Below are 57,671 nucleotides of genomic sequence, written 5' to 3' on the forward strand. Positions count from 1 at the left end.
GGACTACCCCCGCACCTGGAACGAATTTCTTGACTGGTTTGCCACCGAAGAGGCCTGCCAGGCGTTCCTGGAGAAGCTTCGGTGGCCCCAAGGCTTCGTCTGCCCGCGTTGCGGCAACGCTGGTGATGTGTACCGCGCCAGCCGCACCCGCCTGATGTGCCGCTCATGCCAGTACCAGGGCACGGTGACCTCTGGGACCATCTTTGACAAGACACGCACACCGCTGCGTGTATGGCTGGCTGCGGCGTGGTACCTGACCAATCAGAAGCAAGGCGTGAGTGCCCTGGGGCTGCAGCGCGTATTGGGCTTGGGGAGTTACCAGACGGCCTGGACCATGCTGCACCGGTTTCGACGTGCCATGGTCCGCCCGGGCCGGGACAAGCTCAAGGGGCTTGTCGAGGTGGATGAAACGTACCTGTCCATCACGGATCGCAAAAATCCCGCTACCCCTGCAGGGCGCAAGAGCAGAACCACCAAAGTGTTGATGGTCATGGCGGTGGAGATCGTGGAGCCCAAGGGGTTTGGACGCATCCGGTTACGCCGCATTGACCGAGACGCCGCCACCCACGTAATCCCCTTTGTGCAGGAGGTGGTCGAGCCCGGAGCCCAGGTACGCACTGATGGTTCGGCGGCATACCGCGCTCTGGGAGAACTGGGTTACACCCACCAGCGCACCGTCATGCTCGGCTCAGGCGTACCTGCCCATGTCTCCATGGCGGGAGTGCACCGGGTCGCCTCGCTGGTACAGCGCTGGGTGCTCGGAACGCATCACGGCTCTGTACAGCCAGACCACCTGGATGCCTATCTCGATGAATTCGTGTTCCGCTTCAACCGGCGCACATCCAGCTCACGCGGGATGCTGTTTTACCGCTTGCTGCAGCAAGCGGTGGTTACGCCGCCAGTGACGTATGGGGATGTCGTGAGCAAGAACACCGGGGAGAGCCAATCGGATACCATTGCTGGATGAAATCACAGTATCAATGGGGCTACTGGAGCTAAATAGATACCCCTTATGAATATACAGCTTTCTTCGGAAAAGTACATGTCAGAAAGAACCCTAGGGAAGGGTTTGTGGAGAGCGGTTGTGTTCGTTGATTGTTTTCAATACTGGAATAGTTAGTTTGCGACTGGATGGTTTTTCTCTGAACACCATCGGCGTACAGTTCAACCCATCGATGAGCCGAACCCGCAAGGCGACTCACCGAACCCGGTTCAGGAATGGTTTTTGACCCGGCTTTTTTGAGACGCTTTTTAACTTTCAAGGATTTTCATCATGAACAAGACCGCCCGTTTCCTCTCCGTCGCCGCTGTTGCCGCTTTCGCCGCTTTTGGCGCCCATGCTGACGAGGCCGATGGCTCGCAATTTGCCCTGAAGTTCGACACGAGCCGCACCCGTGCTGAAGTGGCTGCCGAGGCTGCTACGGTCGCCCAGACTCGCAGCATCGAGCCAGCAGGTTCGCGTGTTGTGACTTACAAGTCCACCGCTGACCGCGCCGCTGTGCGTGCCCAGGCTGCCGAAGCTCTGCGTACTGGCCAGATCCCTTCGGGCGAATTCAGCGCCATGTAATTGGCAGACCAACTGCTTGAGTTGGATTGAAGCAGTTGCGGGACTTCCCATGGTGGTGGCACTTTGCGTTTGCGGGTGCTGCTGCCATGGGGAGTGTTAACTGAACCGCAGGGGCGGGCAGGCAGAAAGGGCTCCCTTTGGGAGCCCTTTCTGTTTGTGGATCCCATCTCTGCAAGCAGCTGTAAAACCCTGCGAGATCCGAGTATTCAGACTCGAAGCGAGAGGCGAACGGTGCTCCAATCGGGCTCCGTTTTATTCGACCCGAATGCTCCTTCTGTGAATCGTTTGTTCTCTTGGCCAGGCCGTGTGCACCTGGCGGCTGTGCTGGCACTGACGCTGGCTGGCGTTGCTCTCCCGAATCTTTCCTGGGCGCGGTTTCCGCAGTTCGACAGTGCGGCTCTACTCACGCCCGAGCCCACCTCTTTTGCCCAGTGCCCGCAGTTCTTTGCGAACGGCACGCCACCCGCCATCACACCCCGGCCTCAGCTGCGCGAGCTTTGCTATGAGGCCTTTGCGGTGCTGCACTCCGGGACGACCAAGACGCCAGTGTTTGTGGCCCAACGCCTGAACCGCCAGATGCTGGAAGGGGCCAACGAGAAACGGGCCAAGCGATTCTTTGCGGATGCGCGCTTGCCCAGTGGGGAGCGGGCAGAGCTAGAGGACTATAAAAACTCGGGCTACAGTCGTGGGCACATGGCGGCGGCAGCGGATATGGCAACGCCGACTGCGATGGTGCAGAGCTTTAGCCTCGCGAATATGGTTCCGCAGAATGCCCAACACAACGGTGGCGCGTGGAACAAGATCGAGCAGGACACGCGGCGCTATGTGAAGCGGGCCAAGGGCGATGTGTTTGTGATCACAGGGCCGGTGTTCACGGATGCGGGGCCACGTATTGGCGCCAATGGGGTGAAGGTGCCGACCTATCTGTACAAGCTGGTCTATGACGCCACCACGCAAAGAGCCTGGGCGCATTGGCAAGAAAACCGGGAGGGGGAGACTGTTAGTCAGCCGATCAGTTATCAGGAGTTGGTGAAGCGCACGGGAGTGGAGTTTTTGCCAAGAAGTGCACTGCAGCATTGAGCGGCAGCAAGGACCGTGTCAGCGGCGGCGGTATAAATCGAGCCTTTCCAACCTCTACACAGTGAATACTCATGAACCGCGCAGAACTCGTTGAAATCCTGGCTTCCAAGAATGATCTGTCCAAGACCGCCGCCAATGCGGTGCTGGAAACTCTGATCGACACCATCCAGGCAGCCGTGAAGAAAGGCGATGCCGTGCAGTTGGTGGGCTTCGGTACCTTCAAGTCGGCAAAGCGTGCAGCACGCACGGGCAAAAACCCATCGACCGGTGCGGCCCTGAAGATCCCAGCGAGCACGGTACCGAAGTTTGTGGCGGGTGCGAAGTTCAAGGCAGTTGTCGATCCCAAGGCTGCCAAGCGCAAGGCGGACAAGGCTGGGAAGTAAGCACAGCGCTTTCGGTCACAACCGAAGCAAACCGCCATGGGTTCAAGCCTCTGGCGGTTTTGTTTTTTGGGGGGCAAAGAAGGAGTGCGACACCGGCTGTGCGTCAGCCACCTAAGTGCGGGATAAGGCGTCAAAGTTAACATCGGGCCTATGAATACGTTTTCCAATGCCTTTCGCGCCGAAGTTGTTCGCATGGCGCGCAAGGAACTCAAGCCTGAACTGCAGGGCATGCGCAAGGCGATCACCAGCCACCGTTCGGAGATTGCCGCTCTGAAGCGTGAGGTCAAGGCGCTGACCTCCCAGCTCAAAGCCACTCAACGGCAGGTCAAAGTATCGGAGGTGCCCAGAGCCAAGGTCGTGGCAGAAGAGACCACGCCCAAGAGGTCAAGGCAGATCCAGTTCAATGCGCAGGCGCTGGTTGAGAAACGTGCTGCACTCGGCCTCACTCAGAAACAGATGGCCCAGCTGCTGGGTGCATCCTCTCTGTCTGTCAACAAGTGGGAGGCGGGCCATGTCCATCCACGGGCAGCGCAGTTGGAGCGTATTGCTAAAGTGCTCAAACTGGGCAAGCGCAAGGCGCTGGCGTTGCTCAATCCTCAGTGAGCGTGGGGACCATGATCTCAGTGGCCTCGGTGGATTTGCTGGCCTTGCCGTCTGGTCAATGCACCAGAGACGGTACTCAAGCAACGCCACCATGTTTGATCGCGTTAAGGATCTGGCGGACCTTTAAGTTGCCGGCTTCACTGCTGGCGTACTCCTTTGGGCTCTTGCCGTCGAGCAGGTCATGCGGCTTTGTCATCCAAGAGTGGCCCTTGCTGCCGAACACTTCGGCAGCGCGTAAGAACAAGTCGCCCGTGTCGGCAGCGACGATGGCCAGCTCACTGTTTTGATCTTCTAACCAGCTTGCCCGGTCATAGACATAGCCCGGAAAATCACGATCCAGTGTGGCCTGACGAAGGATCAGTCTGCGCGCTAGGCGCGCCACCTCGGCCAGCTCCTGTTCACTCCTCACTTCCAGGGGTGCCACCAGACTCACTCCCATGGCCCAGGTCAGGCGATTCCACCGCCACGAGGGGCGCACATCGAAGTCAATGCCTTCCTTTCTGAGCCGCACCTCAATCTGAGAGATTTTGTCGTAGTGCTGTCTCTGGGCCTCGGAAGGTCCACGACTGGTGTAACCCATCAGCTTCCTGCGTTGGCCTGACTTACCGACCTGCTTGAAATTCTTGGTGCCCCCCTCGAAGAGCCAGTTATCCCGAGGGCCTTCGCCAGCCTCTTCCCAGGCCAAGGATTCGATGTGGGTTGTGTAGAGATCCCGAGGATGACGCCACCACACGATGACGCGCCGTCCATTGAGAATGAACCCCACATCGTCCCAGTACGACAGGCTCTCTGGTGTCATGTCCCAGTAGGCGTGCGGAATAAACAGCCCTCCGTTCGACAGGCGCCACTGGTGCCTGCGGTGGTAGTCGCGCATGCGTCGTCCCAGCGATTCGTAATGGGGATTCTTCATGGGTGTCTGTCGTTGGAGTGAGCGAAGAGCTGCTCCCACTATGACACTGAAACGACCTGATGCTCAACACAAAATCACTGGACGTCGGACGTCCTGCACACAGAAGCGCATAGGCACTGTGGAACACCGCTCAGTGGCATTTGATTTGCACTTTGATATCACCACAAACCAATTCAACGACGACCCAGGACCCCTCATGAAGGAAAGCGCTGACACATCATCTTGAGAACGTTCGAGCATTGATTTTCGGCCAGCCACTTTCAAGCAACGCAAGCCGCGTACATCGCCTTCAGTAGCAGCGCTGGTGCGCTTGCACAGGGCTGCTCTATGCACTTGGCAGTTGGGCCGTCTGCACATGCCCGAAATCCTTCGCCCTGCAGATGACAATCTGTTACCGTGATGCACTCTTTTGGGTCAGCGCAGATGCGTCTTTGAATTGCGAGGGAACGGGATGGCGGAGAAAAATATGGCGAGTAGTGGCGTCATTGCGGTCATATCCGCTTTTGTTCTTTGTGTCATCTTCCCTCGTAGCACTTGGGGCTACATAATTTTCATCGTAGGTGGTATCTGGGCCTATCGCGCACTGTTTTCCAGTGCGCAAAAAAATCCAAAATTTGATCCACCTCCCCGAGCGAAAACGGTCGCAACGACGAAGGAGTTGGAGGTTCCCGCCAGGGGTAAGCCGCAAGTCGCAGCGGTTCAAGCGTCACAGGTGAGCCCTCCGCCCGCCGCAGTTGTGGCGACCTCAAGGTTTGTCCCAGACGACCACCCTGTATCAGCGGCTGATAAGGCGCCAACTTCGATGGCAGTAGCACCCTCGTTCTCATCTCCCACGGCCTCAACTCTCCCACGGCGATTCGTGGACGATGAAACTCCAGTGCCCGTGGCCACGAAAGAGCCTCCAAAGCAAGATAGCTACGCGATACCTCCTGCCCCGGCGCATCTACAAGCCCATACCGGGCCAGGGCGTTGGATCGCCCCTGGTGAAAGCGTCGTTGTCGCCGGTAGTCTCATCAATGGCGGGATGATCTATGTCGGTAAGGAGCTAAAGGCTCACTCGGGCTCGACGGATCCTTGTCTCATCAACCCTATCTTGCAGGTTGCACCGGAAGCCAATGTGGGCGCGCGTGAGTTCGGTTATTGGCCCTCATATTCCGAGATCACGCCTCGTGCTCGCAGGGCGTATCTGAGCTGGCTGGCGGGCGGGCGACGCGACCCCGAAGCAGACATCGGATACGTGTTCCTCTTCTTCTATGGCCTGGAACGCAGGGCTATCGTGGATGGCCTAAAGGACGAGCAGGCGCAGCGTGATCGGCCAGCGATAGCCCAGGAGCTCCGGAGGCTGCTGGTCATCTACGGGGAAAAGTCGTTCTCTTTCAAGCGCTACGCCAGCGAGCTACTCAGTTGGCTGGAGGTGTCGCATTACTCCAAGACTCTGTACAACGAACCCGTCCCGTCATTCCCGACGACCTTTGAGGTCCCCCTCTATATTCGCCTTGCGCTTGGCCTCGCCGCAGTGGGTGGAGTGCCCGTGCCGCCACATCTCGCGTTGGCATGGGCACGCCTGGATCCGGCCAGCTATTTGCGAACTTCCGCCACCAGGTGCGCAGCGCAGTTCGACCAGCTCTTCCAGCAGCGATACATCGAAACCTTCAACTCAGGCATTGTTCTTCCCCGCAACAAGACCAAGCTGAAGCTGGTGTACCAGCCCGCATCTGCGGGTTTCAGGGGGGTGAACGAAATCAAACTGACCTTCGGTGACACGCCCGATGTGACGGTACTGACAGCTCCTCAGAAGCAGCTGAAAAAAATCGTAGACGCGGTCACTGATCAGTTGGATCCCTACAGTCGATACCTTGGCCGCAATCCAGATAGCCCCAATGCGCTGGAAGGTCTTCTGCTGCTTCCGCCAACGGTTTGGCCTGGTGCGGCGCAGGAGGCCTTAAAGGCCCTGCAAGGCAGAGTCGCGGAAGGCTTCGTTGTCATGAAGCTTCAGGAACTGCTTGATCTTTTTCAGGCAAAGACCGCCTTAAACAAAGAGCGCGCCGTGACGCTGGCCAAGACCTTGGAGACCGTTCGCATTGGCATGGAACCCGATGTTCTGGGCGGAGCACGAACACCAAAAGGCGATGACCACGTTGTGCTGTACGCGGCCGCAGAGTCGAAAGGGGCATCGGTTCGAACGGCTGCCTATCAGGCTGCGACACTTACGCTCCAGTTAGCGTCCGCCGTTGCCGGGGCCGACGGAGAGTTCAGTGAGCATGAGATGGCCCACCTGAGTGTGCAAGTTCAATCTTGGTCGCATCTGACTGTTGGCGAGTCAGCCAGGTTGTTGGCACATCTACGCCTGTTGGCAGTAGAACCCGTCTCGCTCACTTCCTTGAAGAAAAAGCTGGATCCGCTGGACGCGAAGTCCAAGGAGACGATCGCTACCTTCATGGCAACCGTTGCCCAGGCCGATGGTATGGTGACGCCAGCAGAAGTGAAGATGCTGGAGAAGGTCTACAAAGCGCTGGGACTGGATACCAAGAAGGTTTTCGCCGACGTGCATGCTGTTGCGGCCGGAACAAGCCCTCAGCCAAGCATCTCTGCGCAGCCTGTGGCTAAAGGGTTTCAGCTGGACACAGCGAAGATTGCTGCACTGCAAAAGGATTCCGAGCGCGTGTCAGCATTGCTGGCCGATATCTTCAAAGAAGAATCGCAGCAGCCGACCGTACCGGCAGCGAATCCCGAGATACCACCTCGGGAAACAGAAACGCCAGCGACGACTGGTTTACTGGGTCTGGACGAAGCGCATTCGGCGTTTGCTCGAATGCTGTTGTCGCGGCCACAATGGTCGCGCGAAGAGCTCCTGGATGTCTCCTCAGACTTGGACCTGATGTTGGATGGTGCTTTGGAGCACATTAACGAAGTGTCGTTTGACACCCATGACATACCGTTCACTGAGGGCGATGACCCTATCGACGTGAACCCTGAAATTCTGGAGAAGCTGGAAGCATGAACGCACCCATTCGGCCCAAAGAGCGCGACGCAGTTGTTCAATCCCTGCGTGCAGGTGTAGTCCCTCGGACAGGACAGCACCTCATCCAGGTCGGGCGCATCCGTGAGATTGAGACCTTGGTGAGCGACATGGTCCGTGTGGCTGATGGTGGCTCTTCGTTTCGCCTGGTCATCGGAGAGTATGGCGCCGGTAAGACGTTTTTCCTGAATCTGGTCCGCTCTATCGCGATGGAGAAGAAGCTGGTCGTAGCCAGCGCCGATCTGAATCCTGACCGCCGACTGCATGCGAGTGGTGGGCAGGCCCGATCTCTCTATGCTGAGTTGATGCGCAACCTGGCAACTCGGACCAAGCCTGAGGGTGGAGCTCTGGGAGGCATCGTCGAGAAATTCATTGCAACAGCCAAGGCTGAGGCCAAGGAGGGGGGCAGGTCGACCGAGGATGTCATTCGCCAAAAACTGGAGCACCTGACGGAGCTGGTCAATGGGTATGACTTTGCAGATGTCATCGCGGCCTACTATCGCGGCTTCGAAGAAGGCAATGAGCAACTGAAGTCTGACGCTGTGCGCTGGCTGCGTGGTGAGTTCACGACCAAGACCGATGCGAAAGCAGCCCTTGGCGTGCGTACCTATGTGGACGACGCCGCAGTCTATGACCAGCTCAAGTTGATGGCCAGGTTCGTGCGGCTTGCGGGTTTCAGCGGGTTGCTGGTCAGCCTTGATGAACTGGTCAATCTCTACAAACTCGCCAATGCGCAGGCGCGTAACTCCAACTACGAACAGATCTTGCGTATCCTGAATGACTCGCTGCAAGGTTCGGCTGTTGGACTGGGCTTCACGCTCGGTGGGACACCTGAGTTTCTTCTCGACACGCGGCGCGGGCTCTACAGCTACCCCGCTCTTCAAAGCCGCCTGGCTCAGAACACGTTCGCCAGCAGTGAACTCGTCGACTTCAGTGGCCCGACGGTGCGGCTTTCGAGCCTGACCCCTGAGGATTTCTACGTGCTTCTCCAGAAACTGCGCCATGTCTATGCCGGAGGGGATGTGACGAAGTACCTGTTGCCAGACCAAGGCATCGCGAGCTTCATGGAGCACTGCTCCAAACGCATCGGTGAAACCTACTTCCGGACGCCTCGCACCACCATTACTTCCTTCATCAACCTTCTTGCGGTCTTGGAGCAGAACCCTGGCACTGAATGGCAAACGCTGCTTGGCGGCCTGGAGGTTGCAGCGGATACAGGCGCAACAGGAGACCTGGCTGTGGAAGTCGAGGACGGCGACGAGTTTGCTTCTTTCAAGCTCTGACCGCTGCGCGTTGCATGTCCGGGGCGAGTTCGTCTTTTCACCTTCTTGATGAGCGCATTCAACGTTTCATTTGGGCGGAGGGCTGGGAGTCGCTGCGGGACGCCCAGGAGCAATCCATTCCATTGCTCATCAATGCCGATCGCGATGTCATCGTGGCAGCCGCGACGGCAGCAGGCAAAACCGAGGCGGCGTTTCTGCCAGCGCTCACGCATCTATTGCAGAGCGATGAGCCTCGGCTCATCGTCTACATCAGCCCGCTGAAGGCCCTCATCAACGACCAATTTGGTCGACTCGACAAGCTCTGCGAGCAGCTGGATATCCCCGTGTGGCCTTGGCATGGCGATATTGGTGCGACGTCCAAGACCAAGTTCTTGAAGCAGCGGCACGGAGTCCTGCTCATCACTCCAGAGTCCCTCGAGGCATTGCTGTGCAATCGAGGGACATCTATTGCGGCGGTGTTTCAGATGACCGCATTCTTTGTGGTCGATGAGCTGCATGCGTTTATCGGGTCTGAGCGGGGGAAGCAGCTTCAGTCCTTGATGCACCGCATCGAAAATGTCTTGCGCCGCAAGATACCTAGAGTGGGCCTCTCGGCCACCCTGGGCGATATGGGACTTGCCGCTGAATTTCTTCGGCCGGGACATGGAGCTGGCGTCAGCATGGTCGTTTCCGCCTCCACTGGAAGTGAGCTTAAGATCCTCGTAAAGGGATACGAGGAGCCTTTGGTTGTGCGGCAGGGGAGTGAAGAAGAGGCTCCAGAGCCTGCCACGCCCGCACTCATCGCGGCGCACATGTACAAGGCGCTGCGAAGCTCCAACAACCTGGTGTTCCCAAACTCCCGGCGTGAGGTCGAGCGCTACACCAATCTGCTGAACGGCCTTTGCGAGCGCAACAAAGTGCCTCAGGAGTTTTGGCCGCACCACGGTAGCCTATCCAAGGAGATCCGAGCAGAGACCGAGGCCGCCCTCAAGCAGAAGGAAGTGCCTGCCACTGCCATCTGCACCAATACCCTGGAGCTGGGCATCGACATCGGAGCGGTCAAGAGCGTTGTGCAGATTGGACCGCCGCCCTCAGTCGCCAGTTTGCGTCAACGACTGGGGCGGTCTGGCCGGCGAAAAGGTGAACCCGCCATTCTGAGAGGCTACTGTATCGAGGACGCGATTGATGTGCACTCGGGCTTTGGCACGAGATTGCGCTTGGGACTGGTGCAGACCGTCGCCATGATCTCTCTCTTGCTTGAAGGCTGGTTTGAGCCGCCTGTTACGCATGGCGCCCATCTCTCCACGCTGGTGCAGCAGATGCTTTCCGCCATAGCCCAGAACGGTGGCGCCACGATTGGTCAGTTGTATGCGCTGCTGTGCGCCACGGGAACACCATTCGAGGGAACGACCAAAGAAGACTTCATGTCGCTAGTACGTCATCTGGGAACAAAAGAGCTTTTGGTTCAGGACTCATCTGGGTTGCTGCTACACGGCCCTCTCGGTGAGAAGTTCGTCAACCACTACACCTTCTATGCGGCTTTTGCTTCGGACGATGAGTTTCGATTGGTCGCCGGGACCCGGACTCTTGGCACGCTGCCGGTTTCTCAGATGCTGTCCATAGGGCAGCGGATCCTCTTCGCAGGCAAGACCTGGATTGTGGAAATTGTGGATGAGTCGCAGAAGGTCATTTTTGTGAAACGTGCAAGCGGCGGTGCACCACCTTTGTTTTCAGGAGGCTCTGGTCGGGTTCACACGAAGGTGAGGCTGCGGATGCGAGAGCTGCTGGACTCGACAGATAAAGTCGTTTTCGTCGACGAAGTCGCCCAACGGTTCCTGGAGGAAGCTCGCTTCAACTTCCAGTCACTGAATTTGGCATCAGAGCGCTTGCTTGACCAAGGGCATGAACTGTTTGTTGTCACATGGCTTGGTGATGCCGCCAACGAGGCACTGGCTTGCTTCATGAACCAGCGAGGCTTTTCTGCAGCGCCCTCTGGCCCTGGCGTTGAGGTGGTGAAAGGCAGCCACACCATTGACAACATACTTGATGCACTCCTCGACGCAGCGCTCGTTGAGCAGCCATCGGCGAGCGAGTTGCTTGAAGGTGCAAGAAATCTCGAAAGAGAGAAGTGGGACTGGGCACTACCTCCGGAACTCCTCAAGAAAGCCTACGCGAGTCTCAACCTAGACATTCAGGCAGCCAAGACATGGGTGACCTCAAATTTCTCAGGAGATTGAGTGTCTTAATAGTTAGCTCGCCCCCGAAATTGAGAGGGTACGACGTCCGGTTTGCAGCAGGGGCCGTTGCTCGGAACCTACAGGGGATAGTGCTGCAGCCGACGAATCGCGTGGGCTACATTGAGAGACTTGCTCAAATAGACTGAAGCTCTCCCGCCCTATCTTGAAACTAATGTCGCTCCAAAAAGAAAACCGCCTCCCGCGCCAAAGCTTTCACAGCCCAGATGTTGCCGATGCGGCAATGAAAGCGGCTCTTTCCGTGCTGCCTCTGCATGCGGAAGAAGGCGGACGACGAGAGATTGTTGCCGAGTGCGAGTTGGTGAGGAAAATTACTGAGCAAGGCATTCCGAATGATGTGGCATCCGCATTGACTTATACCTTGCGCCGACAATTCGAAGCGCTGGCGCTGCTAGATCCAGTGGAGCTGCAAAAGGGGCATTGGACTTTTGTCTCTTTCCCTGCTTCTTTGTTTGGCCGTTCATTGCTCACCACTTTGGCAACGCCCGGTCAAACTTTGCTGCCGTCCGACTATTGGGAGCAAGGTGATCATCGCCCCGATGACGTCAAGGAGGAGCAGCGGGTGCTTCTGCACAGAATCGAAACCGAACGCGCCCGGCGTAACCCTGAAGCGCATCCTATCCGCGTCGTCCATGTCGCATGGGCGCTCATTCGCTGGGGTAACAAGTTCCTGCTGCATCGCCGGGAAGATAAAAGCAGACCGGGTGAAAAGGGCTACGGCATGGTGGGCGGCCGCTTCAACCTGAGCGATCTGCCGCCCGCCATCCAGTCACAGACGGAAATTCTTCAAGAGACTTTCAAACTGGACTCCACAGTCGTCGCTCAGCACATCACCACTACCTTGGAGCGGGAGCTGGAAGAAGAAACGGGAATGTTCAAGGACAAGCACTACTCCAGCAAGCCCTTCGGGCAACCACTGCCGACCTACAAGGCAGTCAACGGCGCGGGCAACCGGCACGCTTACAGCGCCTACAAATTTCATCTCTTTCAAATCAAACTCACTTCAGCAGGCGAAACACATTTGCTTTCCAGAATAGCTGAGCACGAACGGCTGACATGGTTTACCGCTGCCGAAATCGCGGCCCCGCAGCGCGCGGACGGCGCAGCCGCATACGTGGATGCATTGCATCAAGCGTGGGACAAAGACCTGGAAAAGAACCTCTCCACCGCGTCCGATTCAAAGGCTAGCAAGCCGGCTCTCGCGGGTGAGTCCATGATGCTGGACTTGCCGGGAACGACCGACGCGGCGTTTCAACTTGGCAAGCCGGGTAAGGAAAAATCTGTGTGCCCGATCAACCGGCTGGGAGAAGCCGAATGGCAACTACTCATGCTATTGGGATGGCACATGCGGGACTTCCAGGTGCGGCTAAACGACGACGCCGGAGTTCGCTTGCTGGGCAATGGCTGGATTGATGCGCCAGGCGTTGTGTTCCTCGCTCGCAGCCTGTACGAAAGAATCCAGCCCATCTTGCCCGGCCTAGTGGAAATTCGGGAGGATCGCTATGTGTCGATAAGCGTTGCGCCTGACGCCCTGCTTTTTTCTGCAGAACTTTTCCGTTACCAGATCCAGGGCAGCAGCACCACGGGCGGTGTGTTCGGGCTTGCGCGCCTTGAACTTGGAACGCCTTGGGGAAGACTGGAGGGAAATGCCTACGAGCGAAACATCAATGGGAACACCGTGGCCGTGCTGCGGGAACTCGAAAGAGGTGATGAACCTGCGGGGGACTGGGAAAGATCGTTGCGGGAACAGCTCGGTGGTGGAGTAAGGAGTGTTGGACTGCGTCGGCTGTGGAGTACCAAAGGTAACGTCACAAGCTTGGTTGAAGGGCTGAAAAGACTCTCCGGAACCTCGCTGCCTTGACGGTGCTCCGGTAGTTCTCCGCTAACGACGATGCCCGGACACCTAAAGTTCGACTCACCGAACGCATTCCCGCGTCGGCAACCAAGAAGAAAGGATCGACCATGATCGACAAAGCACTTCCCGCCGGACTGGCCGGCGAAAAACTCTCCCGTACCATCACCGGCACCAGCGAGGTCTCTGCCGGACGCTCGGCCATCGCTACTGGCTCTGGTGCTGGCCTCGGTTATCTTGTGGCATCCGGCGCTGCCATTGGCTTGGAGGCCGTTGGTCTCACGGCGGCGGCAACTGTGGCAGCTCCTGTGATAGCACCGGTGGCATTGCTGGCTGGCGGCATCGCGCTTGTGCGCAGTCTGTTTGACTGAGAGGCTGAGAGCGCGCGCCCATGTCGTGGCTAATGTTCACCGCTGCTATGCTGAACATCGTGATTTCTAAGAACATGCACTGAGGAATGGAGTCACTCCGGCAAGCGCAGTTCTTGCCGGAGTGATGCATTAAGAAGGGGTTGCAGATGAACGAAAACGATACCGTACTAAATGGCCGATACACGCTGACAGAGTGTGTGGTCGACATGCCCCAAATTCAGCCGTCCGCGCTTTGGGAAGCAGTCGACAATGATGGCAACACCTACACGCTGAAAATCACCCCCTACACTGGTACAAAGCCACCGCCCGAAATTCGCCGCTTGTGGGACAACGACCTGCGGGTGATGTATCGCCTCAGCAGCAGCGCAGGGGCCGACAGGCAACTTGTGGTCATGAAAGACGCTGGCATTGATGCCGACACGCGCGTGATGATCCTAGTCTATGAAGGATGGAAACACATCACCTTTGCCCAAATACTGAAGAACCGCGAGGCGACCGATTGGCTTTCCTTCAAGAGCCTGAAAGAACGTCACTCCCGAAGGGAGTTGTGGCGCGCCCTGATGCAACTGGCCAAGGGGCTGAAATCGCTCCATGACCAGAATTTGATACATCGCAATGTCACCCCAGAGGCAATATGGGGCCACCAAGGTGGAGGATCAGAGTCACTGCGCTTGAGCGGTTTTGATTGGAGTGCCCGCATCGGGCATGTAGCCAATATCCATGATCGTAGTTTGTGGGCCACGCCCCCAGAACTTCAGCAAGTGGGCTATTCATTTGCTTCCGACTGGTATGGCTTTGGAACTACAGTCGCCAGGTGTTTCCATAAAGTTGAGCATCTCAGCAGTCAAAATACTACCCTCGCAGAAGGCTTAATCTCGGCCATTTCCAGAGAAAATCCCTGCAACCTTGAGCCGCTGGAGAAAAATTTCATCAAGGCCATTACCGCTCCCAATCGTCTGGATCGCCTGCAAAGCGCCACGGACGTTCTGGAGGGGATCGAGAAAATCATCGAATCTCTCGATTTTGGCCAGTCAAGCAAAGGGGATGACCGCCGAGTTTTGTTGCATCTCGATCTCCAGAATCCAGAAACCACTGATTCGGCAAGAAGGGCGGGGTTTGTGGTCAATCCGGATGACCCTTTCGAAGGGTTTGATCTTGATTTGCCCGTGCATAGTGTCCGTCTGAAGGACTTTATCGTTGGCCAACTGCGTAACGCAACATTGGGTTGGAGCCGTGATGGTGCGTGGTTTGAATTAAAAGGCGGCAGTCTTTTCATTCGAGCCACTAAGTGGATGGACTGGAGTAGCAGGGAGCAATCTTGGAAAGCGGCGAAGGCCAACCTCAGCAACACATCGCGCTTGCCAGAGCCGGTGCCAGCCAATGGCTTTGACGATGTCCACATCGAGGTCGAGTTCATGCGCCATGAAGTCCACAAAAAAATTGCCCCCGGCTCAGGATTCATTTCATGGGATAGCTTCGCCCCCAAACAAGAAAATACCCAAGGATTGGGGCCGGATTCTGAGAACCTGCAGCAGTTTCTCCATGTATCCAACCAATTTGAAATTTTGCTCCGCGATGCCGAGTTGTTCAAATACAAGATTGTCCATTCGGCAGAGGATCTGAGTATCACGGAAATCACCATTGTCCCTGTTGATGAAAACCGCCCCTCGCGGCAATTTTTCAAGGCCGACAAGAAGATGGTTGATTTCATCCAGCAAGTATTGGAATCTGGTCAGCAGGACTGCGACAAGGTCTTGCTGACCGATTCGGACTCCTTGTTTCTCAAACGGGCCGGTGCTAGCGTAATCAGTGCGCCATTTGATGTGGATAGGGAGCAATGGACGGTCAAAGACAGTGACCAAGAGAAGGGAACCCTCACGCTGTTTCGGCAAAACGCGCAGGGTATTGCTCTGCCACCACATGAGGGGCATTTGCGCACACTCGGCCATTACGGTCAGATTCGACTGATCGAGCGGCGCAAAAAATCCATTGACCGCTTGTCTTCGCATGCCTTTTTGTTGCGAACACTCGCAACGCCGGGTTTTACCAGTATCGATGCCAGCGAAAGTGAATTTCCTTGGCCTCAGATCGAGGAAGGTGGAGCCGTCGATGAAAATAAACTCGCGTCCATCAAGGACATCCTCAGGATGCGCCCGAAATATGCGTTGCAAGGCCCGCCCGGCACAGGCAAAAGTACACTGGTCGCCCATCTTTTGCGGCAAATACTGGAAGACGATCCAATGGCGCAAATCCTGGTTACAGCCAAGGATCATGCCGCTGTGGATGTGCTGCTCGACAAAGTCATGCGGCAAGCATACGAAGGTTCCTCAAAGGAGCAACTTCCGCTAGTCGTTCGGTTGAATCGCCGTGACGGGAATGACCATGCCAAGGAGCAAGCTCAGGAATTGATGAAGACTGCACTTGATGCAATGAGCAAGAACACCCTGCAAGGCACGACTGCTTACGCGAAAGTACAGCGTGATTGGCGCACCCTTCTCCAGACATGGAGCAGTGATGGCCAGAGTGAACCTGCTCAAGTGCTGTCAAATGCGCTCGTTGATTTGGTGCGGCGCGGCGCAAGCATTACCTACTGCACCACCAGTTCCGGCGACCTTGAAGAATTGGCTAAGGGGGCACACTCGTTCGACTGGTCTATCGTCGAAGAGGCCGGCAAAACCCATGGATTTGACCTGGCGCTGCCGCTTCAGGCCGGGCACCGGTGGCTGCTACTTGGCGACCACAAACAGTTGCGCCCCTTTCTCTATGACGAGTTCGCGGCTTGTTTCAATCAACTCAGAGGAGAGGGTGGAACAGGAGGCGTGATCGGCATCCTTGATGAACTCGGTCAAAAACCGGGCAATGCTCGGCTCATTGACATCGAGTGGCTCAAGGAAAAACTTGATGCCGACGCGAACTGGGCCAAGTCATTTCCGAATTACGCACAACGCTGGCTCGCCAGCTTTGAAAGTATCTTTGAAGGGCGTAGGAAGCTCGGGGGCATTACTCAAAACCAGTCTATTGGCGCTTCGGCAGGCTTGCTGACAAAACAATATCGGATGCCGCCTGTGGTTGGCGACCTCAACTCTGCAGTTTTTTACAAGGGTGAGGTGAGTAATGCAACCGCTGACGCGGAAGGTGGCCCAGACGAAGGCCATCGCAATCCCTTTGTTGACCCAGTCTGGCTTGCTGGCAAATCCTTGGTCTGGGTGGACATTCCTTGGACTCTGGAATACAGGGAGATCAAGAAAACCGGCTATGCCAACCGTCGTGAGCGGGAAGTCATCCAGCACCTTCTGCAGAAGATGGCGATTGCGGATGCTCGGACAACTGGGCGGCCAAACACAGTGGCCATCCTTACTCCCTACAACATGCAGAAGATTGCCATCAATCGAGATGCAGCCATCACACCCCCTCCCGGCTGCCAATTCGGCAGCGCACAGAACCGCGAGATCGGTAAGAGCAAAGCCAAAGCGTATTCGGTGGATTCCTTTCAAGGCGACGAGGCGGACATCATCATTGTGAGCCTTGTGCGCAATAAACCCACGCAAGCACAAGAAACGGTGTCAGCGAGCGACATCGAGTTTATTGCCCGACCTGATCGCCTGAATGTGATGCTATCCAGGCCCAAACGCCTGCTGATCATCGTTGGCTGCTGGGATTTTCTCTCAGCCTGTGTGGCCCATGTTTCGTCTGCCATGGATGCTGACGGGAACTATAACGATCCCGAGTACGGGCCTTTCAAGAAAACACTTGAGGAACTCAATGCCATGTTCAAAGACGGTCGGGCTTCGAGAATCACCGCGCAAGAGGTATTGCAATGAGTACAGAATTACGCGTACCTCTGACCGAGATTCGTGTCAAGTTTCGAGCCGGGAGCCGTCGTCCCATCACGGAGCTGGACCGTTTGGTCATGCAGGCAATCGCCACTGGAGCAAACTCGGTCAGTGATCTTGCGCCTATTTTCCAACTTCCAGAACGATTGCTGGTCGAGTGTTTGATCGATTTGATGGATATGGCCTTGCTTGCGCTGGACATTGGCGGAAGCGGATTTCGTCTGACCGAGTTTGGGACCCGGAGCTTGGAACAACGCCTGACAACCTTCGGCGAGCGACTGGGCGATGCCGAGGAGTTGATTTTTCTCCGCGAGGATTTGACAGGCCGGATCGGCCCGAGACGCATTGTTTGGTACTCGCGTGAAAAAGGTGAGATGCCACCGGGAACGGCGCAGGGAAATATCTCGTTTGGAGAGATGGAGCGACTGCTTCTCCAGGAACTCAAGGCAAACAAAGACTATCAGGGCATGCATTTGCACTCGGTGGAATCCCTCATCCCGGTGCGTGATGGCATCAGTTTCAAGGTGACTGTGGACGAGGGGAGCATCTCCGGGCTGCCGAGGCAATGGGGGCATCTGCAGCCGCTACTCATTGCGGAAGCTAAAAAACGGGGGGTTAGATATGTGGGCGTGTCTAAGCACGATGAACTGATTGAGGACTTTGCATGGTGCGAAATCAATCTGCGCGAAAGTGACCTGCTACTTACAGCATCAAGCCATGAATCCGCGCTACATGATGCTATCAAGCAAGCCCACAGTCATCTGCTGATCGTGTCTGCTCATGTTTCGGAAAAGATGCTGAATACGCTCCAAGCCGACATCACGGCGGCGATGCGTCGCGGTGTGCGTGTGGATGTGCTTTGGGGTTTACCTTCCCTTGATGAGGGCGGCGAGCCTCACGCAAAAACGACCAAGAGTTGGTCGCAGGCTACACGCAAGTCTTCCAGCGGTTCGGGCGATAACCTGGCCGTCAATGCAGAACCTCTCAATTCGGATGGCAAGGTTTTGGTTTGGGACACGCAAGATGGTTCATACCAAGCTATCGTTGGCAGCTACAACTGGCTCTACGGACTGGGCGGCGCTGTTGCCGAGCGCCGTGGCTCAGAGGTCAGCGTCCGCATCTGCGATCCACGCCTGGTGGGGAGCATCTGCTCAACATTGGCAGGGTGGCTTGACGACAGCGGGCAGCAATCAAGCGGTATTCCACTACGCTGGCGTCAGATTGGTCTGCATCTGGCGCAGCAACAGCCACTCAGCTTTGAGCAAGACGCACCGGTAAGTAGGGCGCGCGTGATCTTTGATGAGGAGCACGCCCAAATGCTCCGCGAGGGGCTAATGAACGCTGATCAACGACTGCTGGTGACAAGCTACAAGATCAACCGTACTGCCACGGGAGACCCTAATGCCGGCGGCGGAAAATTGGAGTGGCTGGCCCGCAGAGAGCGGAACGATGGACTTCGGTTTGCTCTCGTATCCGGCAGAAAACCCAAAGGAGATAGCTGGACTTCGGAAGATCAAAAGCGGCTCGAAGATTTGGTCGGTGGCGTTGGCGGCTCTATGAGCCTCGGTGAAGGCATACATGCCCGTACTTTGATTTATGACGATCTGGTCATCGTATCAAGTTACAACTTCCTCTCCACGACACAGGACAAGCGACAAATCGGTGTAATGGTGCAAAGTAAAGCTACTGCGGACACGCTGTGGGATACATTCAAAGCGGCGCAGTTGCATTCTGGCAATAGTTCGAGTGACCCCAACCCTGCAACTTTGTTAGCAACTTGATCAATTCGCAGGTTCCAATCGAGCGACTGGTCTGGGGGCCAGAGCGGCCGCTTAAGTCTCTGCTCCGCGATTGGCCGGTCGAGAAACCTGCGAACGTTCAGGTGTCAAGTTCAGACGCCCGAGTACAGCTTGCAGTTGACTCCCAACTGTCCAGCATGCCTCCGCATCAAAGCAATCTTCCGGGATGCCTGGCCGGCCAATAGGCGCGGGCGTTGAAGCACCGAATCCCGCCTCGCTCCATCACCGCGCCGTCTTCCACACCCCCACCGATATCCGCTGGGCACGCGGAGGCAGAACGAACGCCGGCGGCGCGATCGCCTCAACACCAGCCTCCTGAGCCAGGCGATCCCAGCTGTCGTGAATCATCTGGTACGCATGGTCGAGAAAGTCATTGGCGATCCCGTAGTCCAGGCCGAACTGTTTGGCGGCTACGAGCAGGTTGTCTGCCGTCGCCCCCGCCTCGCCATTGCGCAACACCCCCATGGACAACGACTTCACATTCAGCACCTTGCCGCCATGGGGCGTATAGGGCGCAATGTCATAGGCTGGCGACAGCCGCCAACCCTTACCGGTTCGCAAGAAGCCATGGTTGCGCGGGTGATCATCACCATTGCCCACCAGGACGTTGAACGCCATCCGGCGCCACAACTCTGGAAAGTGCCCCTGCACGCCCCAGCGTCCCGCCTGGAGGGCGAGCGCCAAGTAGGTGCGGCCTGGTGCATCCCGGGTGGCAGCCGCAGCCCCCAGGACCGTCGCGGCGCTGGCAAAGTGATGCCTCAGGCAATGACCACTTTCATCCACCTGCCGATCAAACCGCCGGATCACGACCGCAGCACGCCCGCTTTGCTGCACCCACTCGACTTCCGCTGCCTCTATGCCCACCAGGCTGGCCAACTTCATGCACAGGAATTCCCGCAACGGTGATGTCGGATCGTCCTTGGGCCCGGGAAACTTGGCGATCCACCACTGGCCGTTGTGCATGACCGTGAACTTGGGTCGCTCACCCCCCAAGCCGGTGGATGGCAGATCCCGCAGACTGGCTGCCATCGGCGCATGGGTCTGAACAACGTCCAGATCCTTCATCACATCAAACATGTCTTGTGAAGGCGTCGGATGGAACGCGGCCTTGGCCGCGATGTCACCACACACCTGTACCGCACCGACGGCATCACCGGCGCAGAACTCCAGGGCATCCAGATCGCTGAGACTGTCCACATCCCTGCACCTTTGGAGCCAGTCCATGCCAAACCCCTCCGGCCTCGCATCCCGGAAAACATCGAACAGCCCTTGGTAGTCCGTCGCCTTGGCCACTCCCTTGAAGCGCAGAAGCTGACGTTGATCCAGGGAGATCCTGTTGCTGCTCTCGGTGTACCCGGCATCGTATTCAAAGGTTCCGACGGGATTGGCAGCAGTACCCCCGAGCGTGAATGTCCCGGCCCGCGTGGGCTCGGCCTCGCCAGGCAACCAGACCCACACGGGTTTGCTGCTCATGTTGAGCAGCCTTTCTCGCGCAGGCGCAATGCGATGGGCGGTATGCGGAGCTGGAAGGCGCGTTTCATGCGCGTTTCTCTATGGGAGTTGGCATGGAGGTGTGCCCACTATGACACTGAAGCCACCTGGCGCTCAACAAGAAATCGCAGGCCTTTGGCATCGGAACACAGGAACGTATGGGCGGCGTGGAAAGCCGCTCAGCGGGATTGAGTTTGCACCATGACATCGCTGCAAATCAAATCACCGATTACCTTCTCTATTGGCCGCAAACCCAGTGTTGACAAGGCTTTCGCGCTCCTGGATGATGAGCTGCATGTCCCGCCGCTTCACCTCCATATCCACGGTCTCGATAGTCGTACGCACGACCGTCGAGCGGTGCCTGGTACCCGGTTGAAGACCTAGTTCTCCGACTCCACCAGCCCGCAGTTCATCACCGCGGAGCCTGGCACCCCACCTTCAGGCCACCCCCACCGGGCTCCGCAATCAGGAGCCCGCCATGCCTTTCAGATCCCCGCCGTTGTCCCCGCATCCTGTTCCCAGCAGTTGGCGAGGGCAGTATGGACTTTGACAACGCTCTGGACCTCTTCCAGCGCACGCTCGCCACGGAGAGGGGTCGGCCCGATGTGCACGCGGCCATGCTGGCGTTGGCGCAGCCCGACACCATCGGCACAGCGAGCACACGCATCCAGCAGGCCCTGGCCCGTGACGAGCGGGTGTGGATGGCGGCCGACCTCCATCTGTGCCACGCCAATGTGATCCGGTACTGCAACCGGCCTTTCGCGAATGTCACGCAGATGAACGAGCACCTGGTCTCCCAGACCCAGAAGATCAGGGATGGCGAGTGGCTGGTGATCGTGGGCGACGTGGCCATGGGAGAGCACCAGCTGACCATGGAATGGATCCGGCGCATTCCGGGCCGCAAGGTCCTGGTGCTGGGCAACCACGATCTCACGCGCAGTGGGGAATGCCGGTACCTGTCAGAGCGAACCCTGGACGGACAGCGCCCGCTGTTTGATGCCGTGCTGCCCTTCCTGGCCTGGGAGGACGCGCTGGGGCAGAGCGTCTTTGTGAGCCACTACCCAGCGACTGTCGACCATAGCGCGGGCCGACTGCTGAACTACCACGGGCATCTGCATCGCGAGGTGCTTGAGCCCACCGAGACCACCCACTTCGTGAACGTGGGCTGGGATGTGACACAAGGACTGGTATGCCTCTGAACCCACAAACCGTCAAAAGACGATCCGAGCCCTCTGGACGGGCCTGCATCGATAGCCGCTACCGCTTTCCCTTGCCACCGGAGATGGGTTGGAAGGTAGGAAGCCGCGTGTATTTCTCGCGGATCGGACCTGGTAAGGGGTTCATGGTCAGCATCAAACCAGGGCCGCTATTGAACGGACGGTTGATCTCAAGTCGGATTCAGCGGGTCGGCTTTACGCCGTCTGCCAAGGTGCGCAAGAGGCCCCGCCGGAGTCGACCATGAATCCGCACAACTCTCCGATGGAGTCGCCATGAAACTGCTTGTGTACTCGGACCTGCATCTGGATCTGTACCCCCTGAAGCTGCAGCTGGACCCTGACTTCCTCAAGGCTATCGATGTGGTGGTGCTGGCCGGCGACATCACTGAAGGCACCAAGGGCCTGCCTTGGGCGCGCGAAACCTTCCCGGACAAGGTCATCATCTATGTGGACGGCAACCACGAGTTCTATGGGCAGAACTGGGACAAGCATGGTGATGTCATGCGCGAGTTGGCGCGGGAACGCGAGATCCACTACCTGGAGAACGATGCTGTCGTGATTGGGGGAGTGCGCTTTCTGGGCTGTGCGCTCTGGACGGACTTTGCGCTGCATGGTGCCGACACCAAGCTGGAAGCGATGAGCACGGCGCGCCAGCGCATGAACGACTACAAGCGGATCAAGATTTCTCCGCAGCCGGAGTTGTACTGGCAGCGCAAACACCGGTTGTTTCCGGCGATGGCAGCGCGTCGGCATCAAGAGAGTAGGCAATGGTTGGAGGAGCAGCTAATTCAGGGTGATCCACAGAACACGGTGGTGGTCACGCACCATGCGCCGCATCTGCAGTCGATCCCGGAAGGCTTTGCGACGCACCCATTGTCACCCTGCTATGCGAGTGACCTGGAAGCGCTGATGGGACGTGCCAGCAACTGGATCCATGGGCACATCCATGACAGCGTGGACTACCAGGTGCAGGGGACTCGAATCGTCTCCAACCCGCGGGGGTACAAGCTAAAGGGAGGGAAGATGCAGAACTCGGAGTTCAGGGTGGACTTCTCCATGGATGTTGCCCCTCCAATGGGGCCTGGGGCCTACCGCAACGCGGGGTCATTCTCTCAAGCTGGAGGGGCCGCGTAATGCCAATTTGGTTTCAAATCCGGAACGAACGACTTGCGCTGGCTGCGAAGGAAGAGCCGCAAGTGCAATTGACAATCTGGAGGATGGTTCGTGTAGAGACGGGAGCGCAGTTTCTGGTGACCGTGTTGCCACCGGCTCAGTGCGAACGACCTCGGCACTGAAGAGCTTACATACTCAACGGCTCAAGATGGCGGCGGCACTGGTGCATGCCCCGCAGGTAGTGATTCATGCGAAGCAAGATGAGTGAGGATGGACGCAATAGTTTTCGCGGCGATGGGAGTTCCGTTAGCGGCTTTTTTTAGACTCGAGGTTCGCCAGTTAAGGACGGCTGGCATGTCATTTCTTCTTAGGCTGATGTTCATAAGAAATTTGAACTTGTGGCACGTAGTTGATTTGAAATTGGCTCAATTTGAGTTGCACAGCAACCTACGCGTTACTGCACGAAATTTGACATGAGAGGGACTTGCGAAAGCATGAACTATTTGAAAAACTCTGGTGATCTGACATCACATCTAGGTGGCATGCTATCTCCTCCAAACCCTGTACGGCGCATCCCGATCTCGACTCGTAGCATCACGGGCAATGTTGATGGCCAAGGATTCGAATCCGCGCTGGAGCGAGATTTGCTGATGCAACTGGCATGGGACGAAGATGTCGCATGGTTCGTTACTCAGCCGGTAAAGATCCCCTACGAATTTCCTCGCAAGAGGCCCCGAAGTTACACCCCCGATGTTCTGGTTGAATTTGATTCAGCCCTTCGAAATGGTCGAACGCCACTTCTTTGCGAAGTGAAATACCGCTCAGAATTGGCCAAGAACTGGAAAGAGCTCAAGCGCAAATTCCGGGCTGCACAGGCCTACTGCCGCGAGAGAAACTGGCGATTTGTGATTCTTGATGAACGATCTATTCGCTCGATAAAACTCAGCAACATTCAGTTTCTTTGGCGATATCGAGGGGCGCCGTATGACAAAGATCTGGCTATTGCGCTGCTTCAGATTCTGCAGCTCTCAGGTGGGATGACCATGCAAGCGTGCGTCGATGCCGCATGCTCAGCCTCAGTCGATCTGAAAAGAGATCAGGCGATCTGGACTTTTTGGGTACTAGCGGCCGATCGGAAGACTGAGTTCGACATAGACACGCCGATAGGGATAAATACGTTGTTTCACATCCGTTCGGTGTCCGATAAAAATGCGTGACCAATACATTCTCCCGGGCACCAAGGTGGTTTTTTCCGATGAAGTGTTCGAGGTGGAAGACTATGTTGACCTAGACAGAGTAGTAGTCGCAAACAATGCTGGCGTCCTGTCTGTGAAACGCATATCGCAGTTGGAAGCGTTGACGAGTGAGCGTAGTCAGATACGTCCGGTGGATCTTGAAAAAGTAGAGCCTGAGGCGTGGAATACCGCGTTTGAAATCTATCGGCACATCAAGCACTTGGTAGAGCTGCCTAAGACACAAAGGACTCTCGCTGAAGTCAAAAAATCAGCAGCGATTTTGGGAAAGCATTCCTCTACGGTCTATCGCTGGATCGCTGTCTACGAAGAAACTAGACGTGTATCTGCGCTGCTGAGAAAAAAGAGAGCTGACGCAGGTGTATCTCGATTGGCAGAGGGCGTGCGGGTGGTTCTGAATGAGTGTGTTGAGACGCACTATCTCACTGAAAATAGAAAATCTATTGCCAGTGTCGCACTGGAGGTTCGAAGGGCCTGTACGAAGGCGGGGCTACCTCCACCCAATGCGTCTACTGTGCGGGCCGCAGTCCAGCGGTTGGATCCGGCCTTGGTCGAGACAAAGCGATTCTCAAAAAAGAAGTCTTTGGAAAAATACGAGCCTTCTCGAGGAAGTTTCCCAAACGCAGACTTTCCCATGGCTGTCGTGCAGATTGATCACACGCCCATGGATGTCATCATTGTTGATGATATTCATCGAAAGCCAATCGGAAGGGCTTATTTGACGATCGCCATCGACGTGAATACCAAGATGGTTCCTGGGTTTGTTATCTCAATCGATGCGCCGGGTACCTTCGCAACAGGAACATGCATCGCGATGTCGATTCTTCCGAAGGATGATTGGCTGCTCGAAAGGAAGATTCCAGAAAAGTATTCTTGGCCATGCCGGGGAATGATGCGAACGATCCACACGGACAATGCCAAGGAGTTCAAGGGCGAGATGCTAAGACTTGCCAGTCAGGAGTATGGGTTTATCGCGGAGCGTCGTCCCAAGGGGCAGCCTCAGTATGGAGGGGGTGTTGAGCGGGCTTTCCGCACATTTATGAAGAAGGTCCACGAAGAGCTTCCAGGTACCACGTTTTCAAATGTGCAGGATAAGGTGGACTATGACTCCGATGGCAATGCCGTGATGACCCTTGCTGCGCTGGAGCGATGGTTCACGATCTATCTACTCGGCGTCTACCATGAGACCGAGCACAAAGGTAACCAGGGTGAGTCGCCCGCCTACGCGTGGCGTAAGGCGCATTTGGAGGGAACTGACGGAGTGCCTCCACTGGGTGTTCCGCCGCCCATGTCTGTGGAGCAAAGAGAGCGACTGAGACTTGATTTCCTACCGTGCTTTGAGGCCACGGTTCAGCAGTATGGGGTCCGATACTGGAGCATCGACTGGTACTCACACCGTATCCAGCGCTTCATCCGGGAAAAGGGATCTGATGGCAAGGCGCGCAAGTTCATATGTCGCTACGACCCGAGAAATCTCAGCAAGATCTGGCTCTATGACGATAGGACGCGTGAGTACATTGAACTGCCTTTTCGAGTTACATCACGGCTTCCCATCTCTTTGTGGGAAGTGAAGCTTGCAAAGAGAGACCTGCGAAAGGATGGGCGCCCACCGACCAATGAAGCGCTTATTTTTGAAGCTATCGACTACATGCGTGAATTGGTCAAAGAAGAGTCCCAGAAAACGAAATCTGCACGCAGACACCAACAGCGCCAAAGGGAATGGGAGAAGGCAGGTAAAACTACCGAGAAGAAACCTGTGCCGCCCTCCCCTCCTCAGCCAGTTCCTCAAGAGGAGTCGTTGCCGGATTCCGTTGATCTGCTTGACGGTATTCGGGAGGCATAGTGGCCGCTGACCGTTTACTTGCACCTCGTGCGCGCGAGCTGTTAGTTGCTGATGTTGAGACACGAATTGCGCACATCAAGAAGCCGGCTTTCGTCCCATATGGAAACGCGGAGGCCATCCTCCAAGCCATGGAGGACTTGCGGCAGCACCCAGAAACGAATCGTCCGCCAAATTTGCTGATCGTTGGTCGATCAAACAATGGGAAGACCGACATACTGAAGGAGTTCAAGCGCAGGCACCCGGTCAATGAGCGACCGTCGGGCGACACGACTCATGCTCCCGTCATCTTCATTCAGGCTCCCCCTTCTCCAGATGACAAACTCTTTCTTGACCGGGCGCTGCGAGTGTTCAACATCTTGCCTCGACGGAGCGCAACTGATGGCGAGAAGTTGGGACTGTTCATTGACCAGTTAAGGGCGAGTGGCACTCGCGTCATGATCATCGACGAGTTGCATTCGATCCTTGCGGGACCAGTCCACAGGCAGCGCGTGATGCTCAACACCTTCAAGTTCATCAGTAACGATGCAAGGGTCTCTGTGGTGGCTGCAGGTACTGCCGCGGCGAGAGATGCATTTGCCACTGAACCCGAACTCATGACGCGATTCGAAGAACGTGCCTTGCCGCTATGGAATCCCGTGGATCAGGAGTACAAGCGCCTCTTGATGAGATTCGAAGCGACTTTGCCGTTAAAGGAAGCCTCTCAGCTCACTCAGAGTCAGGTTGCCAATGCAATTTATGGGCTGTCCGGTGGGACCATTGGTGGCATTGCTCGTGCAGTAAAGGAGGCAGCGATCAATGCACTGATGGCGGGGCAAGAAGCGATGTCCTTGGAGATCTTCGATGCCATCCAGGCCAAGAGGTCTGCCCAAAAGGCGCAAAGTGAGCGAATCTGACCAGTCTGAGTTGTGGCCAAACCATTTCAAGCCGCTACCTGGCGAATTGCTCAGTAGCTGGCTGGTCAGGTTGGCGCATGCTCATGGCTATAAGTCCGAGCAGCTTTGCAGCATGCTGCTTGGGCGGGGCAAGGCTATGTGGAATCGTGACGTGGATCGGTCTCCTTCCAGAGAGCTGTGCTTCAGTCTGATGAGGGTAGCGGCGGTGACCAAAACACAAATCCATGATGCGACGCTGACTGCCTATGAGGGCGACATCAGCGAGCGAGTTAATCCGAATGGCAGTTCACGCTGGATTGTCCCCTTGAGCATCTTCCACAGAAAACGGCGATCCCCTGGATTGATGTACTGCCCCCTTTGTTTGGCGAAGGATGGCGCACCCCACTATCGGAAGCAATGGCGGCTGTCCTTCGTAACGGTATGTCCAGAGCACCAAGTCGAGCTGCTAGACTGCTGTGACGCATGCCTTTCTCCAATAGCCCCGCATCGCGTTGATTTTGGGCGGGACGGGTACGCGCCACGCAAGAGTATTTTTGTCCTTTGTGCATGTTGCGGCCGAGATCTGCGAAAGGCAGTTCCACAACGAGCCAATCCAAATCTTGTCGCCTGGACGGCTCGCCTTCAGCATGCAGCTGAGACAGGATTTCTTTCGTGGGGCCCGCATTCCTGCTTGCATTCCATTTTGTTCTTCGATGGACTCCGATCTGTGGTGGCTGCAATTCTCTCAAGAGCTGCTGGTACTCCTGGAGATTTTGATCGTTCTGCTTTGTCAGTCCGTCGAAACGCGATGACGGAGATGGCAATCATGCTGGGCCCTGACGAGGTGACGAAAGCGGTCGCCTATGCTCGGTTCCATGGCATGAGATTCAGTGATGTCGCAGGCACACATGTCCCCAGGCCGTTCTGGCTAGAGACCACTTTTGAATCTTTGAAGCCTGCTCAGCAGCCGTATCACTCGGCTGAGGAACTCAAGGCCATGTCTGCGGAGTTAGATCGCCGATATGGACGGGTCTCTGCAAAGCTGGCAAAGCATGTATTCGGTGCGAATTGTCCACACGGTCAGCTACCTGCATATTTCCATCAACAGGTTTCGGACAGCGCCTATGAATTATTGATGGTTTCGTTGGACCACGCGATTGGCGGGGCGTTCGACGAGCGCAAGCGCATGGCACTTTTACAGGACAAGCTCTCTTTTGCAATGATGAGAGTGCTGGGTGTGTCTGCCGCAGATCTTGCAAGCATGCAGATTGCGCAAGCTCGGAAACTGCTACCTCGCCCACGAAGATGTAGACATCCCGGGTTTAGGCCGGTGCCCAACTCGCCCGAAGAACTGCGCCATCACTTGTGGTGGCATATAGAGACGGTTCGGCCCAGGATTCCAGGCGCTGATTCATCTCCCTTTCTTTTCTTGTCGAGTTATACCGGAACATCAATTGGAGACACCGGAATTGGCATGCGTTTTCAAAGCGCTGTGAGGCGCGCGTATCTGACGTCAGCTATCTCCAGCATGTCCGCCTTCCGTCGTGTTCCGGTCTTCTCTGCTGTCTGAACCTCCCAGAGTGACTATCGTCACCATTGACCCGCTATCCCTGAAGAGTATGAAAAATGACATTCACCGCCTTGACCAACTGGACCGGCGTGACGGTTCCCTTGTGAGGATCGATTGGATTGGAGATGTCGTTGGCCACAGGCACAAGTTTGTTCGGGTAGTGACCTCGCGTTGGAATGGAGTGCGGAGATGGAGCGGTGCCTCAGTGTTGGATGCGGTGGAGACTGTGGAGATTCCTGTTGGGTACTTGCGCCTCCTGTGTGTCGGTGACCTATGGGAAGGGGGGATCAAGACAGCATCTCAAGTTGCACACAGTGCTAAGTTTTCCGATCTCGCTATCGACTCTTTCACGGCGGAAATTCTTCCTTGCGGAGCGCAGGCGACTCAGGGAGTAGGTGACGCCCCTTACCTCCTGCCATTTGGGAGCTTTGATGGGCATCGGGAGCACACCACATCGTTCGTTGTTCGAGTGCGGGTGGACGCATCGACATCGATCGTAGTGCCATCCATGGAACTCACGCGGTTCTACTTTGGTGCAGCGGGGAGCTTGCTGAAGGCCATTTTTTCGGGCGCCCTCGCAAAGAGAGAACTGGTACTGGGTAGCCGGATCAATAGCGCAGGAGTTGCAAACATCATCATTCCTGCGCGCATGCACTACACAGCGGCGCCAGCGATTGCTCGGATTGCATTTGACGGTGTTGCCGAGGCGGCCCTAAACATGCTGATTCAGTCCGGTGTCAGTGCTAGTGTGGACGGTCGGCCCTGGTATCCGAAGATGGGGTTTCCGATTCGAGGGAAGACAAGCCTCAGCGCAAAAGGCCTCTGGATTGAGGAAGGTGGGCATAGAACCTTCTTGGTGTTCAAGCTGCTCTCATGTGCGCATCCGCTGCCATTTCGCAAGCTTTTCTACAGCGTCGGACGTTCAGAAGGTGAGGATGCCGCTCCTCCGAAGCCAAGAGTACAGCGCATGATTCCCAAGAGGCAGCCTCAGGTGCCTACGACTGTTTCTTTGTCAAAACGGCCCGTCTTCGGAAGACAACAGTTCACGCTGCTTGCCGGTGTAGATGAAGTGGAGCCCTTTCCAGATTTGACGGGGAAACCATTGGTCCGTGCGGGAGATGTTGAGGTCGCAGGCTACAGCTGCGCCGCAGCTACAGGGAAACCATCAGCTCTCTCGGCCGGTGGCGATGTTGGGGCGGCTATTGCGGGAGTGGATGTGGTTTCCGCCAGGCAGCAAAGCGCCGATGATGGAGCTGTACCTGATTTGCTGTGGTGCATGGACGCTACTCTCCGGGAATTGCGTCCAGATATTCGGCCACTGCTGTTTGGCGACGGTCGGCGTATGCGCCGACTCTGGCTTCCAGAAAAGGCATCAGGAGACAACGGCGGCGGATGGGGTTGGGTTGCTTTGCTGGAGCATGAAGCTGCGATTCGTTTTGCAACCCCAACGCTTGTTCTCATCAATGTGGAAGACCCGCGAACCAAGGTGAGCAAGGAATTCCTCGCGATCTTCGTGCACTGCCGGGAGCCTCTGGCCGTGCTGGACATCGCACATAGCTTTCTCCGTGACTTCGACTGGGGCGTCAGCGAGCCTAACGGAACGGAGCCATATTGTGTAGTCGCACTCTCTTCGGAGGAGGTCGAAAGTCTTATCGGTCGAGATGGGCCTTATGAGGTCACGAGGGCAATTGCCGCCCGTTGCTGAATGACTGGGCAGGACTGGTTTAACCACCGCTCTGTGCAGGTGGTTAAATCGCCCAAGCGGTTCTATGAACACTGGGCATCAGTGACGGCCGCGAAGGCCAAGGCTGGCCCGGATTTTCCGCCGTGGGCACCAGCCTGGATTGTGTAAATCCCTCACTCCGTTGCGTCATGATGGATCGAGTATGCGTGGGAAGATGCGTCGTAGACTAGTCAGAAAATTTGGATACTTCGCGCCGAGCTGCATTCGCAGCCTGACCGGGGCATGATGCAACTGCGGTCCAGAGATGGGCCGCTATGGGGGAGGATGGATGACGTTTCATGTGCCTGAGGCGCACGTCGGCCTGTTCGAAGAAGTCGAGCGGCGCTTTCGGCTATTGCTGTCCAAGAACATCGTCACCGGCATCAGGGAGACCCAGTTCGACATGTGGCTCTCCAACCTGCTGACCGAGGAAGACCAATACCTGGGAGCGCGGCTTTTGGAAAACCTGACCTTCCGCTCCGAGCAGATGGTCGGCAGCGCAATCGACCATATTCTGCAGTGCATCCTGCCTTGTGAGCTGCGCCGCCTAGGTGTGTCAATCTCCAGCGTCGACGAGTTCATCGCTTCGCTGGAACGCGGCGGCAAAGGCCACGCCGTGCGCTTCGTCGAGATCGACGACCCCAAGGGCGAGAAGCCCGGCAAGAGTGGCGCCGTGCTGATGCGCGAGCTGCACCGCCTTGGCGGCGTCAGCACATCGCTGACCTGCTTGTCCAGCGCTATTGCCAAGCAGCCTGTCAACGTGAAATGCCTGGTCTTCATCGACGATATGCTTGGCACAGGCACCCAGATGGAGACCTACTCGACCGTCCACCAGCTAAAGGGGATTTCGCAGAAGCACCACCTGATCTACTGCCCGCTGGCTGCCTTCGAGTCGGGGTTGGAGCACTTGGCGAAGGAATGCCCCTGGATGCAGGTCTGCCCGGTCGAGGTGTTCGGTGAGTCGCACCGCTTCTTCAGGAGCGACCCCAAGCAGCCGCTGATGTGGGCCATCGACAAGGCCAACACTGTGACTGACGTGCGCGCCCACATGGAAAGCCTCTGCCAGCGGGGCGGCATCCGCTCGCCCGCCGCCTTTGCCCTGGAGTTGCTGGTGGGTTTCCACCATGCGACGCCGAACAACACTTTGCCGATCATGCACGTGTCCTCGCCCACGTGGCACAACCTTCTGACCCGCTGAATCCAAGATGACTGCGATCGCCGATCCTTTCCTGAATAACCGGGCGGACTACCTATCGCCCGCCTCGTTGTTCTCACAGTTCATCGTTCCACCGTTTTTCCAGCGAATTAACATTTTTGCTGGCCAAGGCTCGGTGCGCATCCTGGGTGGTCGCGGCTGCGGCAAGACGATGTTCATCCGCTACTTCAGCCACGGCTCCTCGTTCGACACGAATCGCGATGACATTCCCGAATCTGAGCTTAAGACCGTTGGGCTCTACCTGCGCCCCGACACTGGTTTCTGTGGCCTCATGATTCCTGAATGGTTGGGACTGCACCAGGCCAAGCTGGCGTTCTCCCACTATGTGGCGCTCAACCTGCTGAAAGACGCCTGCCAATCGCTGGCTTCGATCGGATCGGCGCGGTTTGCCGATGGCCCGATCGCCGTTGGCGACCCCTTGCTCAGCCCGGCTCTCGCCAAGCAGCTCGGATTGACGGACCGGCACATCAGCGCGTTGGAGGCTGAGCTTGACCTCAAGCTCGTGGAGCTGGAGGTCTGGGTCAGCAACCCCAAACACAGCCCGGTTCCGTCCTTCGTCTCTTTCGCATCCGTGCTGCCGCGATTCGCCCAGGACGTGGCTGCGTCTTCCCCTCAGCTCGCTGAATTTGCCTTCCGCGCCTTCATCGACGAGTTCGAGAACCTGCAGAGCGAGCACCGCGAGGTGGTGTGCGACGCGATCAAGCACCCCAGCCCTCGTCTAGTCGTGCATATCGCGCACAAGAAGCAGGCTGTGGTCGACTTCAAGACCAGTAGCGAGGAGCGCGTCGTTGAAGGCCATGACCTGCGCACCATCGACCTAGAAGAAGAGCTGTCCAGGGAAGGCGAGTTCGAGTTGCTCGCCGCCGAGCTGTTCCTGCTGCGAGTGACCCAGGGCGGGGGACAGTTTGATTGCCCGTTGTTCCAGCCCGCCCTACTGCACGATCAGCGCCACCTTGCACACCGGCTGTCCAAGCCCTACCGCGACCAGGTGCTGCGTTGCGTCCGTGAAATCCTGCCCAGCCCCAGCGCGGCCAGCATCTCGCGTGAGGTCATCGAGGACCCGCCGCTACGGCGCCGGTTGCGTGAGATGATCCAGAAGGGGCTGGTGCTGCAGGGGCTAGACAAGAAGGTAAACCCCGACGATCTCATCAGCTCAGCACACCCCCAGGCAAGTATCGTTATGGGAGCTCTATTAAACCGGCGCAGCCAGATCGACAAGGACCTGCTGTCCCAATACCACGCAGCTGTAGCCAACCCCAGCGACAGCGACCCTTTCTTCAAGGTCGGCGGCTGGATTGACAACAACCTTCATGGCTGCCTCTTCCACCTCTACGCGGGTCTTCCGCGCCGGCCGAACATCAACTACGCTGGGTTTGACCGGTTCTGCATGATGGCCGACCCTAACCTGCGCTTTTTCCAGGCGCTGTGTCATGCCACGCTTTCGATTGCCTACAAGCGTCAGAGCGGCAATGAGGTCTCGGGGCAACTCAGGGTCGACGTTGCGATCCAGGCGAGTGCGGCCAAGCAGGTGTCAGACAAGCTGTTCCAGGACATCCTGCAACTCGGCTCCCATGGCGGCAAGCTGCTGGAGATCACGGGGCGGCTCGGCCGCATCTTCGAGGCGTTCAATCGCCGACGCAGCCAGAGCGAGCCGGAGGTCAACCACTTCTCCATCGACAACGCTGACCGGGCCAATCTGTCTAGCCAAGCCGAGCTATTACTCCGAGAAGCCAAGATCTGGTCAGTGCTCTACGAGGCCAAAGACACCAAGAATAAGGCGGACTACGACATCGCCCAGACCGACTTGATCCTGAACCCGATCTACGCCCCCCACTTCAGCATCAGCTATCGCAAGCGCCGCAAGGTCACCCTGCGCGCGCCACACGCCGACATTCTGCTGTGCCAGTCCACGGCCCAGTACGAGGTTGTGCTCAAGCAGCTTGTCGACCCGGCCGACCAAGATCCCGCCGGCGACGATCCCATGACCCTGTTCTGAGGCTGTCGCATGAAATTCGTCAGGCAGGATGTGGTGAGCGAGCTGGAGGCCGGCCAGGTCGGCAAGTTCGACGTCGGCTTCTATGGGCGAGACGATCTGGACGACCGTAGCCGACATTCAGCGGCGCTGACGCGCGCGGCTGCCCAGAAAAGCTATAGGGTGCGCTACGACCCCTCCAAGTTCACCTTGACGGTGGGCGATGAAATATTCCGCGTCGACGACCTCGAGGACCTGTTCCGCAAGTTCCGCGCACGGTCACTCGTGATCGACGCGACGACTATGGAATTCCCCGAGATCCTCTATGTGCTGAGCGCCTACCGCATGCAGCATGATCGCCCTCGATGCGGCTTCTTTTATGTCGAGCCCGAGGGCTACAAGCAGCGCGCGCCGAACATGTCGGTGGTGCCAGGAAACGCCTTCGACCTCAGCGAGAAGTTCCTGGGCAATCTGCAACTGCCGCCTTTCACTCGGCTGCTCAGCAGCTCTAACAAAGCCCACCTAGTGGCCTTCCTGGGCTTCGAGGGCGATCGCCTCATGCGCCTGCTCGATGCCGACGACGGCTATTTCTATGAAAAGGTGAGTATCGTGTTCGGCGTACCACCGTTCCAACCGAGCTGGGACCTGCACGCGCTGATGGCCAACTCCAGCCTGCTTGAGCGCCAGAACACAACGGTGCTTTATTGCGGGGCTAACAACCCGCGTGCCGCCTACATGCTGCTCAAGGAGGCCCACGCCGGTATGGCGTCGGGTCGCACCAACCGCCTCTTCGTTGCCCCCTTTGGCACCAAGCCCATGGCCTTGGGCGCGGTCCTGTTCCGGTTGGATCACGACATTCTGTCGCCGATCTTCGACCATCCGGTGCGCAAGCCAGACCGCACCTTCGGCGTTCATCGCCGCCACTGGTACGAAATCGACTCGCTCTGAACACTCGCCTACGGACGGGCCGGAACGGGCATTTCCATCAGCGACGCGACGGTAATGTGCTTAGCGCATGAGCCCTTGGCTGCGGCCCGACGCCAGTTGGTGCCCGCTTCGCTCAGCACCCAGTCCGCCACCTGGGCGTGGTGGCGCGTCGGCACGCGCAGCCGGTACACGGCCTCGGTGTAGTGCCGCTGGCCCTTGACGACCAAGGCCTGGCGGTCCATGACGCGGGTGCCGACGCGCGGTAGCAGGATGTCGCTGGCCGTCGCCGACTGGAAGCCGTGATCGGGGCCGTGAGCAAAGCGCACCTCGGTACCTTGCTGGGGAAAGTCTGAGGTGTGGAAGGACTCTATGCCCAAGTCCTCGAACTGTGCGCGCGTGCGGCTGCCGCGCACCACCGTTGCGCCCAACTCCTCCAGCGTGCGGCAGCCAGACTGACTGCGCAGGGCTACGCTGAGCGCCTGGAACTCGTGAAACGCAAAGTCCAATCGTTGAATCGCCTGCTCAGAACTGATCCACCTCTCGGCCACCACGTCGAGGTCTTCACCGGCCATCTTGCCCAGGCGAACGCTCTTGAGACGGGTTGCACCAAAACGCGCCACCAGCAGGAAAGACTGCACCTCCGCCTTTTTGTCGAAGACGTCCACAGGCAGCTCGTAGCACTCGACTTCACTTGCTGCGAGCATTAGCGCTTGGCGGAATGCCTTAAGCCTGACGTCCTCCGCGATGGGGGCGCCAACGATGAACGCAGCTTCTCCTGGTCGTTTCAGTCGTGCGAGTGATTCAAGAACGAAGTACAGGTCCAATTGCACCCAATCCACAATCTGCGGGATTCCAGGGCAGAGCTCGGCAATTCGCGACTGAGCGTTGCGGCTCAGGGCCTGCATGCCGTAAGGGGGGTTGCCAGTAACCCGGGAAAACTGTTGCTCGCCCAGGAGCCCTGCAAGACCGGCGGGCGAAAGCACATCGCCCTGGACAAAGGTGGCGCGAATATCTCTTGGGCTGCCTCGCAGTAGCCGTTCGTCCAGTTCGACGCCCACAAAAGAGCTCGGTTTGCACGTGTCTAGGCAGGCCTGGGCAATCCGGCCGTTGCCCGAACCAAGTTCCAACCAAGCGTCCCCCTGACCTGACAGCAAACCCACCAGCCGGCGCGCGAGCGTCGGTGGGGTCAAGACCTGCGCGCGTCGGGTCTTGTTGGATCGGGTTAGGCGGTAGCGCATGTGTGCCGTTTTGGTTTAGGCCGGTAGGCTGGCCCTTGAGCCCTTATCTCATGAACGCTATGATATGCAGATATGCCAAGAATAGCAACCCAACCAGGCATCGAAGTCGTGCAAGCTCGCACGCTTCTGGCAGCCTATCTGGCGCACCCTGGTAACACTGAAATGGGGCTATCTAGAGTATCTGGTGTACCGCAGTACACAATTTCGAAATTTCTGAATGGCCGAATCAAATCGTTGACTCCTCACGTTCAGCTCGCTCTAAGATATGCAGATATTGGCATAAGTTCGGGTATCAGCAAGCTGACCGCCGACCCACGGATACAAAGAGCGCTGGGGAGCGCCTGGGACGGAACGGATCAGGGCGTGACATTGTTGGCCAGCGCGATTGACGCGCTGGCTCCTGTCATTCGGGGCGCCCGCCCCAAATGATCACCAGGCAAAGACGACTCCAGGCTGTGAGCTGCCGGTCGCGCATACAGCGTCGAAGGATTGCCACTGCTGTTAGTGGTAATTTTCAAGGTTGGTGGACTGGTGACCGATTGGTCACTGTGGGGGATTTCGTGATTTCAGGCGATGAAAGCCTTGTCTGGACGCTTCAGAACCGACATGACACGTTTATGGATTGGGTGCCTAGCCCTGAGCGAGTAGCAGGGCTTTCAGGACGTCGGCCGGAGTGATCCCAAGATCGCAGGCTACCTCTCCATCAAGTATCTGAGCAGCCACGTCCGCCGCACGCTTTCCAGTCAGTGCTTTGGCTGCGGAGACCCGTGAGCCGTTTCCGATGCACGATGCGCGAGGGTTTCGAGCCGCCGTTTTCATGGCGTCGATCAGTATTGTGGGAGTGTCTGTAGGGTTGTGAACGCCGGCGGCAAGCATGACGCTCGAGTAGCCCATCATTTTCTGTCGCTCAGCTTCGAGCTTGAGAGCTGCGACCACGGTGTACGGCAGATAGCCGGTCAGTGCGGCTCCATGTTGAGGCCCAAACGGAGCGATCACACTCCTGGAGCGGCAAGCGTGCTCTTCGAGACCCGAAAGGGCAGCAGAGCGGGATTGCTTTGTACCACGTCTTTCTCAAAATCCTCGCGCGAGTAGCTCCGGGGATAGTAGGAAAAGCTCTTCAGCCTGAAGTAGGCATCGGCGTCCATGAAGCGTCGTGAGAGCTCGAGACTGGCCGCCTCTGCTGCCTGCCCGTCGAGTTCATGGCTGAGGTGCATTGCGGAAATGCCGCTGGCATGCGCGCTTGCCGGATCTACGGGTGTGGCGCCGTGAATGGACCATTCTTTCAAAAGGATATCGGCTGTTTTGGGCGGGCCATACGCCACCACCGGTCCCACGGAAACGCCTGCGATCGAGTCCTTGTGAGCGTCTAGAAAAGAACGCGTTTCCTCTAGCGTCTTGCTCGTCTCGCCGGCGTACAGCAGGACGTTGACCTTGGCGGCGATGCCGTAGTCTCGGCATGCCGCGAGCAAGGTAGATGCCCTTTGCAGATAGCGGTCAGGATGGTTGGTCTTGCGCATGGCAAGGATCTGCGTCGGCGATGCGGTCTCGAGCCCGAGATCGAGCACCCGCATGCCGGCCTCGGCAAGGCTTGCGATCGTCTCAGGCGTAAGTGCGTCGACCCGGCTTTCCGTGCGCCACTGGATGTTGAGGCCAGCTGTCTGGACTGCCTTGGCCAGCCCACTGCCCCAATTCTGGTTCGGGGCGAACATAGAAGACTGGAGATAGGGGCGGATCTCGCCGCCAGCATATTGACCTGCGACGGTGCTGAGAGCTTCGGCGATGCGATCGGCGCCCCGCATTTTCTCCAGGGGCATGTCGCGTTCTTCGCAGAAGGCGCAACCCATACCGCAGCCGCGAGAGGCTTCAATGCTGGGCTGGTACTGTTCGTAGCCTGACACCAGTCGGTGATTAAGCACGAAGTCTGGTGTCGGCGCGGACATGCGCATCACGATGGGGGCTTCGGTCAGCAAGCTGGCGATGAGCGGCTCACCCAACCCGCTGATGAATGTATTTGCTTCGGGTAATTTTGCTTTTAGCCACTCTGGGTCCGGTCCCACAACCCAGCGTCCTCCCACGATGATGTTGACCAGCGGATCGAGGCGTCGCACCAAGCTGCAGAAGGTCTGTGCCCAGGGTAGCGCATAGAAGCTTGGGATAGACAGCATCACGGGCAAGCGAGACGGAAAAACACCCTCCTCTTGCAGTGTGTCCAGCACCTCTGCAGGCGGGCTGTGTTCGCCATGAACCAGCACAGTCTGCGTTCCCCGGCGATCCAGAATCGTCGCCAGGGACAATGCGCCGTAATTAAGATAAAGCTGTCGTCTTGCGAGCGTGTGATCACGCTTCTTGGGAGACAACATGCCGGCTGATACGAATACGACAGTATTGGAGCGGGTCATCAAAACTCTGGGGTTCGCGCGGGTCGAACTAGAAAGGCTGTACGTGCCATTTATAAGTGTTGAGGGTGTTGATGGAAGTGGCAAAACGGAGCAGGTCCGCAGACTCGTCGAGCACCTCAGGAGTGCTGGTCTAAAGGTACTACAAACGAAAGAGCCTGATGGCGGACACTTGGGCGCCGAAGTGCGATCAATGCTGACTCGGCCAGACCGTGTACTCGATGCGGCAGAGCAGCTTCTTTTGATCAGCGCGGCACGATTTGACCATGTTCGCAGCGTTATCCGCCCAGCGTTGGAGCAGGGTCAATGGGTTGTCTCAGATCGTTTCATCGACTCGACGTACGCGTTCCAGGTTGCGGTCTCCGAGCGGAGTCTGCACGCGATGTTCCGGTCTGTCGGCGAGGTTGTTGTCGGATCGACATATCCCGAGCTGACCATCATTCTCGATTTGCCGCCCAAGGTTGCGCATTGCCGGCGCGCGTTGCGCAGCGACGGTGTCGAGGATCCCGCTGAGGCAACCCGAGACTTCGCAGCGATCCGCAACGGCTTGTTGGGACTCGCGCAGGAGGATCCTGAACGCTGCCGACTCATTAACGCGGACCAGCCCGTAGATGCGGTCGCCAAGGACATCTGGAGTCTGGTGGAGCCGTTGCTATGACAAGCCCTCGCAACAACATGTCCAGCGATGGGGCCGCGCTAATCGCCGATAGGCTTGAGCCATGAATCCACAGACACGCAGCTTGTTGATCGAACGGGTGATTGACTCATTGGCCTTGTTGGCGCCCGGCTCTGTATTCGAGCAGTTCTCGGTTGTGCTCGTCGAGAAGATGCGCGACATTAAGCTTGTCCCACGCGGCTTGAACGTGGCCGGCAGCCCGGTCGGCGGGGTGCTCGATGCGGTGTCGGAGGACGGTCGCATTGTGGTAGAGGCTTCCATCAACAAATCCTATTTCACAGGCGCTATGGACAAAGCCTGGGACGATCTAGGCCACACGCTGGCGTTGGCTCCGCATGTCAGCGATATCTATCTTCTGAGCTCTCAGCGTGCTCAAACCGGGGTGATTGAGGATGCAGTCAACACTGCGCAGTCTCAGGGGCGCATGGTTGGGCGAACGCTGCACTTGATGGACAGCCGAGCCATCGCCGAGACGATCATTGACACGTTGATGTTTCGCGATGACGCCATCGACGATCTTTCACAGTATCTGCACGTGCTCGCAGATATCCGCGACGACCATCCTGCCTCATTGGTCGCGCCGCAACTGGATAGGCGCTACGTACCCAATAAGGCGGTCGATTCCGAACTGGACCGTCGTTTACAGGTGGCGGTGTGCCTGGAGATTTGCGGTATTGGTGGTATTGGCAAGTCGCTGGCGGCAGCCGCATGTCTGCGCCGAAACCAAGCGAAGTTTCATTACAGCTTCTGGGTGCGCGGGCGTGAGATCAACAGTATCGAGCACCTCTCATCCGTGCCGGTGCGACGTGGCGGAGCGGAGCGCAACGTCACGGCCTTTCTGAAAAGGGACAGTACGCTGTTGGTGATTGATGATGCCGCGGCGAACCTGGACGCGGAACAGCTGTCAGGGTTGTGCGGTCCAGGATCCAGAATTGTGGTGACCCGACAAAACGCATCAGTGACGGCTTTCGTGATGCCCACAATGGATGTGGATCAAGCCCGCGCATTGCTTGTCCGAGAAGTGCCCTCGCTTCCTGCTGAAGAAGAGTTTCAAAAAATCTGGGGTGCGGTTGGCGGGCATCCGCAGAGCCTTGCATTGCTCAATACGGCTGCGAGACAGGGAATATCGTGGAAAGAGCTTGCCCAAGACTGCGTGAATGTCGCCAGATGGCCGGTTGGTGATGCCCGCCTTGCGGATCAAATTCTCGGCCGACTGAGAGCCGTGCTCGAGGATGAGCTTTGCGTCTTCCAATGGGCTGGCCATAGTCATTGTGATCGCGAATTCTTGAAGCATGTGCTGGGTCCGGTACAGCTGAAGTCTTTTGAGCGACATGGACTGACTGCGCCAGAAAGCGCGGCTTCGATCCGCGTCCACGATATCGTCTTTAAGTCACTCCAATCGTTGAATTGGTTGAGCGATCAGAAGTCACAGCAGATCGATACTGCCCTTGAAAATTTCATCCTCCAGCAGATCCGGACCGATGGCCACGGTCTTCAGTTAATTGCCTCTCAGCTCCGGCAGAAGATCTTCGGCAATGTCACCGAGGGCGACAGACGTCCTGCGTTCCTGTACGCGCTGGCGATGGTCTGGACCGGTAACGAGAAAGCGATCAATCTGCTGCCTGATCCGTTGTCGGAGTCAAGCCGCTTGCGGACATTACGCGCTGCAGACCATGCCGTGTCCATCCTGGTCGTTCTGGAAACCATCGAGACGAACGCTCGCTACCTGCGGCAAACCCAAAGTTCCAAGGCTGTCAGGACCTATCTTGCGCGGGTGCTTCCTGCCTTTTGGGATCTTGCTGCGATGGAGGGGCTGAGTGCACGCCAAAGCGCAGAAATAAAGCATCACCGAGCGAAGGCCTTGCGCACATTGGGCAGCCGTTCTGAGGCGAGAACGCTCTTTGCCGAGGTGATCGATAGTTACCCGCTCAACGACGCAAAGCTTCAGTTCGTGCGGTCACTGGAAGATGGCGCAGACGAAAGGACTATCTCGCAGAAGTACTCATTGGACATCATTGCCGACAAGCTTGCATGCAAGGACGTCTCACCCTCGCTGTGGATGGCTTTGGGGGACACGCTCAATGGTGCGCGCAAGACCTGGGCGGGGGAGCTGATGCAAGAGCATGAGGAGCTATTTTTAGCAGAGGCGCTGTACAGTGCTGCGATCGGTATTCCACAGGGCTACCACTCGGTTGCGAACTTTGTGCGGGCACTGGTCTGGCACGCGCCGGAGCGCGTTGCAGACGTGCTGGCGCGCTTGCCAGAGCCATCGCCCTGGATGCTCAACGACGATCAATGCCGGGGAGGCTATGCGGAGGTCATGCTGATGGCGTCTGGCGTGAGCGCCGCGACCAAGGCGATGTATCTCAATCGCGCGCTGGAGGCCTATGAAGAGCTCAAGGCTCCCGACCCGTTTCACAAGCGCAAATGGGGAGAGACGCTTCACCAGCTTGGTCGCGACACGGAGGCTGAGGCGATGCTGGAGACCATTGAGGATAGCGACGGCAGGCTTTGGGTCGCCCATAGCCTTTCTCAGGTCAAGCTTGAATTGAGCAAGAACGAAGCAGGGAAGTTGGTTGCGGCGCTAGCGCTCGCCGAAGAAGCCGTGGTTGGCGCGGTCGGCAAGGACGAGAAGTACCGTTCCAGCTTTTTGCTGCAGCTCGCGAAAGTGAAGATTGCGCTTGGCGAAGACCCTTCAACGGAGATTGCGCAGGGTTACAGCTTCACGGACCACCAGGGCCTTCATGAGCAGTTCCGCGTTCTAAGCCAGCAATATGCCGAGGTCGCTTCCGCGCGCCAGTCCGGAGCCGACGACATCTCTACGAAGGCGTAGTTCGCATATGTTTTGCAGCGGGTCTTGAGGAGTACACCGTCGGCTTGGCGTTTCTGGTCGATGACCCTGTCTAAGGCGTTCATGGCTCATCAATTGGGCCGCGAAGGAGCCGATCTCAGCACAAGTAGGCGCACGGACTGTAGAGGAAGTCGCAGATGCGCCAAGCGCCGCGGCCAGTGCATTTGCAGTCCCACTGCGGTGGGCCCATGAAGTACCGACCGGCGTGCCGCGCTACATCTATGACCCGGAGGTCGTTGAAGCGGTGGCAATCTGCGAAAGCGCTTCTGCCATCTTCGCTTGACGCCAGTACTGCCGGCCAGCCTCAGCTTGCGCATTCGCATGTCTTCAAGCATGCGTTGGCGCAGCGGCGAGAGGGGTTGGGTCGAAGGGATCATGATCGTGCTCCTGTCGAAGAACGAGGCCGATTGACTCGCTCGCCAACATAGAAAGGGGCGCGATGTGTACTTTGCGTCAGGGCCTTCGCGGTGCGCTACCGCGCGAGCGGTTTAGTCCTTAGGCTGAACGCGGACGCTCGACAGAGGCTGCTTTGTGGCAGCTCACTTGGTTGCACACCGACTCAAATTGGATCGAGAAAGAATTCACAAGGCGGCTCGAAATTTCCGCGGGCGTTCACAGCTTAATCAAGCGCCGTTCTCGGTGCACTCAAATTCATGGCAGGGTGGCTGGTGCAAGCCCCACAGAGGCACTTGCAAGCGCGCTGCCGTTAGGCGCAATCGGTGCCTTCTTGCAATGCCAAGCTGACTGGCGATGTGTTGCAAAAGACGCAAAACACTCGTCCGTGGCTCTTGAAAGCTTGCGCAACCCCGCTTCTCCTGCTGTACTTCGCCAAAACCAAGAAGCACCAAGTTTCATGAGGGAGTGAAGATGCCGCCAAGAGCAAAAAGGGAGAACGCGGAGCGTGTCCACAAGATACTGGGCATCGTGCGTCGCAAGAACGGCGCGACGATGCAGGAGCTTATGGACGAGCTTGAGGTTTCGATGTCTACGCTGAAGCGTGACATTGACGTCCTGAGGGACCGCCTTGGCTGTCCGATCAGCTTCGACCGGGACGTGAACAAGTGGGTCATTGGTGACCTTCAAGGCAGCAAGCGATTTGAGTTGCCAGGCCTGTGGTTCAACGCCAGCGAGATCTACGCACTTTTGGCGATGCAGCACCTGATAACGGGAGTTCAACCGGGCTTGCTCGAGCCGCATCTCCAGCCTCTGAAAGACAAGCTGGAGGTGCTGCTGGGCGAGTCGCCGGCCACGGCTAAAGACATCGAGAAGCGCATCAAGCTCATCCACTTCGCAGGTAGGCGCGTCGAGGTTAAGAACTTCGAGCAGTTGACGCAGGCGGTGCTTGAGCGCAAGAGGGTCAGCCTGCGCTACTACCACCGGGACAAGAACGAAGTGAATGATCGTGAGGTTTCGCCCATACGGCTGGTCCATTACAGGGAGAACTGGCTGCTGGACGCATGGTGCCACTGGCGCAAAGAGCTTCGCTCCTTCGCCCTGGACGCGATCCAGCATGTGGAGCTCACCGATATACCTGCCAAAGAGGTGGCCAAGGAGGTCTTGGCGGAGCACTTCCAGAGTGGCTACGGCATCTATGCGGGCAAGGCCGACAAATGGGCGGTGCTCAAGTTCAGCAAGACCAGAGCGCAATACGTGTCGCTCGAGCGCTGGCACACGCAGCAGGCCAGCACATGGCTAGATGATGGCAGCTACCAGCTCGAAGTACCGTACTCCAAGGACCAGGAGCTGGTGATGGACATCCTACGGTTCGGCACGGATGTGGAAGTCTTGGCTCCGCCGGAACTGCGCCAGCGGGTTCGGGATCAGTTGCGCGCCGCAGCAAAGATCTACAAGTGAGGCCATATGGCTAGCTCATTCCGTGAACTGGGGGCACTGGAAAATTGGTCTCACGCCTGCAGTTGGAGTGGGCATGGAGTAACACGATGCAGATCAATTTTGCCCACCTCCGGCAGCCAGCGGTCAGCGGCGGCTGGGTCAATTTCGCAGTCTTCGACGCCCGGTCGAGCAGCGGCACCACGAGCGCCAACGGCGAGCTCCTGGCGCAACTGACCGCCAAGGCGCGCGCGAACAACCTGCGGGTGGACCAGGCGGCTCTGGCCTACAGCTCCGGCGGCCGTACCCAGTTTTTCGGCAGCAGGCACCTGGTGGACTTCCTGTCCCGCAGCGGACTGCCACGCTGGACCCACACCCTCAACGTCTAAGGAAATCCAAATGGCTAAGAATGCACCTGTTGGAGACAACGCTCGCCGTGGCGCCGTGCGCGACCGCTCGCAGACCCACAATCCCGTCACAGACACCTGGGTGAAGCGCGATACCGACACCGGCCGCTTCATGGACCAGAAGAAGGACGGTACGCCCTTCAAAGGCGTGCGCAAGGAGCACGGCAAGTAAGCGGTGCTGCCTTTTAAGGGCGGGGGCGTAATGCCCAACCTCTTGTCGCATGCTGATGTGCCGTTGAGGGCTTGCCTCACAGCGCAGCTCGCGCTGGGAATCTTCCGTTCGGCGCCACCCCCTATGGACGACGCCGAGCACCCTTAACAGAATGGTTGAAAAAGGGGAGAGGATATGCAGAACCGAGGCTCAGGGCGCCTTTACGCCGCGACTGATTTGGTCAATTTCCTCGAGTGCGAGCACATCACGTCGCTTGACTTGCGTCATCTCGAACATCCACTGCCGCTGGCGGATGTGGATGAGTCGACTCAGCTCATTCAGCAGAAGGGCTATGAGCACGAAGACGCCTACGTGCAGCACTTAAGAGATCAGAGGCTGGCGGTCGTCGACATCGCCGACGGCAACACGGCGCTTGAGACTAAGGTGGCAGCAACCATCGACGCCATGCAGGCTGGGGTCGATGTCATCTTTCAGGCCACCTTGCTTCAGGGAAACCTCGCCGGTTTCGCTGACTTCTTGATCAAGGTGCCAAACCCTTCGAACCTGGGCGACTACAGTTACGAGGTCTCCGACACAAAGCTCTCGCGTACGCCCAAGGCCAAGTTCCTGGTGCAGCTGTCGTTTTATTCGAAGCTGCTGGCAGTAGTGCAAGGCGTGGCACCTCAGTCGATGCATGTCATCCTGGGTGACCGGACGCGCAAAACCTATCGTTGTGCCGACTACGCGCATTACTTCGAGGTCTTGCTGGCGCGCTTTCTGATGCGCATGGAGGAGGGGCACAGGGAGACCTACCCGGAGCCCTGCAATCACTGCGATGTGTGCCGCTGGAGTCATCGTTGCAAGGCGCAGTGGTTGGAGGATGACCACCTCAATCAGGTAGCCAATATCGCCCGTGGCCAGATACAGAAGCTCCGGGCGGCGGGCGTTGACACGATGGCCAAGCTGGCTGGGCTGCAGCCTGGTGCGCAGGTGGCAAAATTTCCTGCAGCGACGCTGGAGAAACTGCGCGCACAGGCGAGCCTTCAGGTCGAGGCCAGGAGCACCGGCAAGGGCCGAGTGGTGCTCCTGCCGGAGGAACTGGGGCGAGGTCTGCGTCGAATGCCAAAGCCAAGCCCGGGCGACATGTTTTTCGACATGGAAGGCGACCCGCTGGAAGAGGGTGGCTTGGAGTACCTGTTCGGTCTCTACTTGAGCGATGAAGGCAAGTGGGTCTTCAAGGGCTTCTGGGCTCACAGCCGTCAGGAAGAGCGAGTCGCTTTCGAACGCTTCGTCGACTTCGTGGTGGCTCGACTGAAGGATTTTCCCGATGCGCACGTCTACCACTATGCAAAGTACGAGGAGACGGCACTCAAGAAGCTGATGACGTTTCACGCGACACGCGAAGCCGAGGTTGATAACTGGCTGCGCCGCGGCGTGCTTGTTGACCTCTACCAAGTGGTGCGTGAAGGCATCATGGTCTCCGAGCCTCGCTACTCAATCAAGAACATCGAGCATTTCTATCTTGAAGCACGCGAGGGCGACGTCACCAATGCCGGCGCCAGCATCGTCTGGTACGAGCGCTGGAAGGAGACCGGCGATCAAGCCCTGTTGGACGCCATCGAGAAGTACAACGAAGACGACGTTCGATCCACGCAGGAGCTCAGGGACTGGCTCCTGACGCTGCGGCCTGGTGCGATGCCGTGGGCTGCGGCTCCGGTGTTGAATGGAGGCGCTGCCGCTTCGTCTTCATCGCAGCCCTTGAGTGATGCCGAGGCTCGTCTGGTTCCGTATCGGGCGGCCTTGGTTGAGCCGTTGCCCGAAGATCGGCTCACCTGGACGGCTGACCAGTCTGCCCGGGAGCTGACCTACCAGCTGCTCGACTTCCACCGACGCGCTGACAAGCCAGCGTACTGGGCCATGTTTGCACGCATGGAGATGAGCGAAGACGAGCTGATGGAGGACCCCGAGTGCCTGGCTAGACTCCGAGTTGACCCGAGCAATCCCCCGTTCAAGGACAAGCGTTCAGTCATCTACACCTACACGTACCCCGTCCAGGAGACCAAGCTTCGTGACGGTAGCAGCGTCACCCGAGCGGACAACGCGAATGCGCTCGGCGACATTCGGATGGATGTCGAAGCCAAGCTTATCCAATTCAAGGTTGGTCCGTCCAAGGAGGCTCCGCCGCCTCACTTGAGTCTTGGCCCGGGCAAGCCAATCTCGACGGCAGTCATCCAGGATGCGCTCTTCAGGTTCGCCGACACCCTTGTCAGTGGTGACCATCGGTACTCAGCTCTGGAGAGTGTGCTTAGCCGAGATGTGCCGTTGATTGCAAACAAGACCCCTGAAGCTCCCATGATCGAAGGAGCCGCGACTGTCGAGGCCTGTTCTGCGGTGGTGTTGAACATGCAGGACAGCTACCTGTTCATCCAGGGACCGCCCGGCGCCGGTAAGACCTACACGGGATCGCACGTTATCGTGGCATTGCTGGCTGCCGGCAAGCGGGTGGGCGTCACGTCGAACTCCCATCGACCCATCAATCACCTGCTCGAGAAGGTGGTCGAGGTGGCGAAGGAGCAGGGCGTGTCCTTCAAAGGCGTCAAGAAGTCCACCAAAGGAGAAGACTCGGAGTACCCGGGCGACGGCATCGAGAACGTCTACGACAATGATGAGGCATTCTCGTGCGGTGCGAACCTTGTTGCAGGCACTGCTTGGCTGTTCGCTCGACCGAGCGCTGACCAGTATCTGGACTACCTTTTCGTTGATGAGGCAGGGCAGGTGTCCCTGGCCAATCTGATTGCCGTGGGTACCAGTTCGCGCAACCTAGTACTGCTGGGCGACCAGATGCAGCTTTCTCAGCCGACCCAGGGTGTCCATCCTGGACGCTCAGGAGACTCTTCGTTGGACTACCTGCTGGATGGCGTGGCGACGATTGCACCCAACCGCGGTATCTTTCTGGAGACAACCTGGCGGATGCATCCCGAGGTGTGCTCCTTCATCTCGGATGCGGTTTACGACTCGCGTCTGGAACCGCAGGCGAACAACGTGAAGCGTGTGCTCGTCCTGCATGACGATGCGCTGCCGCTGCTCAAGCCTGCGGGAATTGTTTTTGCGCCGATCGACCACTCGGGGTGCTCTCAGCAGAGCCAGGAGGAGGCTCTGCTGATCAAGCAGCTCTATGAGGACCTATTGCGCCAGCGCTACACGGCCAACGACGGATCGGTTCGCCCAATGAAGGCTGAAAACATCCTCGTAGTAGCTCCGTACAACATGCAGGTGAACCTGCTGCGTGAGACGCTCCCAGCAGATGCGCGCGTTGGAACGGTGGACAAATTCCAGGGGCAAGAAGCCGAGGTGGTGCTCATCTCCATGACGACCTCCAGCGAGGCAGAGCTGCCTCGTTTCATGGAGTTCCTGTTCAGCAAGAACCGGCTCAACGTGGCCGTTTCTCGCGCCAAGTCACTGGCTGTCCTCGTGGCCAATCCAGCACTCACTTCCATCAAGTGCACGAGCCCTGCCCAGATGGGCTTGGTCAACACGCTTTGCTGGATTGCTTCGGTGGGGAGGGCGGCCGCTTCAGCTATATCGTGCAATCGCCACAATTTTCTTGACCGCGTGGACATTGGTGAGTAATTTCGAGTGGCGTTAGGGCATTGCTCCAGCGCCCTTTTATCGGTGGTGCGAAGGAGTGATGTGTTGTTTCAAGCTGCGCTTAGGCACCGTGCTTTGCTAGTCGCCGTCGGCCTCATGTCGGTCGGTATCTCTATGGTCCATGCCGAACCTGATGCTAGGTATCTGGTGGAGCGACCAGTAAAGCGTCTCGCACTCATCATCGCCAATTGGGATTATTCAAGCGGCAGGCTGGAAGGCACTGACGTAGACCAAACAACCTTTGCCGAACAGCTCAAAGAATTTGGCTTTGAGGTCGACACGATCTCAAACTTCCGCACCCAGGATGAACTGGTTAACGGAGGGCTGAACAAGTTCCTAAATAAGATCAAAGAGGCGGACTTCGCGCTCATCTACTACAGCGGACACGGACTGTCGTTTGGGAGCGAGAACTTCCCTGTCCCCACCAAGCTTCCTGGGACTTTACGCGAGAGTGATCTATCGAAGTATTTCGTCTCCATCGAAGAGTTTCATCGGAAGTTGGCGGAACAAAATCCGGGCATCAGCATGGTGATTCTCGATGCTTGCCGCACGTACACGGGCCCCAAGATTGAGAAGTCTGATGGCAGCGAGAAGGAGCTACCGAAGGGGCTTATCAAACCGTCAATGCGGATGACGACCAACATGGCGCTCATTTATGCTGCGGAGCCTGGACAGACAGCGACTGTCAAGGGTAAGCAGAGCATCTTCACGGAGGCTCTCGTCGAATCATTGAAATCCGGCTTGAATGAGTACAACGAGGTCAAGCGCGACGTAAACAGCCGGGTTCTAGAAAAATCTGGCGAGAAGCAACTGCCTTGGTATAACGAATCGCCAACAGCAATGATCTGGTTCCGAGATTCAGAAGAATCCAGGCGCGCTGCGAAGACAGCGTGGCTCAATGCTGTAACGCGAGGAACGATCGATGATGTGAAGCGCTTCCTCAGGATGTTTCCTTCAAGCGCCTACTCGATAGCCGCGCGTGAGTGGCTTAGAGACAACCCCGAAGGAACCGCAGTCGCTACAAGCAAAGTGCCTCCGACATTTGCCGCACTTGCGTGGGAAGGTTCGACAACACGTATTGCCTATTCGGACGTCAGTGCTCACTACAGTTTCGCGAACACAGTGGCCCTTGCCAAGGTTGGTGGCGACTTCTCAGTCGACGCCATGCAAAAGCCGACTCGCGACCAGATCGCCAACACCATGGTGGCTAGCTCAGCTCTCGTGACCAACAGGCCGATCAACGTTCGATCTCAGCCATCTTCCTCCGGAAAAGTTCTTGCGACGTTGCCAAGAGGCGCACTGTTGAGGTTTAGTGGTACCACAACAGACGCATCAGGGCAGGCTTGGCTTGAGGCGCGAGTTCGTTCCGTTGATGGCCCAGTCTATGTAGAGCCACCGCCAGCATTCAAGGCCATTTCAACGGCATCAATTGGTGTGCCCCTTGTGGAGGGGCTGATAAGTCCTAATCCTGAGACCAACTCGGTCCTCGTCAGGGAGATAGATGTGTACAAGTTGATCGCGTCAGCAGGAGATGGCTACCAGAGCATTTCCTGGGCGTCTATTGAATCCGGAGCGGTGGTTTGCAAGGGCGACGGCGGTCAATGTCATCAAGCCGAAGATTTGCGTTCGTTAAGGGCGCTCCACGCAGAATCGTTACTTGTTCAGGCTGGCGTAGACAGGAAAAAGATCACCTCGGTATCCGATGCGAGCGGCGTGCCTGCCGGAATGGTTCGGATTCGATTTTTCAGATAGCCATGAAAAAAGACTCGTGCATCCTTATTGTCGCCACGCTATCGGTCGCCCTGGGGTTACCCGTCCAAGCCCAAACCGAACTGCCATTGCCTGCGGCGCTTAGAGGCCGGGATCTGCCCGAAGACTATATCGCAGCGGTCAAGCGATATCAGCAAGGGCTGAGCTACAAGATCACAGGCGGCGAGCCCGTACCTCCAAACTCACATCCGTGGCAGGTCTCACTCGGTGTTTCTTGGGTGCCTGATCAGAAGGAAGCCCACTTCTGCGGCGGCTCTATCGTGAATGAAAAGTGGATCGTCACGGCCGCCCATTGCGTGCGGGGCCTCTTGACCGAAGACTATCTGATAGTCGTAGGCACGACGGTATTGAATAACACGAGCCCCCGGTATGCGGGAACAAGGATCATCGTCCACCCTCAATACGACCAAGGCAACAACGACAACGACATAGCTCTCGTGGAGTTGAAGGAGCCGTTAAAGCTTGGCGGCATTGTGAAGTCGATCGCTGTGGTTGGAACCGAAGCAGAAGAATCGGCGCTCGTGCAGGGGAAGACGCTTCGGGTAACGGGCTGGGGCTCCGACGGAAAGGACAAGTCAAAGACGACGGTTCTTAACTACATCGACGTGCCGTACGTTTCCAGAGACTCGTGCAACGAATTCAGCGCCTACAACAAGGCCGTCACAGAACGAATGCTTTGCGCCGGTTCACCCCCCAAGATCAAGAATGAGAAGCTCTGGCTCGATGCTTGTCAGGGTGACAGTGGAGGCCCGTTGACTGCATCAATCAACTCCGTCAAGCCGGTACTTGTGGGTATCGTCAGCTGGGGCAAAGGGTGTGGCCTTCCCAACAAGTTTGGCGTGTATTCCAGAGTCTCTTCATTTACCCCTTGGCTCGCAGCTTGTATGAGTGGCGGGTCGGGCTGCTGAGCAGCATCAAATAAATTAATCAGGAGGAATCATGAAAATCGCTTTCGTGCTGTTCATTTCTTTGACGCTGTGCGGCTGTACAACGTACAGGCCAATCCCCACGGATGCGGAGCATAGACCCTTTCGTTCCTATGTCACGAATGAGATGCAGGAAGATAAAAAGTCGACGTACGATATTTCCCACGCGACACGGGCGCTTTCGGCATATATGGCGGTGACCATTGGAGCCCTGCGTGATCGCGCAAACCGCTCCTGGGACACATCTGATTTGACTACCGTTGGTGGCACTGCTGCTGTCCTGGGTGGGGTCGCGGACAAGACCGGCCTACTCAACTCAGGACTATTTCTGGCCGGAGTGGGGCTGTCAACGAGCAATCGGTTCAAGCAGGAACAGCAGGTCGACTTGTCGCTGGCGACTTTCAATCGCCTGAGTTGCATGCACGGACGGCTGGGAATGCTTACTCCCGATGCATTGCGGCTTGCCCGCACCTCTGGAGATCAAGGTGCAATAGATGCGATCTCTTCGGCGCCTGAAGACGTTATCAGAAACGTGGAGTACGTGCAGCACACCCACCTGAGTGGGTTTTATTCGCTAAGGGCGAGTACCCCATCTAAGACCGACCTCGTCGACTACTTCGGGCGCTACAACGCTGTGCAAACCGCTGCGGCAGCGGCCGGCGCTAGTGTTCGGACTGCCAAATCTCCAGAGAGCGAAGCTGCGGCAAAGCTGCTCCGTACTTTGGCCGTTGAGCTTGAAGCGTGCGCAAAGCTAAGTTAAGGTGATTTTGATGCTTGCATTCAAAACGACGTTTACATGTGGCCCTCATCTCTTGGCTCGACTATTCATCAAAACTTTGGGAGCAGTGCTCACGGGGGCGCTTAGTATTACCCCTGCTTTTGGAGAAGGAAAGAAGCCCCCTGTCCCGCAGGTAGATGTTCCTGCCATTACTGAGGTCGATGCGCAGTTCATGTGCGTGGGATGCGATGGACGTTTTGGGACGGCAACCCACAAGATCCTGATTCGCAACTTGGCTAGCAATACCTATATTGGCGAGCTTCGTCGAGCGCTATATTTTCAAGATTCTGCCCATCAGTTCGAGTCGAAGGCACACTTCGACAACTGCGACTTCAAAGCATCAACGGATTACATTGAAGAGGTGCTTAGAGACGTCGGGGTCAACGCTGAGTTGGCTAAGTCTGCGAAAGCCACAAACGATCTTGCCAAAGCGCAGGCTTTCACAGAAAAGGCCTTCTTTTTGCTTGGGCAAGTGCTACATAGCGTGCAGGACTTTTACGCGCACTCCAACTATATCGAGCTCCAAGTGCGAACGGCCAAACGACGAGAGGATGTGGTTCTTCTGGCGCCGTGGCGGCAGGACGGCCGGGAGCGCATTGAGCACTTGCAGACGAAGGGCTTGGTATCCGGTTTCGTGTTCTGGGGCTTGCCCCAAAAATGTGCGAAGGGAGCGCTTTCGCATGCTGCATTGGCTAAGGACAGCGATAAAACATCAAGCGGAAGAAAAGCGGCAGGAACCATGGGAATAAGCCAATACCAGTTGGCTGTCGAGCTTGCACGTTCCGCCTCTCTCGAATTCATACAGGATGCTTTTGAACGTTGGCCGATTCTTAAGGAAATGAACGGACCCCAAGTGGCGTTTGAGATTGCGTTGGAGCGTAGAGGCTTATAGGCATCACCCAGGCGGAGTTCGACCGCCGGCTAACGTCGTGAGGGCCTTTATCGACCAGCAGCGCATTGCTTTATGGAGCTTTCGTCCCAACGCTTTGCCAGTCGGCGATGATTTTGCACGCCCATTCCTCTACCCCGATCGGAACAAGCTTAGAACCCAATGAGCATGAACGCCTTATTGTCGGCACTGACAAGGACGTGCCTGATTAAGCGCGCGCACGCAGCCCAGGGCACGGGCCGGGCAGCACCGCCGTGCGCGCATTCATCTCTCAAGAAGCGTCAATATTTCATCTACTGCGTCCTTGCGAAGCCACGGGTGGATGTGCTCATTCTTGATGGGGCCGTGGTGCTTGGTCGTGATGCGCAATAGCCGTGCGCAGTACTCCAGCGCGAAACGATGGTCACTCTTCGTTTTTTCGATGAAGGATTCGCAGCTTCCGTCTCCCCCCGCATCGACCAGCAGCTGCCTGAGGCCTGGACTGTAGTCCATAGAGTTGCCAGAGCACTGGAAAATCCCTGCCTCTTCGGTGCAGGGCGTGTTGGAGTTGGGGTTGGTGTTGTCCCGGCCTTCTTGCCACGACCAAGAGCTCTCGAACCCCGCGAGGACCCGGAGCACCTCGAGCATCACTGCTCGCCTGTGCAGGTCTCCGCGCCAGGGGCCAAGCCTGGACACGACGCTGGAGTAAATATCAAAGGCTTGGTTGCGCTGGAAGATATCGCTGTCTGCCGTTTGCCCCCACTCTACAAGCTGGGTGAGGAAGGCCAGGGGCGGCGCGCCCCGGTTGTGCACCTTCTGTCGGCAGGCAACGAAAGTGCCCGAAGAAATCGGCGCGGTTTCGGGCAAAGGCACCGCTTCACCGCCTGCCGGCAAAAAGGTGTTGACTTCGAAATGCATGGGGTCGTTGAATACCTTGCCCCAGGTGAACCCATGTGCTTTGAGGATGGGGGCCACGGGCGCCACTGAGGCCCCGTTGCTCCCGTCGTCGGAGTTCAAGTCGATCGCAATGCCGAATGCGTGGTTGGAGGGCAGGGTGCTGATACCCCCGCCGATGGGCTTGCGAAGCCTTTTGTTCCAGGTGCCTGCACAGGTCTTGATGTGGTGCAGCAGGCCCTGCGACTCAATTGCAGCGAACGCGGCCAGTAGCTGCGCGTGGCCGCGGCGGTGAAAGCGAAGGCGTCCGCCTTGCGCGCCTTCGATGCGCGCCAGTTGCGGGATAACAAGGGGCATCACTTCGGCGTCGTCGAACCCGCTCAGAAAGACAATAGCATCACCGCGTACCCACTGTGCCTTGTTGGCAGTGCGGAAGGTGATGTCTCCAAATAGAGGATGGTGGAAAGACTTCTCCGGCATTTCGGCTTCTCCTAGTCAACGGTGCACATTGTTCTAGCGCACTTCTGAGAAAAAGCAGAGCGTTAAATGTCCAAGCCCTGATGCGTGGTCCTATGCCTTTTGATTTCCACGCAAACCTGTCCCCGGAGCATTCGATTCGCATTTATTGATCAACTTTTTGCATCATTCGCATTTAATTCCAATCATTCGCAAATAGCGTTCACGATTACACCTCCGCCCACCATGGCCACCGCGCTGGCCGTGTGGTGCGGCTGACCCGTGGGCCGCTGGCCCCAGGCTTCGGGCCGAAAGCGCCCGGCCAGGCTGGCGATGGCTGCGCTCTCCAGCGCCTCTTGCACGGTCATCGCAGGCAGCAGGCCCGCAAAACGCAGCGCCAGCATCGACTTGCCCGAGCCTGGCGGCCCGGCCATGAGCACGCTGTGGCCGCCCGCCGCTGCGATCTCCAGCGCGCGTTTGGGCGCAGCCTGGCCCTTCACGTCGGCCATGTCTGGGCCGGGGGTGCTGGCAGCCATGGGCGTGGCCTGCAGGCGCGTCCAGCCGTCATTGTCAATATCGGCATCGCCCGCCGCAACGCTGCCGGGCGGGAGAAAGGCACGCACCACGTCCAGCAGATGGCGTGCGCGTACCACCTGGGCCGCAGGCACCAGGGCGGCCTCTTCGGCGCTGCCGGGGGGGAGCACCAGTTGTGCGTCGATCTGCTGCGTCTGCAGCGCCAGGCTGGTGGCCAGTGCGCCGCGCACCGGGCGCAACTCACCCGACAGCGACAGTTCGCCCGCAAATTCATAGCCCGCCAGGCGGCTGGCGTCAATCTGGCCGCTGGCGGCGAGGATGCCCAGTGCAATGGGCAGATCGAACCGGCCGGAGTCCTTGGGCAAGTCGGCCGGAGCGAGGTTGACGGTGATCCTCTTGTTGTGCGGAAACTCCAGCCCCGCGTTCTGCAGCGCCGAGCGCACCCGCTCGCGGGCCTCCTTCACCTCCACCTCGGCCAGCCCCACGAGCGTGAAGCTGGGCAAACCGTTGGCCAGATGCACTTCGACGGTAACAGAAGGCGCCTGCAGCCCCAGAAGGGCGCGGCTTTGCACCAAAGCAAGACTCATGAAGCGGTTTCTCCCCAGATGGGTGCGTTTTGTGAAGGTCTGGCGTGGCCCGACAGCCCCTTGCACCAGATAAGTGCGGCGCGCCCGGTGCACGGCACCCGCCACCAATGTACCGGGGATTCCTGTAACCCAACGCAACCGCGCGCAGACTGCCGCGCGGCGTGGTGGCACGGTCCGTGCTTAAAGCGCTTGTCCCAATTTTGTCCAACCGGAGGAAACATGAACCGCGCCACAATCCAATCCCTGGGCGTTGCCTTTGTTGCAGCCCTGCCCCTGCTGGCCAATGCCCAGCTCACGGCCAACGTCAGCCTGACCAGCAACTACAAGTTCCGTGGCCAGGACCAGGATGGATCCAAGGTCAAGGCCGTCAAGCCTGCGCTGCAAGGCGGCTTTGACTACGCCTTCGGTGAGTCCGGCTTTTATGTGGGCAACTGGAACTCCAGCGTGGATTGGCTGCCCAGCAACTCGCTCGAATCCGACCTGTACGGTGGCTACAAGTTCAAGGCCGGCGGCGTGGACCTGGACGTGGGCCTGTTGACCTACATCTACCCCGGCAACAGCCACGGTAACACCACCGAGGCCTATGGTGCCGCCACCTTCGGCCCGGTGACGGCCAAGTATTCGCACACCCTGTCCAAGGACTACTTCGCCTATGCAGGCCCCGGCTTGAAGGGCCGCAACACCGGCTATCTGAACATCGCGTTCGCCCAAGAGGTGGCGCCCCAGACTACGCTGAAGGCTTCGGTGGGCTTCACCCGCTTCGGCGGCGACATCGCGGCCCCCAACTACATGGACTACAGCGTGGGCGCTGCCTACGACTTCGGTTCAGGCGTATCGCTGGGCGCTGCCGTGGTGGGCGCCAACAAGCGGGACTACTTCGGCCCCGTCAACAAATCGCGTGTGATCGTCACGCTCACCAAAACCCTGTAAATCTCAAGGGGCGCCGGTGGCGCCCATTTAGGAGGATCTGAAAATGAAAATGGTGACAGCCATCATCAAGCCCTTCAAGCTCGACGAGGTGCGCGAGGCGCTCTCCGACATCGGCGTGCAAGGCATCACGGTGACCGAGGTCAAGGGGTTTGGCCGCCAAAAGGGCCACACCGAGCTGTACCGCGGTGCGGAGTACGTGGTGGACTTTCTTCCCAAGGTCAAGATCGAAGCCGCCATTTCGGACGACCTGGTGGACCGCGTGATCGAGTCCATCGAAAGTGCTGCCCGCACCGGCAAGATCGGCGACGGCAAGATTTTCGTGACCCACCTGGAACAAGTGGTGCGCATCCGCACCGGCGAAACCGGCAAGGAAGCCCTGTAAGGGCCCAGTCGCCACCGACACAAGAGAAATTGCCATGAAAAAACTGCTTGCTTCCTTCGTTCTGGGGCTGAGTCTGCTGTCCGGCGGATCGGCCGTCCTCGCCCAGGCCCCTGCGGCTGACGCTGCGGCCACGGCCACGGTGGACTCTGCGACCGCTGCCGCGCCTGCTCCAGCGGCCGCCCCCGCGCCTGCCGCTGAAGCCGCACCGGCCGCCGCCGCAGCCCCCGTGCCCAAGATCGACTCCGGCGACACCGCCTGGATGCTGACCTCTACGCTGCTCGTGATCCTGATGACCATCCCAGGGCTGGCCCTGTTCTATGGCGGCCTGGGCCGCTCCAAGAACATGTTGTCCGTGCTGATGCAGGTCTTCGTGGTCTTCTCGCTGGTCTCCCTGCTGTGGGCCATTTACGGCTACAGCCTGGCGTTTTCGGGCGAGGGCAAGTTCTTCGGCGGCCTGGACAAGATCTTCCTCAAGGGCGTGACCCAGGAGACCTTTGGCGCCCTGATCACCATCCCTGAGTACGTGTTCTTGGCCTTCCAGGGCACGTTCGCGGCCATCACCGTGGCGCTGGTCGTGGGCTCGTTCGCCGAGCGCATCAAGTTCTCCGCCGTGCTGATCTTCTCCGTGCTGTGGTTCACCTTCAGCTACGTGCCCATGGCCCACATCGTGTGGGGCGGCGGCCTGCTGGCGGCCGACGGCGCGCTTGACTTCGCGGGCGGCACCGTGGTGCACATCAACGCCGGTATCGCTGGCCTGGTGGGCGCCTACATGGTGGGCAAGCGCATTGGCTACGGCCGCGAAGCCCTCACGCCCCACAGCCTCACGCTGACCATGGTGGGCGCCTCGCTGCTGTGGGTGGGCTGGTTTGGCTTCAACGCCGGTTCCGCCGGTGCCGCCAACGCAGGTGCGGGCCTGGCCTTCGTGAACACCGTGCTGGCCACCGCTGCCGCCACGCTGTCCTGGATCGCTGGTGAAGCACTGCACAAGGGCAAGGCCTCCATGCTGGGCGCTGCGTCCGGTGCCGTGGCCGGTCTTGTGGCCGTTACGCCCGCTGCAGGTTTTGTGGGCCCCATGGGTTCCATCGTCATGGGCCTGATCGCCGGTGTGGTCTGCCTGTGGGGCGTGGGTGGCTTGAAGCGCATGCTCAACGTGGACGATGCATTCGACGTGTTCGGCGTGCACGGCGTGGGCGGTATCCTGGGTGCCATCCTGACCGGTGTGTTCGCCTCCCAAAGCCTGGGCGGCACCGGAGGCCTGACTCCCGACACCTTCGCCATGGGCGCCCAGGTGTGGATCCAGGTCAAGAGCGTGCTGTTCACCATCGTGTGGTCTGGCGTCGTGGCCTTCATCGCCTACAAAGTTGCCGACTTGCTCGTGGGCCTGCGTGTCTCGGAAGAAGCAGAACGCGAAGGTCTGGACATCACATCGCACGGCGAGACGGCGTACAACCGCTGATCCGCCGGTACCCGGCGCGCTGCGGTGTCTGGTGGCACCGTGGCGTTCTAGAAAAACAAGCGAGCGACTTCTCCTGGTTCTCTTCAGCCCGCCGGTCACGGCGGGTTTTTTTGTACCGGGAGAGCGTCTCGCCCCATCCCGCGCGCCGCCAGGCGACGGCCCCACCAGAGCAGATTGCACACGTGCTGTTCAAAAAATTCACGTTTGCAATCCCGCGTGCTGCCCATGCCAGCCGCTACGATTCAAGGGATGGACCACGCCCTCAACCAGATCACCGACCGTGTGCGCGCTGCCGCCGCCGACCAGACCCCGTTGCGCATCCGTGGAGGGGGCACCAAGGACTTCCACGGCCTGGCGTTGCACGGCGAGGTGCTCGACACCCGAGGCCTGGGCGGCATCGTGAGCTACGAGCCGAGCGAGCTGGTTGTTACCGTGCGGGCAGGCACGCCGCTGGCTGAGCTGGAGGCATTGCTGGCCGAGCAGGGCCAGTGCCTGCCGTTCGAGCCGCCCCATTTCGCGAAGAACCCGTCCGAGGGCGCCACCGTCGGCGGCATGGTGGCCGCGGGCCTGTCGGGCCCGGCGCGTGCCAGCGTGGGCGCCGTGCGCGACTACATGCTGGGTGTCACGCTGCTCAATGGCAAGGCCGAGCTGCTGACCTTTGGCGGCCAGGTCATGAAGAACGTGGCGGGGTACGACGTCTCGCGCCTCATGGCTGGAGCCTGGGGCACGCTGGGCCTGCTGACCGAGGTGAGCCTCAAGGTG

At 58.0% G+C, this 57,671-nt stretch carries 41 protein-coding genes and 2 pseudogenes (1 of these 43 running past the window's edge); 37 read left to right on the top strand and 6 right to left on the bottom strand.

Annotated features, from left to right (window positions below; translation table 11 throughout):
* From Q0105_RS08440 to Q0105_RS08460, 5 genes are all read left to right on the top strand, one after another.
* Positions 1-967, top strand: a 967-nt coding sequence (locus Q0105_RS08440) for an IS1595-like element ISCsp2 family transposase (protein ID WP_298210715.1), incomplete at its 5' end; no start/stop codon positions are given.
* Between the two features lie 306 nt (positions 968-1,273).
* Positions 1,274-1,567, top strand: coding sequence for a DUF4148 domain-containing protein (locus Q0105_RS08445; RefSeq protein WP_298210717.1), 294 nt, complete (start codon positions 1,274-1,276; stop codon positions 1,565-1,567).
* A gap of 276 nt (positions 1,568-1,843) precedes the next feature.
* Positions 1,844-2,647: a DNA/RNA non-specific endonuclease gene (locus Q0105_RS08450; protein ID WP_298210719.1), complete on the top strand. Its 804-nt coding sequence runs from the start codon at positions 1,844-1,846 to the stop codon at positions 2,645-2,647.
* 71 nt (positions 2,648-2,718) lie between these two features.
* Positions 2,719-3,030, top strand: coding sequence for an HU family DNA-binding protein (locus Q0105_RS08455; protein ID WP_298210721.1), 312 nt, complete (start codon positions 2,719-2,721; stop codon positions 3,028-3,030).
* Positions 3,031-3,180: 150 nt separating this feature from the next.
* Complete coding sequence (locus Q0105_RS08460) at positions 3,181-3,633, top strand: helix-turn-helix domain-containing protein (protein WP_298210723.1); 453 nt, start codon at positions 3,181-3,183, stop codon at positions 3,631-3,633.
* 76 nt (positions 3,634-3,709) lie between these two features.
* On the opposite strand, the gene Q0105_RS08465 is transcribed toward Q0105_RS08460, so the two are convergent.
* Complete coding sequence (locus Q0105_RS08465; protein ID WP_298210725.1) at positions 3,710-4,543, bottom strand: MbcA/ParS/Xre antitoxin family protein; 834 nt, start codon at positions 4,541-4,543, stop codon at positions 3,710-3,712.
* Positions 4,544-5,516: 973 nt separating this feature from the next.
* Here Q0105_RS08465 and Q0105_RS08470 point away from each other — a divergent pair.
* The 7 genes from Q0105_RS08470 to Q0105_RS08500 all read left to right on the top strand — a co-directional run bounded on the left by Q0105_RS08470 (position 5,517) and on the right by Q0105_RS08500 (position 18,916).
* Positions 5,517-7,544: a TerB N-terminal domain-containing protein gene (locus tag Q0105_RS08470; RefSeq protein ID WP_298210842.1), complete on the top strand. Its 2,028-nt coding sequence runs from the start codon at positions 5,517-5,519 to the stop codon at positions 7,542-7,544.
* Positions 7,541-8,845 (top strand): ATP-binding protein, encoded by a 1,305-nt coding sequence (locus Q0105_RS08475; protein WP_298210727.1) that lies wholly within the window; start codon positions 7,541-7,543, stop codon positions 8,843-8,845. The genes Q0105_RS08470 and Q0105_RS08475 overlap by 4 nt, the downstream gene beginning before the upstream one ends.
* A 14-nt stretch (positions 8,846-8,859) precedes the next feature.
* Positions 8,860-11,061 carry a DEAD/DEAH box helicase gene (locus Q0105_RS08480; RefSeq protein ID WP_298210729.1) on the top strand — a complete coding sequence of 734 codons (2,202 nt, stop codon included), beginning with the start codon at positions 8,860-8,862 and terminating at the stop codon, positions 11,059-11,061.
* Positions 11,062-11,233: 172 nt separating this feature from the next.
* Complete coding sequence (locus tag Q0105_RS08485) at positions 11,234-12,940, top strand: hypothetical protein (RefSeq protein ID WP_298210731.1); 1,707 nt, start codon at positions 11,234-11,236, stop codon at positions 12,938-12,940.
* A 101-nt stretch (positions 12,941-13,041) separates the two neighbouring features.
* Positions 13,042-13,302, top strand: a complete 261-nt coding sequence (locus Q0105_RS08490; protein ID WP_298210733.1) for a hypothetical protein — start codon at positions 13,042-13,044, stop codon at positions 13,300-13,302.
* A 146-nt stretch (positions 13,303-13,448) separates the two neighbouring features.
* Positions 13,449-17,123 (top strand): AAA domain-containing protein, encoded by a 3,675-nt coding sequence (locus Q0105_RS08495; RefSeq protein ID WP_298210734.1) that lies wholly within the window; start codon positions 13,449-13,451, stop codon positions 17,121-17,123.
* On the top strand, positions 17,120-18,916 hold the full coding sequence (locus Q0105_RS08500) for a hypothetical protein (protein WP_298210736.1): 1,797 nt from the start codon (positions 17,120-17,122) through the stop codon (positions 18,914-18,916). Before Q0105_RS08495 ends, Q0105_RS08500 begins: the two co-directional genes overlap by 4 nt.
* Before the next feature lie 240 nt (positions 18,917-19,156).
* Here Q0105_RS08500 and Q0105_RS08505 read toward each other — a convergent pair whose 3' ends face one another.
* Complete coding sequence (locus Q0105_RS08505; protein ID WP_298210738.1) at positions 19,157-20,407, bottom strand: type II toxin-antitoxin system HipA family toxin; 1,251 nt, start codon at positions 20,405-20,407, stop codon at positions 19,157-19,159.
* A gap of 557 nt (positions 20,408-20,964) precedes the next feature.
* Between Q0105_RS08505 and Q0105_RS08510 the strand changes: the two genes are divergently transcribed.
* The 11 genes and pseudogenes from Q0105_RS08510 (at position 20,965) to Q0105_RS08555 (ending at position 34,152) form a co-directional block, all read left to right on the top strand.
* Positions 20,965-21,624 (top strand): metallophosphoesterase, encoded by a 660-nt coding sequence (locus Q0105_RS08510; RefSeq protein ID WP_298210740.1) that lies wholly within the window; start codon positions 20,965-20,967, stop codon positions 21,622-21,624.
* Positions 21,625-21,915: 291 nt separating this feature from the next.
* Positions 21,916-22,776, top strand: a complete 861-nt coding sequence (locus Q0105_RS08515; protein WP_298210742.1) for a metallophosphoesterase — start codon at positions 21,916-21,918, stop codon at positions 22,774-22,776.
* Between the two features lie 473 nt (positions 22,777-23,249).
* The gene (locus Q0105_RS08520) at positions 23,250-23,972 is read left to right on the top strand and encodes a TnsA endonuclease N-terminal domain-containing protein (RefSeq protein WP_298210744.1); all 723 of its coding nucleotides are present in this window, start codon (positions 23,250-23,252) and stop codon (positions 23,970-23,972) included.
* Positions 23,965-25,851, top strand: a complete 1,887-nt coding sequence (locus tag Q0105_RS08525) for a Mu transposase C-terminal domain-containing protein (RefSeq protein WP_298210745.1) — start codon at positions 23,965-23,967, stop codon at positions 25,849-25,851. The genes Q0105_RS08520 and Q0105_RS08525 overlap by 8 nt, the downstream gene beginning before the upstream one ends.
* Positions 25,851-26,744, top strand: a complete 894-nt coding sequence (locus Q0105_RS08530; RefSeq protein WP_298210747.1) for a TniB family NTP-binding protein — start codon at positions 25,851-25,853, stop codon at positions 26,742-26,744. The genes Q0105_RS08525 and Q0105_RS08530 overlap by 1 nt, the downstream gene beginning before the upstream one ends.
* A pseudogene (locus Q0105_RS21560) lies at positions 26,692-27,177 on the top strand (TniQ family protein); the annotation flags it as partial. The gene Q0105_RS08530 and the pseudogene Q0105_RS21560, both read left to right, overlap by 53 nt.
* Before the next feature lie 237 nt (positions 27,178-27,414).
* Positions 27,415-28,293 carry a hypothetical protein gene (locus Q0105_RS08535; RefSeq protein ID WP_298210749.1) on the top strand — a complete coding sequence of 293 codons (879 nt, stop codon included), beginning with the start codon at positions 27,415-27,417 and terminating at the stop codon, positions 28,291-28,293.
* Positions 28,294-28,303: 10 nt separating this feature from the next.
* On the top strand, positions 28,304-29,998 hold the full coding sequence (locus Q0105_RS08540) for a hypothetical protein (RefSeq protein ID WP_298210751.1): 1,695 nt from the start codon (positions 28,304-28,306) through the stop codon (positions 29,996-29,998).
* A 307-nt stretch (positions 29,999-30,305) separates the two neighbouring features.
* A complete protein-coding gene (locus tag Q0105_RS08545; RefSeq protein WP_298210753.1) occupies positions 30,306-31,214 on the top strand; it encodes a hypothetical protein in 909 nt (302 codons plus the stop codon).
* Between the two features lie 7 nt (positions 31,215-31,221).
* Entirely contained in the window at positions 31,222-33,228 is a 2,007-nt protein-coding gene (locus tag Q0105_RS08550) for a hypothetical protein (RefSeq protein WP_298210755.1), read from the top strand.
* A gap of 9 nt (positions 33,229-33,237) precedes the next feature.
* Complete coding sequence (locus Q0105_RS08555; RefSeq protein ID WP_298210757.1) at positions 33,238-34,152, top strand: hypothetical protein; 915 nt, start codon at positions 33,238-33,240, stop codon at positions 34,150-34,152.
* Positions 34,153-34,160: 8 nt separating this feature from the next.
* Here the strand turns inward: Q0105_RS08555 and Q0105_RS08560 are convergent, their stop codons facing one another.
* Entirely contained in the window at positions 34,161-35,369 is a 1,209-nt protein-coding gene (locus Q0105_RS08560; RefSeq protein WP_298210759.1) for a hypothetical protein, read from the bottom strand.
* Between the two features lie 992 nt (positions 35,370-36,361).
* On the bottom strand, positions 36,362-37,768 hold the full coding sequence (locus tag Q0105_RS08565) for a radical SAM protein (protein ID WP_298210762.1): 1,407 nt from the start codon (positions 37,766-37,768) through the stop codon (positions 36,362-36,364).
* Here Q0105_RS08565 and tmk point away from each other — a divergent pair.
* The 10 genes from tmk to Q0105_RS08615 all read left to right on the top strand — a co-directional run bounded on the left by tmk (position 37,728) and on the right by Q0105_RS08615 (position 51,694).
* Entirely contained in the window at positions 37,728-38,423 is a 696-nt protein-coding gene (tmk, locus tag Q0105_RS08570) for a dTMP kinase (protein WP_298210764.1), read from the top strand. The genes Q0105_RS08565 and tmk overlap by 41 nt on opposite strands.
* A gap of 61 nt (positions 38,424-38,484) precedes the next feature.
* On the top strand, positions 38,485-41,274 hold the full coding sequence (locus tag Q0105_RS08575) for a hypothetical protein (RefSeq protein WP_298210766.1): 2,790 nt from the start codon (positions 38,485-38,487) through the stop codon (positions 41,272-41,274).
* 885 nt (positions 41,275-42,159) lie between these two features.
* Positions 42,160-43,146: a YafY family protein gene (locus Q0105_RS08580; RefSeq protein ID WP_298210768.1), complete on the top strand. Its 987-nt coding sequence runs from the start codon at positions 42,160-42,162 to the stop codon at positions 43,144-43,146.
* A gap of 86 nt (positions 43,147-43,232) precedes the next feature.
* Positions 43,233-43,511 carry a hypothetical protein gene (locus Q0105_RS08585; RefSeq protein ID WP_298210770.1) on the top strand — a complete coding sequence of 93 codons (279 nt, stop codon included), beginning with the start codon at positions 43,233-43,235 and terminating at the stop codon, positions 43,509-43,511.
* A 10-nt stretch (positions 43,512-43,521) separates the two neighbouring features.
* Positions 43,522-43,701, top strand: coding sequence for a hypothetical protein (locus Q0105_RS08590; protein WP_298210772.1), 180 nt, complete (start codon positions 43,522-43,524; stop codon positions 43,699-43,701).
* A gap of 174 nt (positions 43,702-43,875) precedes the next feature.
* Positions 43,876-47,310 (top strand): TM0106 family RecB-like putative nuclease, encoded by a 3,435-nt coding sequence (locus tag Q0105_RS08595; RefSeq protein ID WP_298210774.1) that lies wholly within the window; start codon positions 43,876-43,878, stop codon positions 47,308-47,310.
* 114 nt (positions 47,311-47,424) lie between these two features.
* Positions 47,425-49,080, top strand: a complete 1,656-nt coding sequence (locus tag Q0105_RS08600; protein ID WP_298210776.1) for a caspase family protein — start codon at positions 47,425-47,427, stop codon at positions 49,078-49,080.
* Between the two features lie 2 nt (positions 49,081-49,082).
* Complete coding sequence (locus tag Q0105_RS08605) at positions 49,083-50,006, top strand: serine protease (RefSeq protein ID WP_298210778.1); 924 nt, start codon at positions 49,083-49,085, stop codon at positions 50,004-50,006.
* 31 nt (positions 50,007-50,037) lie between these two features.
* Positions 50,038-50,784 (top strand): hypothetical protein, encoded by a 747-nt coding sequence (locus tag Q0105_RS08610; RefSeq protein WP_298210780.1) that lies wholly within the window; start codon positions 50,038-50,040, stop codon positions 50,782-50,784.
* 10 nt (positions 50,785-50,794) lie between these two features.
* Positions 50,795-51,694, top strand: a complete 900-nt coding sequence (locus tag Q0105_RS08615) for an HET-C-related protein (protein WP_298210782.1) — start codon at positions 50,795-50,797, stop codon at positions 51,692-51,694.
* Positions 51,695-51,955: 261 nt separating this feature from the next.
* Here Q0105_RS08615 and Q0105_RS08620 read toward each other — a convergent pair whose 3' ends face one another.
* Together Q0105_RS08620 and Q0105_RS08625 are read right to left on the bottom strand one after the other, a co-directional pair.
* Positions 51,956-53,044 carry a M15 family metallopeptidase gene (locus tag Q0105_RS08620; protein WP_298210784.1) on the bottom strand — a complete coding sequence of 363 codons (1,089 nt, stop codon included), beginning with the start codon at positions 53,042-53,044 and terminating at the stop codon, positions 51,956-51,958.
* A 209-nt stretch (positions 53,045-53,253) separates the two neighbouring features.
* A pseudogene (locus Q0105_RS08625) lies at positions 53,254-54,141 on the bottom strand (magnesium chelatase domain-containing protein); the annotation flags it as partial.
* A 219-nt stretch (positions 54,142-54,360) separates the two neighbouring features.
* Between Q0105_RS08625 and Q0105_RS08630 the strand changes: the two are divergent.
* The 4 genes from Q0105_RS08630 to glcE form a co-directional block, all read left to right on the top strand.
* Positions 54,361-55,071 carry a TorF family putative porin gene (locus Q0105_RS08630; RefSeq protein WP_298210785.1) on the top strand — a complete coding sequence of 237 codons (711 nt, stop codon included), beginning with the start codon at positions 54,361-54,363 and terminating at the stop codon, positions 55,069-55,071.
* 43 nt (positions 55,072-55,114) lie between these two features.
* Positions 55,115-55,453: a P-II family nitrogen regulator gene (glnK, locus tag Q0105_RS08635; RefSeq protein ID WP_298210787.1), complete on the top strand. Its 339-nt coding sequence runs from the start codon at positions 55,115-55,117 to the stop codon at positions 55,451-55,453.
* 34 nt (positions 55,454-55,487) lie between these two features.
* Positions 55,488-56,909: an ammonium transporter gene (gene amt / locus Q0105_RS08640; RefSeq protein WP_298210789.1), complete on the top strand. Its 1,422-nt coding sequence runs from the start codon at positions 55,488-55,490 to the stop codon at positions 56,907-56,909.
* A gap of 240 nt (positions 56,910-57,149) precedes the next feature.
* On the top strand, positions 57,150-57,671 hold the 5' portion of the coding sequence (gene glcE / locus Q0105_RS08645) for a glycolate oxidase subunit GlcE (protein WP_298210844.1). Its footprint extends 615 nt past the window's final position; the window shows 522 of its 1,137 coding nt (coding positions 1-522); it begins with the start codon at positions 57,150-57,152; its stop codon lies off the right edge, out of view.

This window comes from Acidovorax sp., from assembly GCF_027492855.1.
GTDB lineage: Bacteria > Pseudomonadota > Gammaproteobacteria > Burkholderiales > Burkholderiaceae_C > Acidovorax.

What these genes read in the sequence shown, in the direction of transcription:
- Q0105_RS08445 (WP_298210717.1), top strand. Translation starts at nt 1,274, where the DNA reads ATGAACAAGACCGCCCGTTTCCTCTCCGTCGCCGCTGTTGCCGCTTTC.
- Q0105_RS08455 (WP_298210721.1), top strand. Translation starts at nt 2,719, where the DNA reads ATGAACCGCGCAGAACTCGTTGAAATCCTGGCTTCCAAGAATGATCTG.
- Q0105_RS08460 (WP_298210723.1), top strand. Translation starts at nt 3,181, where the DNA reads ATGAATACGTTTTCCAATGCCTTTCGCGCCGAAGTTGTTCGCATGGCG.
- Q0105_RS08465 (WP_298210725.1), bottom strand. Translation starts at nt 4,543, where the DNA reads ATGAAGAATCCCCATTACGAATCGCTGGGACGACGCATGCGCGACTAC.
- Q0105_RS08475 (WP_298210727.1), top strand. Translation starts at nt 7,541, where the DNA reads ATGAACGCACCCATTCGGCCCAAAGAGCGCGACGCAGTTGTTCAATCC.
- Q0105_RS08480 (WP_298210729.1), top strand. Translation starts at nt 8,860, where the DNA reads ATGTCCGGGGCGAGTTCGTCTTTTCACCTTCTTGATGAGCGCATTCAA.
- Q0105_RS08485 (WP_298210731.1), top strand. Translation starts at nt 11,234, where the DNA reads ATGTCGCTCCAAAAAGAAAACCGCCTCCCGCGCCAAAGCTTTCACAGC.
- Q0105_RS08490 (WP_298210733.1), top strand. Translation starts at nt 13,042, where the DNA reads ATGATCGACAAAGCACTTCCCGCCGGACTGGCCGGCGAAAAACTCTCC.
- Q0105_RS08495 (WP_298210734.1), top strand. Translation starts at nt 13,449, where the DNA reads ATGAACGAAAACGATACCGTACTAAATGGCCGATACACGCTGACAGAG.
- Q0105_RS08500 (WP_298210736.1), top strand. Translation starts at nt 17,120, where the DNA reads ATGAGTACAGAATTACGCGTACCTCTGACCGAGATTCGTGTCAAGTTT.
- Q0105_RS08505 (WP_298210738.1), bottom strand. Translation starts at nt 20,407, where the DNA reads ATGAGCAGCAAACCCGTGTGGGTCTGGTTGCCTGGCGAGGCCGAGCCC.
- Q0105_RS08510 (WP_298210740.1), top strand. Translation starts at nt 20,965, where the DNA reads ATGGACTTTGACAACGCTCTGGACCTCTTCCAGCGCACGCTCGCCACG.
- Q0105_RS08515 (WP_298210742.1), top strand. Translation starts at nt 21,916, where the DNA reads ATGAAACTGCTTGTGTACTCGGACCTGCATCTGGATCTGTACCCCCTG.
- Q0105_RS08520 (WP_298210744.1), top strand. Translation starts at nt 23,250, where the DNA reads ATGAACTATTTGAAAAACTCTGGTGATCTGACATCACATCTAGGTGGC.
- Q0105_RS08525 (WP_298210745.1), top strand. Translation starts at nt 23,965, where the DNA reads ATGCGTGACCAATACATTCTCCCGGGCACCAAGGTGGTTTTTTCCGAT.
- Q0105_RS08545 (WP_298210753.1), top strand. Translation starts at nt 30,306, where the DNA reads ATGACGTTTCATGTGCCTGAGGCGCACGTCGGCCTGTTCGAAGAAGTC.
- Q0105_RS08550 (WP_298210755.1), top strand. Translation starts at nt 31,222, where the DNA reads ATGACTGCGATCGCCGATCCTTTCCTGAATAACCGGGCGGACTACCTA.
- Q0105_RS08555 (WP_298210757.1), top strand. Translation starts at nt 33,238, where the DNA reads ATGAAATTCGTCAGGCAGGATGTGGTGAGCGAGCTGGAGGCCGGCCAG.
- Q0105_RS08560 (WP_298210759.1), bottom strand. Translation starts at nt 35,369, where the DNA reads ATGCGCTACCGCCTAACCCGATCCAACAAGACCCGACGCGCGCAGGTC.
- tmk (WP_298210764.1), top strand. Translation starts at nt 37,728, where the DNA reads ATGCCGGCTGATACGAATACGACAGTATTGGAGCGGGTCATCAAAACT.
- Q0105_RS08565 (WP_298210762.1), bottom strand. Translation starts at nt 37,768, where the DNA reads ATGACCCGCTCCAATACTGTCGTATTCGTATCAGCCGGCATGTTGTCT.
- Q0105_RS08575 (WP_298210766.1), top strand. Translation starts at nt 38,485, where the DNA reads ATGAATCCACAGACACGCAGCTTGTTGATCGAACGGGTGATTGACTCA.
- Q0105_RS08580 (WP_298210768.1), top strand. Translation starts at nt 42,160, where the DNA reads ATGCCGCCAAGAGCAAAAAGGGAGAACGCGGAGCGTGTCCACAAGATA.
- Q0105_RS08585 (WP_298210770.1), top strand. Translation starts at nt 43,233, where the DNA reads ATGCAGATCAATTTTGCCCACCTCCGGCAGCCAGCGGTCAGCGGCGGC.
- Q0105_RS08590 (WP_298210772.1), top strand. Translation starts at nt 43,522, where the DNA reads ATGGCTAAGAATGCACCTGTTGGAGACAACGCTCGCCGTGGCGCCGTG.
- Q0105_RS08595 (WP_298210774.1), top strand. Translation starts at nt 43,876, where the DNA reads ATGCAGAACCGAGGCTCAGGGCGCCTTTACGCCGCGACTGATTTGGTC.
- Q0105_RS08600 (WP_298210776.1), top strand. Translation starts at nt 47,425, where the DNA reads ATGTCGGTCGGTATCTCTATGGTCCATGCCGAACCTGATGCTAGGTAT.
- Q0105_RS08605 (WP_298210778.1), top strand. Translation starts at nt 49,083, where the DNA reads ATGAAAAAAGACTCGTGCATCCTTATTGTCGCCACGCTATCGGTCGCC.
- Q0105_RS08610 (WP_298210780.1), top strand. Translation starts at nt 50,038, where the DNA reads ATGAAAATCGCTTTCGTGCTGTTCATTTCTTTGACGCTGTGCGGCTGT.
- Q0105_RS08615 (WP_298210782.1), top strand. Translation starts at nt 50,795, where the DNA reads ATGCTTGCATTCAAAACGACGTTTACATGTGGCCCTCATCTCTTGGCT.
- Q0105_RS08620 (WP_298210784.1), bottom strand. Translation starts at nt 53,044, where the DNA reads ATGCCGGAGAAGTCTTTCCACCATCCTCTATTTGGAGACATCACCTTC.
- Q0105_RS08630 (WP_298210785.1), top strand. Translation starts at nt 54,361, where the DNA reads ATGAACCGCGCCACAATCCAATCCCTGGGCGTTGCCTTTGTTGCAGCC.
- glnK (WP_298210787.1), top strand. Translation starts at nt 55,115, where the DNA reads ATGAAAATGGTGACAGCCATCATCAAGCCCTTCAAGCTCGACGAGGTG.
- amt (WP_298210789.1), top strand. Translation starts at nt 55,488, where the DNA reads ATGAAAAAACTGCTTGCTTCCTTCGTTCTGGGGCTGAGTCTGCTGTCC.